The 57,671-nt window shown below is 33.4% G+C and carries 44 protein-coding genes (1 of these 44 running past the window's edge); 15 read left to right on the forward strand and 29 right to left on the reverse strand.

The features are described from left to right. Nucleotides 1–35: 35 nt before the first annotated feature. Both B0A65_RS17425 and B0A65_RS17430 read right to left on the reverse strand, forming a co-directional pair. The gene (locus B0A65_RS17425) at nucleotides 36–1,178 is read right to left on the reverse strand and encodes an acyl-CoA dehydrogenase family protein (RefSeq protein ID WP_074659942.1); all 1,143 of its coding nucleotides are present in this window, start codon (nucleotides 1,176–1,178) and stop codon (nucleotides 36–38) included. A 15-nt stretch (nucleotides 1,179–1,193) separates the two neighbouring features. Further along, nucleotides 1,194–2,084 carry a ComEA family DNA-binding protein gene (locus tag B0A65_RS17430; RefSeq protein WP_074659996.1) on the reverse strand — a complete coding sequence of 297 codons (891 nt, stop codon included), beginning with the start codon at nucleotides 2,082–2,084 and terminating at the stop codon, nucleotides 1,194–1,196. A 271-nt stretch (nucleotides 2,085–2,355) separates the two neighbouring features. Here B0A65_RS17430 and B0A65_RS17435 point away from each other — a divergent pair, with 271 nt between their 5' ends. Continuing rightward, a complete protein-coding gene (locus B0A65_RS17435; RefSeq protein ID WP_074659941.1) occupies nucleotides 2,356–3,816 on the forward strand; it encodes an amino acid permease in 1,461 nt (486 codons plus the stop codon). A gap of 54 nt (nucleotides 3,817–3,870) precedes the next feature. Here the strand turns inward: B0A65_RS17435 and B0A65_RS17440 are convergent, their stop codons facing one another. The 7 genes from B0A65_RS17440 to B0A65_RS17470 form a co-directional block, all read right to left on the reverse strand. After that, nucleotides 3,871–4,098: a PspC family transcriptional regulator gene (locus B0A65_RS17440; RefSeq protein WP_026985787.1), complete on the reverse strand. Its 228-nt coding sequence runs from the start codon at nucleotides 4,096–4,098 to the stop codon at nucleotides 3,871–3,873. Nucleotides 4,099–4,167: 69 nt separating this feature from the next. After that, nucleotides 4,168–5,439, reverse strand: a complete 1,272-nt coding sequence (locus B0A65_RS17445) for a DUF2851 family protein (protein ID WP_074659940.1) — start codon at nucleotides 5,437–5,439, stop codon at nucleotides 4,168–4,170. Between the two features lie 72 nt (nucleotides 5,440–5,511). After that, entirely contained in the window at nucleotides 5,512–5,994 is a 483-nt protein-coding gene (locus B0A65_RS17450; RefSeq protein WP_074659939.1) for a 3'-5' exonuclease, read from the reverse strand. An 86-nt stretch (nucleotides 5,995–6,080) separates the two neighbouring features. Beyond that, on the reverse strand, nucleotides 6,081–7,442 hold the full coding sequence (locus B0A65_RS17455; protein WP_072975085.1) for a pyridoxal-phosphate dependent enzyme: 1,362 nt from the start codon (nucleotides 7,440–7,442) through the stop codon (nucleotides 6,081–6,083). Between the two features lie 48 nt (nucleotides 7,443–7,490). Further along, on the reverse strand, nucleotides 7,491–9,473 hold the full coding sequence (locus tag B0A65_RS17460) for a putative porin (RefSeq protein WP_074659938.1): 1,983 nt from the start codon (nucleotides 9,471–9,473) through the stop codon (nucleotides 7,491–7,493). Nucleotides 9,474–9,652: 179 nt separating this feature from the next. Beyond that, nucleotides 9,653–11,221, reverse strand: coding sequence for a RagB/SusD family nutrient uptake outer membrane protein (locus B0A65_RS17465; RefSeq protein WP_074659937.1), 1,569 nt, complete (start codon nucleotides 11,219–11,221; stop codon nucleotides 9,653–9,655). A 9-nt stretch (nucleotides 11,222–11,230) separates the two neighbouring features. Next, on the reverse strand, nucleotides 11,231–14,353 hold the full coding sequence (locus B0A65_RS17470; RefSeq protein WP_074659936.1) for a SusC/RagA family TonB-linked outer membrane protein: 3,123 nt from the start codon (nucleotides 14,351–14,353) through the stop codon (nucleotides 11,231–11,233). 584 nt (nucleotides 14,354–14,937) lie between these two features. Here B0A65_RS17470 and B0A65_RS17475 point away from each other — a divergent pair. After that, nucleotides 14,938–15,606 carry a ribonuclease HII gene (locus B0A65_RS17475; RefSeq protein WP_074659935.1) on the forward strand — a complete coding sequence of 223 codons (669 nt, stop codon included), beginning with the start codon at nucleotides 14,938–14,940 and terminating at the stop codon, nucleotides 15,604–15,606. 79 nt (nucleotides 15,607–15,685) lie between these two features. On the opposite strand, the gene B0A65_RS17480 is transcribed toward B0A65_RS17475, so the two are convergent. The 6 genes from B0A65_RS17480 to B0A65_RS17505 form a co-directional block, all read right to left on the reverse strand. Beyond that, complete coding sequence (locus tag B0A65_RS17480; RefSeq protein WP_074659934.1) at nucleotides 15,686–16,537, reverse strand: nuclear transport factor 2 family protein; 852 nt, start codon at nucleotides 16,535–16,537, stop codon at nucleotides 15,686–15,688. A 168-nt stretch (nucleotides 16,538–16,705) separates the two neighbouring features. Next, nucleotides 16,706–17,302 carry an NAD(P)H-dependent oxidoreductase gene (locus B0A65_RS17485; protein ID WP_074659933.1) on the reverse strand — a complete coding sequence of 199 codons (597 nt, stop codon included), beginning with the start codon at nucleotides 17,300–17,302 and terminating at the stop codon, nucleotides 16,706–16,708. Nucleotides 17,303–17,380: 78 nt separating this feature from the next. Further along, nucleotides 17,381–18,196, reverse strand: a complete 816-nt coding sequence (locus tag B0A65_RS17490) for a DUF6597 domain-containing transcriptional factor (RefSeq protein ID WP_074659932.1) — start codon at nucleotides 18,194–18,196, stop codon at nucleotides 17,381–17,383. Nucleotides 18,197–18,222: 26 nt separating this feature from the next. Next, entirely contained in the window at nucleotides 18,223–18,921 is a 699-nt protein-coding gene (lipB, locus tag B0A65_RS17495; protein WP_074659931.1) for a lipoyl(octanoyl) transferase LipB, read from the reverse strand. A 5-nt stretch (nucleotides 18,922–18,926) separates the two neighbouring features. Next, nucleotides 18,927–19,682, reverse strand: coding sequence for a hypothetical protein (locus tag B0A65_RS17500; RefSeq protein WP_242670304.1), 756 nt, complete (start codon nucleotides 19,680–19,682; stop codon nucleotides 18,927–18,929). Nucleotides 19,683–19,833: 151 nt separating this feature from the next. Next, nucleotides 19,834–20,562: a hypothetical protein gene (locus tag B0A65_RS17505; protein ID WP_074659929.1), complete on the reverse strand. Its 729-nt coding sequence runs from the start codon at nucleotides 20,560–20,562 to the stop codon at nucleotides 19,834–19,836. A gap of 383 nt (nucleotides 20,563–20,945) precedes the next feature. Between B0A65_RS17505 and lysS the strand changes: the two genes are divergently transcribed. Further along, complete coding sequence (lysS, locus tag B0A65_RS17510) at nucleotides 20,946–22,649, forward strand: lysine--tRNA ligase (RefSeq protein ID WP_074659928.1); 1,704 nt, start codon at nucleotides 20,946–20,948, stop codon at nucleotides 22,647–22,649. A gap of 86 nt (nucleotides 22,650–22,735) precedes the next feature. Here the strand turns inward: lysS and B0A65_RS17515 are convergent, their stop codons facing one another. Both B0A65_RS17515 and B0A65_RS17520 read right to left on the reverse strand, forming a co-directional pair. Beyond that, complete coding sequence (locus B0A65_RS17515) at nucleotides 22,736–23,338, reverse strand: hypothetical protein (RefSeq protein WP_074659927.1); 603 nt, start codon at nucleotides 23,336–23,338, stop codon at nucleotides 22,736–22,738. An 84-nt stretch (nucleotides 23,339–23,422) separates the two neighbouring features. Then, nucleotides 23,423–24,448 carry a 2-hydroxyacid dehydrogenase gene (locus tag B0A65_RS17520; protein WP_074659995.1) on the reverse strand — a complete coding sequence of 342 codons (1,026 nt, stop codon included), beginning with the start codon at nucleotides 24,446–24,448 and terminating at the stop codon, nucleotides 23,423–23,425. A gap of 192 nt (nucleotides 24,449–24,640) precedes the next feature. Between B0A65_RS17520 and B0A65_RS17525 the strand changes: the two genes are divergently transcribed. Then, nucleotides 24,641–25,093 carry an SPFH domain-containing protein gene (locus B0A65_RS17525; protein ID WP_074659926.1) on the forward strand — a complete coding sequence of 151 codons (453 nt, stop codon included), beginning with the start codon at nucleotides 24,641–24,643 and terminating at the stop codon, nucleotides 25,091–25,093. A 160-nt stretch (nucleotides 25,094–25,253) separates the two neighbouring features. Continuing rightward, nucleotides 25,254–25,958, forward strand: coding sequence for a hypothetical protein (locus B0A65_RS23560; protein ID WP_074659925.1), 705 nt, complete (start codon nucleotides 25,254–25,256; stop codon nucleotides 25,956–25,958). Nucleotides 25,959–26,028: 70 nt separating this feature from the next. On the opposite strand, the gene B0A65_RS17535 is transcribed toward B0A65_RS23560, so the two are convergent. The 6 genes from B0A65_RS17535 to B0A65_RS17560 all read right to left on the reverse strand — a co-directional run bounded on the left by B0A65_RS17535 (nucleotide 26,029) and on the right by B0A65_RS17560 (nucleotide 32,402). Then, entirely contained in the window at nucleotides 26,029–28,503 is a 2,475-nt protein-coding gene (locus tag B0A65_RS17535; RefSeq protein WP_074659924.1) for a zinc-dependent metalloprotease, read from the reverse strand. Nucleotides 28,504–28,658: 155 nt separating this feature from the next. Beyond that, a complete protein-coding gene (hemL, locus tag B0A65_RS17540; protein ID WP_074659923.1) occupies nucleotides 28,659–29,945 on the reverse strand; it encodes a glutamate-1-semialdehyde 2,1-aminomutase in 1,287 nt (428 codons plus the stop codon). Nucleotides 29,946–29,980: 35 nt separating this feature from the next. Further along, entirely contained in the window at nucleotides 29,981–30,232 is a 252-nt protein-coding gene (locus B0A65_RS17545) for a hypothetical protein (protein WP_074659922.1), read from the reverse strand. 34 nt (nucleotides 30,233–30,266) lie between these two features. Then, a complete protein-coding gene (locus tag B0A65_RS17550) occupies nucleotides 30,267–31,169 on the reverse strand; it encodes a glucosaminidase domain-containing protein (protein ID WP_074659921.1) in 903 nt (300 codons plus the stop codon). Then, the gene (locus tag B0A65_RS17555) at nucleotides 31,162–32,058 is read right to left on the reverse strand and encodes a 1-aminocyclopropane-1-carboxylate deaminase/D-cysteine desulfhydrase (protein ID WP_242670305.1); all 897 of its coding nucleotides are present in this window, start codon (nucleotides 32,056–32,058) and stop codon (nucleotides 31,162–31,164) included. Before B0A65_RS17555 ends, B0A65_RS17550 begins: the two co-directional genes overlap by 8 nt. An 8-nt stretch (nucleotides 32,059–32,066) precedes the next feature. Then, nucleotides 32,067–32,402 carry a hypothetical protein gene (locus tag B0A65_RS17560; RefSeq protein WP_074659919.1) on the reverse strand — a complete coding sequence of 112 codons (336 nt, stop codon included), beginning with the start codon at nucleotides 32,400–32,402 and terminating at the stop codon, nucleotides 32,067–32,069. A gap of 117 nt (nucleotides 32,403–32,519) precedes the next feature. Between B0A65_RS17560 and B0A65_RS17565 the strand changes: the two genes are divergently transcribed. From B0A65_RS17565 to B0A65_RS17600, 8 genes are all read left to right on the forward strand, one after another. Beyond that, nucleotides 32,520–32,702, forward strand: a complete 183-nt coding sequence (locus tag B0A65_RS17565; RefSeq protein ID WP_074659918.1) for a DUF5522 domain-containing protein — start codon at nucleotides 32,520–32,522, stop codon at nucleotides 32,700–32,702. Between the two features lie 140 nt (nucleotides 32,703–32,842). Continuing rightward, on the forward strand, nucleotides 32,843–33,817 hold the full coding sequence (locus tag B0A65_RS17570) for a 2-hydroxyacid dehydrogenase (RefSeq protein WP_074659917.1): 975 nt from the start codon (nucleotides 32,843–32,845) through the stop codon (nucleotides 33,815–33,817). Between the two features lie 469 nt (nucleotides 33,818–34,286). After that, a complete protein-coding gene (locus B0A65_RS17575; protein WP_074659916.1) occupies nucleotides 34,287–36,263 on the forward strand; it encodes a urocanate hydratase in 1,977 nt (658 codons plus the stop codon). 50 nt (nucleotides 36,264–36,313) lie between these two features. Further along, nucleotides 36,314–36,856, forward strand: coding sequence for a DUF4136 domain-containing protein (locus B0A65_RS17580; protein WP_074659994.1), 543 nt, complete (start codon nucleotides 36,314–36,316; stop codon nucleotides 36,854–36,856). A gap of 356 nt (nucleotides 36,857–37,212) precedes the next feature. After that, nucleotides 37,213–38,457, forward strand: coding sequence for a threonine ammonia-lyase IlvA (gene ilvA, locus B0A65_RS17585; protein ID WP_074659915.1), 1,245 nt, complete (start codon nucleotides 37,213–37,215; stop codon nucleotides 38,455–38,457). Between the two features lie 79 nt (nucleotides 38,458–38,536). Continuing rightward, nucleotides 38,537–38,923 (forward strand): group III truncated hemoglobin, encoded by a 387-nt coding sequence (locus tag B0A65_RS17590; protein ID WP_074659914.1) that lies wholly within the window; start codon nucleotides 38,537–38,539, stop codon nucleotides 38,921–38,923. A 60-nt stretch (nucleotides 38,924–38,983) separates the two neighbouring features. After that, the gene (locus B0A65_RS17595) at nucleotides 38,984–39,424 is read left to right on the forward strand and encodes a hypothetical protein (RefSeq protein ID WP_074659913.1); all 441 of its coding nucleotides are present in this window, start codon (nucleotides 38,984–38,986) and stop codon (nucleotides 39,422–39,424) included. Between the two features lie 270 nt (nucleotides 39,425–39,694). Next, nucleotides 39,695–41,452 (forward strand): aromatic amino acid hydroxylase, encoded by a 1,758-nt coding sequence (locus B0A65_RS17600; protein ID WP_074659912.1) that lies wholly within the window; start codon nucleotides 39,695–39,697, stop codon nucleotides 41,450–41,452. A 208-nt stretch (nucleotides 41,453–41,660) separates the two neighbouring features. Here B0A65_RS17600 and B0A65_RS17605 read toward each other — a convergent pair whose 3' ends face one another. From B0A65_RS17605 to B0A65_RS17620, 4 genes are all read right to left on the reverse strand, one after another. After that, nucleotides 41,661–42,290: a DUF4230 domain-containing protein gene (locus tag B0A65_RS17605; RefSeq protein WP_074659911.1), complete on the reverse strand. Its 630-nt coding sequence runs from the start codon at nucleotides 42,288–42,290 to the stop codon at nucleotides 41,661–41,663. Nucleotides 42,291–42,487: 197 nt separating this feature from the next. After that, nucleotides 42,488–44,806 (reverse strand): translocation and assembly module lipoprotein TamL, encoded by a 2,319-nt coding sequence (gene tamL, locus B0A65_RS17610; RefSeq protein WP_074659910.1) that lies wholly within the window; start codon nucleotides 44,804–44,806, stop codon nucleotides 42,488–42,490. Beyond that, complete coding sequence (locus B0A65_RS17615; protein ID WP_074659909.1) at nucleotides 44,790–49,883, reverse strand: translocation/assembly module TamB domain-containing protein; 5,094 nt, start codon at nucleotides 49,881–49,883, stop codon at nucleotides 44,790–44,792. Before B0A65_RS17615 ends, tamL begins: the two co-directional genes overlap by 17 nt. Before the next feature lie 369 nt (nucleotides 49,884–50,252). Beyond that, nucleotides 50,253–51,212: a GSCFA domain-containing protein gene (locus B0A65_RS17620; protein WP_074659908.1), complete on the reverse strand. Its 960-nt coding sequence runs from the start codon at nucleotides 51,210–51,212 to the stop codon at nucleotides 50,253–50,255. Nucleotides 51,213–51,595: 383 nt separating this feature from the next. Here B0A65_RS17620 and B0A65_RS17625 point away from each other — a divergent pair, with 383 nt between their 5' ends. Continuing rightward, a complete protein-coding gene (locus B0A65_RS17625; protein ID WP_074659907.1) occupies nucleotides 51,596–53,341 on the forward strand; it encodes an ABC transporter ATP-binding protein in 1,746 nt (581 codons plus the stop codon). A gap of 162 nt (nucleotides 53,342–53,503) precedes the next feature. Here B0A65_RS17625 and B0A65_RS17630 read toward each other — a convergent pair whose 3' ends face one another. Both B0A65_RS17630 and alaS read right to left on the reverse strand, forming a co-directional pair. Continuing rightward, the gene (locus B0A65_RS17630) at nucleotides 53,504–53,881 is read right to left on the reverse strand and encodes a GxxExxY protein (protein WP_074659906.1); all 378 of its coding nucleotides are present in this window, start codon (nucleotides 53,879–53,881) and stop codon (nucleotides 53,504–53,506) included. A gap of 107 nt (nucleotides 53,882–53,988) precedes the next feature. After that, entirely contained in the window at nucleotides 53,989–56,619 is a 2,631-nt protein-coding gene (gene alaS, locus B0A65_RS17635; protein WP_074659905.1) for an alanine--tRNA ligase, read from the reverse strand. Between the two features lie 283 nt (nucleotides 56,620–56,902). Here alaS and B0A65_RS17640 point away from each other — a divergent pair, with 283 nt between their 5' ends. Beyond that, on the forward strand, nucleotides 56,903–57,671 hold the 5' portion of the coding sequence (locus B0A65_RS17640) for a peptidoglycan DD-metalloendopeptidase family protein (RefSeq protein WP_074659904.1). The gene runs 209 nt beyond the window's last position; 769 of the gene's 978 nt are visible here — the first part of the coding sequence; its start codon is at nucleotides 56,903–56,905; the stop codon falls past the right edge of the window.

The raw sequence follows: 57,671 nt of genomic DNA on the forward strand, positions 1-57,671 counted from the left end.
TTACTCTTTACTCTTTACTTCTTACTCTTTACTCTTTACTCTTTTAACAAATTTCTCGATATAACTAATTTTTGAATTTCAGTTGTACCTTCGCCAATTGTACACAGCTTAGAATCTCTGTAAAATTTCTCCACAGGAAAATCTTTAGTATAACCGTACCCGCCATGAATCTGAACAGCTTCGTTAGCTATTTTTACACAAGCTTCCGATGCATACATCTTAGCCATTGCACCAAGCGTTGTCACAGGTTTATGCTGCTGTTTTAAGAATGCTGCTTTATGAAGCAACAATTCCGAAGCTTCTATTTCTGTTGCCATATCAGCCAGCTTAAATGAAATTCCCTGAAAACTACTAATCGGCTGACCAAACTGATATCTCTCTTTAGAATATTTTAAAGCAGCTTCATAAGCACCTTTTGCAATTCCTAAAGACAAAGCTCCAATTGAAATTCGGCCGCCATCTAAGATTTTCATTGCCTGTATAAATCCCTGACCAACTTCTCCTAATCTGTTTGCGTCAGGCACACGACAATTATCAAAAACCAACTCAGCAGTTTCACTGGCGCGCATTCCTAATTTATTTTCTTTTTTTCCTGAGGTAAATCCTGCCATTCCCTTTTCAAAGACAAATGCAGTCATTCCTTTTGAATCTCCTTTTTCTCCGGTACGTACAATCACTACTGCAATATCACCCGAAATTGCATGCGTAATAAAATTTTTAGCACCGTTCACAATCCAAAAATCACCATCTTTAACTGCGGTAGTATTCATACCTCCCGCATCAGAACCGGTATTATGCTCTGTTAGCCCCCAAGCTCCAATGTATTCAGCTGTTGCTAATTTAGGTAACCATTTTTTCTTTTGCTCTTCGTTACCAAAAGTCAAAATATGGTTTGTACATAATGAGTTATGAGCCGCAACAGACAAACCAATTGAAGGATCAACTTTTGAAATTTCTTCTACAACAGTAATATATTCATGATAACCTAATCCGGATCCTCCATATTCTTCAGGCACTAAAACCCCCATAAAACCCATTTCGCCTAGTTTTTTAAAAAGCGGAACTGGAAAAATTTGTGCTTCATCCCATTCCATTATATTAGGTCTAATGTTTTTTTCGGCAAAATCTTTAATAGACTGCGCAATCATTGACTGTGTTTCGTTATAATCAAAATTCATTGTTGGCTATATTTTTTAGAACTCCAAATATAAACTAATTATTTTTGCTTTTTCAACAGGAAAACCTTTAATTTTTGATAAATCCTCAATATTTTGAAAATTTCCATTCATACTTCTATACGTTACGATTTGTTTGGCTAATGCATATCTGAAATAGAAAAACTGAGACAATTCCTTTAAAGACGCATCATTTATTGCTATTTTCTTAAAGCTTGCAGGCAATATTACCTTAAAATGAGAATTCAACTCCGCAATAACTTCCGGTGAAAGTCCCCAGATATCATTCATCTGCTCCATAGAAACAAAACATCCTACTACTTCTTTTTGTTTCAATATACGTAAAGATAAAGCTTCACCTATACCATATATTTTAATCAAATCCTCCTGAGTGGCGTCATTAATATTTAAAATTACAATCTTCTCCTTTTTAATATCGGCTTTTCTAATAAATTCTTTTTGCTCTGTTTTGAAATTATTTTCTTTCTGAATCCAACCCGGAAACTTAAACAAAGGAGAAATAACTTTTAACAAGGAATCAGAAATTTTAGTGACTTGTTGAAACTCTTCCGTAGAGTTAACAAATTTATTTTTTTTCCGAAATTCTAAAAGTCGATCAATTTCCTGTGTAGACATTCCAAGTTTATATCCTTTATAATCTGTTATGAAATTTGGATTAAAAAGATAGAATTTAGGTTTCTCCTCATCTTTAATAAACTTAAGAGAATCAATTTCTGATTGTAAAGACATCCATTGTTCTTTTTCCGGGAAAGTTTTTTCAGGCAAATTAAAATCAACATAAAAATAAACCATCTGCAATATTATAATAATTACAAAAAGTAAAAAAATTCCTGTACGTTGCTCTCTTGTAAATTTAAAATATATTGCGAGCGTTTTAAGATTAGCCATTAAAATAAAATTTTCAATCGTTTTAAAAGGATAAAATAAACAATAAAATATCAATTTATTAAGAAAAATAGTAAAAAATTTATTCTTCATCAAATTATTCAATCCGCATTAACACTCTAATTAAATTGATGAATTTCAATGCTTAACAGCTGTAAACTACCTATTTTGCATATTTTTTTGATATTTTATAACTTAAAACAATATAATTGTTTTTATTTTTTATAAAAAACGATACATTTGGAGCTTAATAACAATAAACCAATATAATAGTATGTCAATTTGGAAAACTAAACCTCTTTCGGTACTGCTCGGTGAAGCATCCGAATCTGAAAAAGGACTAAAAAGAACCTTATCTTCACGTTCGCTTGTTGCACTTGGAGTTGGAGCAATTATTGGAGCGGGACTATTTTCGCTAACAGGAATTGCAGCTGCTGACCACGCAGGTCCGGCGGTAACAATTTCTTTTATTTTAGCAGCTGTAGGTTGCGCATTTGCCGGACTTTGTTATGCTGAATTTGCATCAATGATTCCGGTTGCGGGTAGTGCATACACTTACTCTTATGCTACTATGGGTGAATTTATGGCCTGGATTATCGGTTGGGATTTAGTTTTAGAATACGCTTTGGGTGCCGCTACCGTTGGTGTAAGTTGGTCCCGGTATTTACTTGAACTTCTTGCAAAATACGGAATACATTTACCGCCCGACCTAATTTGTTCACCTTGGGAAACATTAACACTTAGTAATGGTACCGTAATAAATGGAGGAATCGTAAATTTACCTGCTATATTCATTGTTTCGCTTCTTTCTTTATTATTAATAAAAGGAACTAAAGAATCAGCTTCATTAAACAACGTTTTAGTTGTTATAAAGGTTGCTGTAGTAATCGTTTTTATTGTTTTAGGATGGAAATTTATCGACCCTACTAATTATACACCTTATATTCCTGAAAACACAGGTGTTTTCGGAAAATTTGGTTGGTCAGGAATTGCTGCCGGAGCTGGTACTGTATTTTTTGCCTTTATTGGTTTTGATGCTGTTTCTACTGCCGCTCAGGAAGCTAAAAATCCACAAAAAGGAATGCCAATTGGTATTTTAGGATCACTTGTTATTTGTACAATTCTATATGTATTGTTCTCTCATGTTATGACAGGACTTGTACCTTACTATAAATTTGCAGGAGATGCAAAACCTGCTGCGACCGCTTTTGCTGTAACAGGATACGACTTTTTGCAAACAGGACTAATTGTAGCTATTTTAGCTGGATATACTTCTGTAATGTTAGTAATGCTTATGGGACAAAGCCGTGTTTTCTATACAATGAGTAAAGATGGTTTATTACCTCCTTTCTTCAGTGAAATTCATGCAAAATTCCGTACTCCCTGGAAAACAAACCTTTTCTTTTTAGTATTCGTAAGTTTATTTGCTGGACTTGTTCCGGTAAGCGACTTAGGACATATGGTAAGTATTGGAACACTATTAGCGTTTGTATTAGTTTGTATTGGTGTTATGGTTATGCGTAAAAAGATGCCAGATGCACCTAGAGCTTTTAGAACTCCATGGGTTCCATTTGTACCGGTTGCAGGAATCGTTATTTGTCTAGCTTTAATGTATTCATTACCAAACGAAAGTTGGGCAAGGCTTGTAATTTGGATGGCATTAGGTATAGTTATCTACTTTGTTTATGGTAAGAAAAACAGTAAATTAAATAATCCGGAAAAATATTCCAAATAAAGCATCAAAAAAGGATCATATAGTATATGATCCTTTTTTTTTATTCAATAACTTTTATAAGTCAAATACTGAAGTTCGTTTTGCCCGAATAAGATCTTTTAAACGGATCCAAAATGCTAGTGTTAAGTAAATTCCAAAGCCTAAACCTGCGGTTACAAATGAAATATAAATAAAAAACAATCGTACACTTGTAACACGCATTCCAAGTTTATCTGCTAATCGAGATGAAACATGAAATCCGTATTTTTCAAAGAAAAATTTAAGTTTTAAAATTGCTGACATTTCTAATATTAGATTTTAGATTTTGGACAAAAATACAAAATTATACCATTGTCGCCTTTTTTTAACTATCTAATTACTTTTCATTAATTCTATTCCTAAAGCACATCTTAAACAGGCTTTCTTATTGCAATATTCATTCTTTAGCTCCAGCAAAGTTTGTGTTTCAAATGCATTTTCTGAAATAATTCCAAAGCTCTCAAATTTATCAATTATTGCATTTTTTTCAGGAGAAACCTCATGCATAAATGAAATAAGATCTTCAGCATTAGATTCTCCAATTTTATATGAATAAGCAAATTGCAACGGAATAATGGTGTTTATAATCAACAAATCAATAAATGATTTAGACAAAGGTTTTAACTTCTTAGGACTTTCTTTATCAAACTGATAATGATTTTGCCAATATAAACTTGTTGCAACGTTTAATAGATTATAAACATCTTTAGCCGACTTTAATATGATTACTTTAGAAAATAAATTCTGATGTTTATTATACAAGCTTCCTAATTGAGAAAGCCGTATGGTTGGAAAATTATCCGGACGATGTTTAAAAAACTGCAGTGGCTCTGTATAGACCTTATCTAATTGATATTTATGCAAAAGATAAAAATATCTGATTTTCAAATCATTAAAATATAAATCTTCCTTTTCAGAATCTAATAAACCGGAAGTCCCAAAAAACAATGCTTCAAGATTTTCTATTTCGAAACTTTCTTTTCGAACAATAGAAAACGGGATTGATTGAGCAATTTGTAAAAAAGCATTTCCATTTGTGTTTAACCCAAAATTCTTTGCTAACAAAGAGAACAAAACCGATTCCCAATCGTAATTTGCTTCTTCTAACAATTCATAAATAAATTTCGCTTTTCTTTCCAGTCGATCAAAAAATAATCTTTCCTGCCAATTTTTAAAAACAAATTCATCTATTTGGACCATCTGTTTTTCGCAAGAAATCCAGGATTTTGGAGTCATTAAAGAATGATAGTTGTTTATTATTTCTGAAGAAACATAATCTTTCAAAATTAAAACAGGAATTTCAGTATTATTTTTACTAAATATCTCTGTATCATGCTCCCAAACTACATGCAAAATGACATTTTCATAGGCGGGATCTTTTTCATGGTGATGCACATACCAATCAGATGATTTTAAATGAATTTCAACATTTCCTGCCCACTTTTGAGTTCCAATTTTAATCTGAGCGTTAAAAAAATCAGGTCCTGAAAGTTCTAAATAATCTCCGGTCTTAATAATTACAATTGGATCATTTTGAGTTGTTCTTAAATTCAGAGTTTCAAACTTCGTGAATTTCCATAGATAATGAAGAAATTCTTCTCTCATTTTTTAGGCTAATATTTAAGTTACAAAAACCTAAAAATAGCAAAAAAAATAATACTTATCCTACAAAAAACATCACTTTAACATATATAACTTAGCGCAAGCACGGGCATCGGATAAGGCTTCATGGTGATTTAACTGAATTTTCATTTCACGACAACAATCACTTAATTTAGTTGGCTTTAATCCCTTTGCTTTGTAAATTTTGACTGTACATTCCCAACGTTCTGCAATATTTAAATTTTCATATTGCAAACCATAAAGTGCCATTGATTTCATCAATACATTTCGATCAAAACTTTCATTATGTGCTACAACAACTCTATTTTTCAATCTTCTTTCGATTTCAGGAAATACTTCAGAAAACGACTTTGCGTTAATCGTATCACGTGGATAAATACCATGAACCTGAATTGTATACGGATTATATATATTGTTTGGAGGTTTTATTAGCGATACAAACTCATCAATAATAATTCCGTTTTGGACTGTAACTATTCCGACAGAACAAGGATGATAGCCAGTTGCGGTTTCAAAATCTATGGCAGTAAAATTCATATTTTAAAATATTTAAAGCTAAAAAAATCCATAAATCAAAGCCGTAAAACTCCGATTTATGGATTTATAATCTTATTAAAATTCTCTTATTTTATAGATCCAATAATATCATATTTTGTAATAATATGATGTTTTCCATTTCCTAAATCTACCAAAACAGCGTCATTTTCTTTGGTAAATAATTTAGAAACTTCTTCAATTGTAGTTCCTAATTTTACAATTGGGAACGGTTTTCCCATTACCTCCTTAATTGGTTTTTCGGCAACATTTTTATCTGCAACATAACTTCTAAACAAGTCTGTTTCGTCTACAGAACCAACAAATCCGTTAATATCAACTACAGGAATTTGAGAGATTTTATACTTACGCATACGCTCAATTGCGTGCGATACTAACTCTTCTGTACGAACAACGATCAGTTCTTTATCGATATGATCTTTAATTACATCTTCGGCTTTCGTTACATTTTCTTCTAAAAATCCACGCTCTCGCATCCAGTCATCATTAAACATTTTACCAACATAGCGACTTCCTGAATCATGAAAAAGAACGACAACAACATCTTCTGGTTTAAAATGCTCTTTAAGCTGTAAAAGCCCTTTAATACAAGCTCCTGCAGAGTTTCCAACAAAAATCGCTTCTTCCATTGCTATTTTTCTTGTATAAACGGCTGCATCTTTATCTGTAACTTTTGTAAAACCGTCAATTAAAGAAAAATCTACATTTTTAGGTAAAATATCTTCTCCAATTCCTTCTGTTATATATGAGTAAATTTCATTTTCATCAAAAATTCCAGTTTCATGGTATTTTTTAAAAACAGAACCGTAGGTATCAATTCCCCAAATTTTAATATTCGGGTTTTTCTCCTTTAGATATTTTCCAACTCCGGAAATAGTTCCGCCTGTTCCTACTCCAACAACAAAATGAGTGATTTTACCATCAGTTTGTTTCCAGATTTCAGGACCAGTTTGCTCATAATGCGCTAATGAATTAGATAAATTATCATATTGGTTTACGTACCATGAATTTGGTGTTTCTTCTGCCAACCGTTTTGAAACGGAATAATAAGAACGTGGATCCGTCGGTTCAACATCTGTAGGACAAACTACAACTTTGGCACCAACAGCACGCAAAATATCCATCTTTTCTTTTGATTGCTTATCTGATATTACACAAATCAATTTATATCCTTTGATAATAGCTACCAAAGCCAAACCCATACCGGTGTTTCCGGACGTTCCTTCAATTATAGTTCCACCCGGTTTTAATCTGCCGTCAGCCTCTGCGTCTTCAATCATTTTAACGGCCATTCTGTCTTTTACAGAATTCCCAGGATTAAAAGTTTCGACTTTTGCCAATACTAACGCATCGATTTCAGCAACAATTTTGTTGAGTTTTACTAAAGGCGTATTACCTATTGTTTCTAAAATATTTTTTGAAAAGTCCATTTTATGTTTATTTAATATTTGGTTCTAAAAATCTAAATACCCCTAAGTTTATTGGAAGAAGTTCCAAACTAAACCAAATCGGATAATAAAATCACGATAAGGATTATTAGGCGCCGAATAATAATCGCTTTTTGAAAATAAAGCATTAATATGTTCTGCCTTAAAGTAAAATCGGGTTTGACGAATTCGGGCGTTTACAAAGAGATCGAATAATGGATAACCTCCGATTTTCTTTGTATCCTGAACAAAAAATTCGCCAATAACCGGATTATAATCATTTCCATAATATTTTGTAAAATAATTAAATACAACTCCTGTCTGCATGAATAATGCTTTTTTGAAAAAATAACTAGAATAATAAAACGTATTTCTAGTTACAAAATCAGGAACATTCAAAATCAAATCTGACTGATCTACTTTTTGATATAAAAGTGTGTTATCAAGACCAAATGGCCCAAATTTAAATTCCTTACTAGCTTTTATAGATAAATAGTTTATTGCATTTCCATATTGCGCCGGTTTTATAATTTGAGTATATACTAAAGCTTCTGCAGGGCTGGAATCATCTTTGAAATACAAGTGGTCTTTTAGAACAGAGTATTGAACTTCAGCATTTAACCACGGTGTAAAAACATTGGCGCTGAGTTGGTTTATTTTCTCATTTTTAAAATTGTTAGACCAATTATATTCAACGTAACTACTTTGATATAAATTATAGTTATTACTTGGCAACTTGTTTAAATTTCTATATCTAAAATCGAACTGAATTTTCTCATTCAGATTGTATCTCAATTTTGCATCTAAATCAGACAAGGACTGATTTGTAATTGATCTTGTATATAAAAAACGACCATTCCACTTATTTTTCTGATACTCATATTGCCCTCCAACATTATTAATCTGTAAAAATAAATTATCCGGAATAGCTGTACCATCATCATTTACAATAATTCTGTCGTACTTATAATTTGATCTATAATCATCAACAAAAAAATTGAATTTTCCCAGAAGTGAATTTTCATATGCAAGTCCAACTTTATTGTATAATTTCTCGAAGCGTGTTTCATCATTTATATTACTAGTAACATAAGACTCGCCAAAACGTTCTACTTGCTGACTCGGCCCAACAGTTGGCGTCACAGTCGAAAGAACAGTTGGCTGTTTGTATTGAAAATATTTATATTCGTAATTAAATTGATGCGTCACATATAAATTATTACTTCCATCTTTCGGATTTACTCTGAATGCATGATCAAAAAAGAAACGTCTTCCTTTTAATAATGATTCTGCATCAGTCAAAAACACTTGCAGTCGCTGACGATTTTTATAATCCGGGTCATCACTTTCAAAACTTTCAGGATTTGTAATTCCACCATTCTCTTCATTGGTAATATCCTGAAATGTCACATGGGCATTTAGAACATATCTCCTATTCGTTGTAAAATAGCTTGTTGTAAATCTAAAATTCCCAGCACTTACCAATTGATTTATATAATCCCCTTCAGAACGCAATCCTCTGTAGGCTGCAGAAAAATTAAGATTTTTTGAAGTATTAAGTGTTATAAATGAATCTAAGTTTTGTCCTTTGTTGATTGTCGTGTTAAAAAAAAGTTCTGTTAATGGCGTTGCAACTGAATAATATTTTATGTCACTAACTTCCATATAATCAAAATGTTTGCCTTTGAAACCAATTTCCGGATAAGGAGAATAATCCGTTAAACTGTATTGCAACGTATTATATGTTTGTCCTATGTTAGAAAAAGGCAAAAGTCCAAAGTTATCTTTCCTTAAATAATTTTGCTTGTAGGCACTTTTTAATGTTAGCGATGTATCTGCATATACCGTATCATGCTCCAGTGTATAAATCTTATATTGATCAATCTTTGCTATTAAAGCCTTTTTCTTCTTTACTGTATCCGTTATACTAGAATATTTAGTATTCATATCTAAACTGTTTTTAGAACTAGTTTTTTCCTGAGAAAACAATAATGTAGGTACAATTAATAGATATAGAAAAAAGAGTATTCTCATTTGATAGCTTTATATGTAATTATTTCGGCAAAATTTGTCAAGCAAAGGTAAAAGATAAAAACGTATAAAAAAACAAATCATTATGAATGAGAAGTTTTTATATCGAACTAAACCTGAATAAAAAAACCCTCAATCAAAAAATGATTGAGGGTTTTAAAAAAATCAAAATATTTATTCTTTTACCAACCTGGGTTATTTTTTCCTTCTAAACCTGGGTTTGTATTAATTTCAGTCTGTGGCAATGGCCATAAGAATTTAAAATCAGAACTTGGAACTGCAGTTACAGGAGTAGTAATAACATAAGTATTTCCAAGAATATATGCTTCCTTAGCAGGAGTCGCATTAGCAACTTTTGCAGGAATTCCATTTATAGGAGCTAAATCATCACCTTGTAATCTGTGAATATCAGCCCATCTACGACCTTCTTGTAAAAATTCAATTCTTCTTTCTTTAAGAATAGCAGCCACCATAGTAGCATTTGTAGTAAAAGAAGCAGCAGTATAAGCCTGAGTTGTTATACTAGCTAAAGATCTATTTCTAATAGAATTTAACAAAGTTAGAGCAGCTGATAAATTTGACAAACGAGCCTGAGCCTCTGCCATATTTAATACTACTTCAGCATATCTGATAACCGGAGCAGCATCTGTCATATTTGTAACATCTGTATACTTATTAGTATATTTTATACCAGCTGATGTGTAAATCATTTTTCCATCTTCTCTACGTTTGTCATCAGCCAACCATTGTGGATCTCTCCAAATAATTGGGCTAATTGCAACTAAAGCTCTATTTTTTAATACACTTGCCAAAGCCGCATTAACCTGCGGATTCATTGTTGCAGAATGCGCAATAGAGAATATAGACTCTGAGTTAGTTAAGTTATTTGCTAGCACAAAAGGAGCAGCAGGATCAGCAGTTAATGTATAAACACCATTTAATTTAGTCCCTTCAGCAATTACATTTGCCCAGTCTCTTTTTTGAAGATAAACTCTTGTTTTGAATGCTATTGCAGCAGATTTTGTTGCTTTAGAAACAACTCTACCACCAGCAAAACCATTTGAAGAAATCAATTTTTCAGCATCATTTAAATCTGCCAAAACTTTTGCATAACAATCAGCAACAGTATTTCTTGGTTTAACTTGTTCAGATGCTACTTCAGCAGCTGTATTCACACCTACTTCTCTGTATATAACTCCAAGATCTGTTGCGCTAGTTGTAGCGTTATAAGGTCTTGCAAAATATGTTAAAAGTTCAAAATGTGTAATTGCTCTTAAAAATTTAGCTTGTCCGATATAGTTATCAGCAACTGCTTGTGTTATAACACCTTTAGAAACTGCATTAGCAACTCCCTCAATCATAAGATTACATCTTCCGATTAATCTATAACCGTCAATCCAGTAATACACATTATTAGCGGTTGTTGGATCGTAAGTTGCAGTATAAGTCAGTTGGTAAAAAGTAGCCATATTAACAATATCTTCACCTCTAGCTTCACCTTGTTCAACAAAAGCAGCTCCCCAGATATAACCTCGACCACCATTTGGGCTTGTTGATGCAGCATTATATTGTCCAATTGCAGCAGCATTATAAACACCATTCATGTAAGATTCTATTAATGAAGGAGTTGCAAAAGCATCTGTATCTGCAATATTGTTTATTGGAGTTAAATCCAATATTTTTTCTTCTGTACATGAGCTCATCCCGAGTACAACTACAGAAAGTAAAATTGTTTTAATTATATTTTTCATATGTTTTTTTTATAAACTTACATTTATTCCAACTGAAATTACCTTAGAACGTGGAGTACCATTGATATCTACTCCATTTGTTTCCATTTCAGGATTAATACCTTTGTAATCTGAAATTAACCAGATATTTTGTGCCTGAGCAAAAACTCTAAAGTTATCCACGCCAATTTTATCCATTAGCATTTTAGGTAATGTGTAACCTAAACTAATATTATCAAGTGAGATAAAATCACCATCTTCAACAAAACGTGTACTAGCACTTCCAGAAAGGTTTGTAAATGTATTTGAACTTGCGTATAATCTTGGTGTCCATCCGTCCCCAGGATTATCAACACTTTGCCATCTTCCTAAGATCTCTGTTCCGTTATTGTTAAAGTTTTGATTCATTAACTCTCTTCTTGTAGCATTAAAAATTTTATTTCCTCCGCTAAATCTAACCATAAATCCAAGATCAAGATTTTTATACTTCATAGTAGAAGTAAAAGATCCGTAATATGTTGGTAAAGTATTTCCTAAAATAGTTTTATCAGCAGTAGCTAATGTTGCAGCTGCTCCAGTTGTTCCAGGATTAGCAGGATCAAATACATTATAAGTAGACGTTGCCAAGTTTCCTTGTATTAAACTACCATCTGCCTTATAATAAACAGGGTTACCATTTGCTTTATTTACACCCCAATATCTAAATCCGTATAAAGAGTTAATAGATTCACCCTCTCTAATAATGATATTAGGTGCAATGTTAACTATATCCTGAGATGAACCAAAAGATGAAGAACCACCTGTTATATCTTGCCCGTTAACTAAACCAGTAACTACGTTTTTAGTAAGCGTTAAATTAGAAGAAACATCCCATGTAAAGTTAGCATTATTTATTGCTTTGAAACTTACAGCAAATTCATATCCTTGGTTATACATTTTACCAACATTCGAATTGATAATACTGTTAGGAACACCTAAAGAGTTTGCAACAGGCGCTGCTAATACTAAACCGTCAATATTATTTTTATAATAATCAAATGCTAAAGTCAAACGATTGTTAAACAATCCTAAGTCTACACCAAAATCAACTTTGTTACTTGTTTCCCATTGTAATTGATCATTACCAAATTGATAGTAACCAATACCATTTAAAGAACCATAAGGAGAACCAATCATAAGACCTTTTGAAGGATAAGCTGCTTGATTTAGAACATCAACGTTTCCTACTTCAGAGTAAGAACCTCTAAATTTCAAATCAGAAACAGTACCACTGATTCCTTCCATGAAACTTTCTTTAGAAACTGTCCAACCTGCAGAAACTCCAGGGAAGTTATGGAATCTAACATCTTTCTCAAATTGAGAAATTCCATCACGTCTAAGAGATCCCTGAATAAAATATTTCTCTTTGTAGTTATAGGTAACACGACCTAAGTATGATATAATTCCTTTTTCAGAAGCACTACCACCAGAATCTTTAGTAGCATATGTACCTGTTACTAAATTTTGATCGTAGAAATCACTTAAAATATCAGTTCCTGAACCAAAGAATATTTTAGTACGTGATTTTTGATACTCAGCAACACCTGTTACACCTAAATTATGGTCTTCAGCAAAAGTATGTTTGTAATTCAAAATATTTTGCCAGTTCCATCTCAATAGATTAGTGTTGTCCTGATACAATGATCCGTTAGTTCCACGTCCGTCTCCGTGTACTGGATTCCAATATTGGTAACCATCTGTTGAAGCGTTATCTCCACTTACTTGTAATTTATAACTTAAGTCAGAAGTAATTTTTGCATTTGCAAATGCACTTACTAAAATTCTCGTAGTTGTAGATTTATATTTATTATGATCAAGAACATAAAGAATATTTGTAATGTTATCTCCAGCAGGATCTGTATTATTCCATTGACCTACAGTTTGGCCATTTGGTGAAATATTGTAACCTGTAGGGTTAGCTGCATCATAAATTGGTGTATTAGGCAATTGTCTTGTAGCATTAAAAATGTTACCAGATAAACCATTTGCGTTAATATTCAATCCATTGTACTCTGTTCTACTTACAGCTAAATTAGTACCAATGCTTAACCATTTGTTGATATCCTGATCAATATTAGTTCTAACAGAATATTTCTTCATATCATTAGCTAAATTGATACCATCTAAATCTGTTATACCTAAAGACAAATAATACTTTGTTTTTTCTGAACCTCCACTGAAGTTAAGATTATGAGTAGTTTGAGGAGCACTTCTTAAAACTGCACCTTGCCAGTCTGTATTATATGTATTTCCAACAGCCCATGGAGTTTGCCCTCTGTTTGTTCTTTTTTCGTTAGAAATAGTTAAGAAATCAGGAGTCTGTAACAAATCATATGTTTTAGCAGCACTAGCTACACCAAATACGCTTGAATAACTTACTTTCAAAGTACCTTTCTTTCCGCTTTTTGTTGTAATTAAGATTACACCATTCGCTGCTCTAGAACCGTAAATAGCCGTTGCAGCACCATCTTTTAATACATCAAAAGATTCGATATCTTCCGGGTTAATATCAGCCAAACCATTTGTTGAAGAAACACCACCAATATCACCAGAATAAATAGGCACACCATCTACAACGATTAATGGCTCTGTACTTCCAGAAATAGATGAAATACCTCTAATTCTAATTTTTGGAGCGCCTCCAATAATACCAGTATTGGTTAATACTTGTACACCAGTTGCTCTACCAGCTAAAACACCTTCGAAAGATGGAGTAACTAAGTTGGCGATGTCTTTTCCTGCAATTTTAGAAATAGAACCAGTTACTTCTTTTCTCTTTTGCACACCGTAACCAACAACTACAACCTCATTCATTAGTTGCGCTTCTGATTCAAGCTCAACATTTACTGAACTAGAACTTCCTACGGTAACTTGTTTGTTATTCATACCTACATATGAAAAAACCAAAACATCACCAGTCTTTGCTTTGATAGAATAACTTCCATCAAAATCAGTCTGAGTATTTGTTTTTGATCCTTTCACAACAACATTTACTCCTGGAATAACACCTGTCTTATCAGATACTTTTCCAGAGACAGTTCTCTCTTGAGCAAAAGAAAACTGCATAGATAACGCTACAAGGAGCGTACAAATCCATTGTAATTTTAATTTCATTTTAATTTATTTTGAATTAGTATGCGGCAAACATCTTAATTATTTCTTAAAATAACAAACTAATTCAACTTAAATTTTTTCAATATTATTAACAATACCTCAATATATTCCCCAAAAATATCACGGAATTAATATTTTAACAATTCTATTCGTATAAATAAATGAACCAGGACCTAAATTCTTTCATAAAAATGTTAACACTTTTTAACATTTAAAAGATTCAATTGACTAAACCCATAAAAAAGAATATCAACTTTTATTAAAATCGTGATTTTACATTACAATTTTATTTTTTTGACAAAATCAAGCGTTTTATAGCGCTAAATTCAATTTATTTAAAGGTATTTATCTCATTTAGATTAAAAAAATTCAATAAAAAGTATTTCGTAAAAAAATTATTAAGATAAAATTTAAAAAATACGACCTCACTTCTCAATTAAAANNAATTAAAATCATCTTTTAAAACACATTGAATATTAAATTAACCAAATTAATTAGAACAAAATACTATCTAAAATTCTAATCAAATTTTTAGAAGCCTTTTTTTTTAGAAAAAAATTATATTTGCTGTTCAAAATAAAAGCATGCTTCAACTTAATTTTTCAGGACATATACTAGAAACCGGAACTGACGAGGCTGGTCGAGGATGCCTTGCCGGGCCTGTAACTGCCGCAGCCGTAATATTACCTGCTAATTTTGAAAACCAAATTTTAAATGATAGTAAACAATTGTCTGAAAAAGATAGATTTCTTTTGAAACCTATTATAGAGCAGCATGCAGTTTGCTTTTCGGTTACACATTTATTTCCGGACGAAATTGATGAAATAAATATTCTGAATGCTTCCATGAAAGGAATGCAGGAATGTATTTTAAAATTAAATCAAAAACCAGATTTTATTATCGTAGACGGAAACCGTGCTTTGAATGCAAAATTAGGCTTACGGAATACTTTTGGGAAACAATTTTCTTTTGAAGAAATAGAATTATTAAAATCAATTCCGAATCAGAGTATAATAAAAGGAGATGCAAAATTTTTAAGCATAGCCGCAGCATCAATTTTGGCAAAAACCTATCGCGACCTCTATATGGAGCAAATCCATGAAGAATTTCCTATGTACAATTGGAAACAAAACAAAGGCTATCCTACCAAAGAACATCGCGATGCCATTCGAAAACATGGCACCACAAAATATCACAGAATGAGTTTCAGGCTTTTGCCTGACCAATTGGAATTAGATTTTTTTGAACAATAAAAAAAAGGCTTATCACAATGGATAAGCCTTTTTTTTTACGACTAGTTTATCTATTAAAAATAATAAACTTATAGTAATTTTACTTTTTGCTTTTCAAGAATTCTGCAAACTGTTTAGTATCAAAATAAAAGGGTCTGATTGCAGTAATTTTTCCGTTTTTCAAATCAAAATGCTCTGAAATTGGCATTGAAAGTGTTTTTCCTGATTTTTTTGCTTTACATTTTATAGTGAAATAAATAATTACTTCATTTTTAGTAGCATCACTAAAATAAACAGGTTCTTTTTCTATTTCCAAATCAAAAAACTCTGCTGATTTCGTAAACATTTTAGTCCATTCATTAAAACCAACATAAGTTCCTCCATATGGCAAACCTTCAGCCTGATTGTAAATGGCTCCTTCTTCAATTGTGGTTGCCATTGTATTGAAATCTCTGGTTTTAAAAAGAGATTCATAATATTTAGCTACAACTTTATAATTATCAGATTCAAGATTTTTTAATATTTCCGTTTCAGACGGAGTAACTTCCTGATCCCAAAAACCAATAATTTTACTTACCTGGCCTTTCCCATTTAATCGGGCAAAATCACGACCGGCCATTATCAGTTTATTTTTTGAATCGAGAATTTTCCAATCCCAGCTTACATAATTGTCTTTTACTACTTTTGAACCTGAGGTCAATATAGCATCGGGATTTTTTTTATAAAATTCGTTGATAACATTATTTAATGCAACGGCTCCTTTTATAGATGCAGAAGGATCTTCAAACGTGCTATCTTCTAGCCAAATTGTTTTTATCAATTTTAATCGTGCATCGCTGCTGCGCTCTTGCCAAACTTTTTCGTAAACCGCAATTGGATTTAATTTATCTTTCTTTTGAGCAAAAACATTGTTGAGAATAAAAAGGAAACAAATAAAGTAGATTTTTCTCATAAGCTGTAAAATTAGATTTGAATAAGGATTATATAAAAGTATGAAACCAATTTACACATAAAAACGGTACAATATTGATAATTCTCATAATTTGCCAACAATTCACAATCTTGGCTTTTACCAAGGCATTTTTACATTTTTTTCAATATTATTTTTTAAAATAAATTTCTATTCAAAAACAACTTCATCTTCAAACCTAAATTCATTTCTAATTTGATTTTCCCATTCTGAAATACTTTCTGCTGCAGCTCTATCTGCCTTATCAAAATAAAAATGTTGTTTGATTTTCAAACCACAATAATTGAAAACTCCAACATCTGAAGTTAATGCCAAAGCTTTATCCATTCCTATTGCTTCATATTCTGCATTCGATTTTCCGTGAGAATTGATAATGATGGTACTTTTGTCAGTTAATAATCCTTTTTGAATACCCTGATCATATCTGTAAGCAAATCCGTAACTAAAAACGCGGTCTATATAACCTTTCATTATAGAAGGCATTCCTGTCCACCAAATTGGATAAATAAAGATAATTCGATCTGCCCAAGTGATAAATTCCTGTTCTGTTTTGACATCCTCTGCCACTTTTCCCATTCTTTGTCCTTGCATATCTTTCAGAGATAAAACTGGATTAAAATTAATTTCATTTAAATCACGAACTACAACTTCTTGTTTAGACTTTTCTAAACTTTGAAGAACAGTTTCTTTGAAGAAATAATTTAAACTTGCTGGATCTGGATGTGCGTAAATAATTAAATTTTTCATGTTTTCTATTTTTAAGATTGAACATGACAAATGTAAAGCGCAAGCTTCGGCGGGAATTGTAAGAAAACGAAATGGAATTTATTCTGCTTTTGAACTGCAGATATCGTTTTGAAATTTCAGGAATTTCGTTGGAGAAATATTCATATAAAATTTAAAGTCATGAATAAGCTGACTTTGATCATAATAACCACATTCCTCGACAATATTCAGCCAATCTGTTTTGGACTGATTAAGTATAGTTTTCTGAATTTCATTTATGGCTTTTAAAAACCTTTCGTAACGATTTATTTCCTTAATAGTATAGCCAAAAACCTTTTTTTGGTTGAGCTGAATGTTTCTTTCCGTCTGATTTATCTTTGAAGCAATTACTTTTATAGGATCTAGATTTCCTTCTTTAAAATCGGTCAAAAGTGTTGTGATTTCATTTTGTTCTCTAAGATAGGGCTTACAGAAGTCTAAAATATAAGCGACACGTTCTGTAACCTCAGAAATTTGTTGAAGTTCTTCCCATAAGAGACTGAAGCAATTTTCCTGAAGTAAAGCATCCGGATGAATTGGCAGTGAATCAAACAATACATTCCCGAAGAATCGATAAAAAGCGTCTTCTCTAAAATTGGCTACTAAAATTTCTGAATCAGGTTCTAAAGTATAGTCAAAAGCCTGTTTTATAGGACCTAAAACAATACATTTTTCTACTTCCAAAACAGTATTTTGCTGTGATTTTAAAGTCGATTTTGTCCCGAAATTAAAAACCAAAATGGTTTGAAAACTCGGCAATAAAGTTTTTGTAACCGGAAGATCGGTTTTGTTTTCTGCGAAGTAAAAATGAGAAAAAACAGTTTCAAATGCCGAAGGAACAGCAATTCTATAATTGTTATTTTCAGCATTTTTCATACTATTTTATATTTGAGAAGCTTATTTTAAACAAATTCAGCTTCAAACAAGTGAGTTAAATGTTTGATGATTTTGGCTTTTACTTCGTCTTCATCTACTTTTTCAACGCCAAGTTCTACTTGTAATGAAGTAACGCCTTTTCCGCGAATTCCACATGGAATGATATTATCAAAATAACCTAAATCGACATTTACATTTAAGGCAAATCCGTGCATGGTTACCCAGCGTGAGGCACGTACGCCAAGTGCACAAATTTTACGTGCAAACGGAGTTCCCACATCTAGCCACACTCCTGTTTCACCTTCACTTCTACCACATTTTAAACCGTATTCTTCTAAAGTCAGGATAATTGATTCTTCGAGAAAACGCAGGTATTTATGAATATCAGTAAAAAAATTTTCCAGATCCAGAATTGGATAACCTACAATTTGTCCGGGTCCGTGATAGGTAATATCACCGCCGCGATTGATTTTATAGAAAGTTGCTCCTTTGGCTTCTAGTTGCTTTTCGTTTAATAATAAATTTTCTAAATCACCGCTTTTTCCTAATGTATAAACGTGCGGATGTTCTACAAACAACAAATAATTTGGAGTTTCTAACTCGAGTTCTTCTCGTCTGTTTTTGATTTTTAAGTCGACTATGTCTTTAAAAAGTTCTTCCTGATATTCCCAGGTCGATTTATAATCTCTGTTTCCTAAATCTTGAAGTTGAATTTTTTTATTCATTTTAATTATTTTTCAAACTCAACATCAAAGTTAAGTTTGTCAGGATTCTCCATATAATCCGTGAAAGGGTATTGAATTGTAATTGTTTTTCTATCCTCGCTAAACAATGCTGTTGGGTTCGAAACCTTTTTTACACGTTTAGGAAAATGATATTTAATAACATAGTTAGACGAAGCAAACATCATTTTCGACATGTCTGCTGTCGAATCAGCTGGTTTCTCTGCAATTTTCTGCTTGTCTATGATTGCTTTACGTGTAAATTTCTTTCCATCATAAGTATAACTTAGTTTACTCTTATTGTCTCCTAAACCTGAAAATGGGGTCGCAGGAGCAGTACCGCCTTCCAGTTTTTGAAGTGTACTCATCGATTGCAATATATCCTGTAACTCACTAACACTTTTAAAATCGGTAGAAATGTTCATTAAGAATTGTTTTTGCTCTCCGTTCATTTTTACATTGAAAACAAAATTTTCCAATTTTTTAATTTCTTTCTGCGCTTCAGGAGATAATTTTGAGATACTATCTTGTTTATCCGCAATTAATTGTTTGAATGTAAAAGTAGAATCGATATTTTTTTTAGCATCGGCCCCCATTTGATTTCCTAGTTGATCACCAGCCATTTCCATCAAAGCAGAACCATCCATATCGACAGAATATTTTCCGGTTCCGTTGTCATTAATGTACATATTTTCAGTAAAAGTACAGCTTGTAAGTGTTGCCACTAAAAAAGAAAAACTAAGTAATTTATAAAATTTCATCATTGGTTAATTTTTTATCAAATATACGAAGAGTATTTTATTTTTAAAGGCTCTGAGGTTCTAAGATTCTAAGGTTCTGAGTTTTTATCGCATTGTCTTCAGATCTCTTTTTAATATTCATTTTTAATTGGAAATCGGTTATTTGTTTAATCGTTTAATTGCTGCTTGGCTCCAAAACCACTTCTAAATTCGTCATTTCAGGATTTTGTAAACAATCTGAAAGTTGAAATTCTAATGTGAATGATTTTTTATCAGGACTGATAATGGCTTTATCATTTGAAATTGATTTTATTTTTCCCGGGAAATGATATTTTAAAGTATACGATTGTACTAATTTGTATTTAGCATACGTTTTTTTTCTTTCTTCAAGCATTTTTTTATTCTTATCAAATGCTTCCTGATCAACAATAACCAGATTCCTTTTAAAAGTAAAACCGTCAAAAGTATATTTAATTTTGAAAAACTCTTTTGAAACCGGATAATTCTCTTTTAAGGAATTTGCTAAACTAAGACTTTCATAAACATTTGGCAGTTCTTCTATTTTCTTAAAGTCGGAAGAAATTACATTAAAATTTTCCATTTGAATTGGATCGACCTTTACATGCATTTTGACATTAGCATGTTCCTGAAACAGTGTCTGGTCCGATTTACTAAACTTCACAAATGTTGTTGCATATTTTGTAATATAATCCTGAAAAACAAATAGTGTATCTGTAAATTTTTCTGAACTCGAAAGAGGACGACCTACTTGCATATAGCTATTTTCGTCACGTAATTGAAAAATTTCAATACTTCCGCTTCCGTCCGGATTGATTTTTATGGTTTCGGTAATTTGACAGCTTGAGAGTAAAATTAAGAGTAAGAAGGTTTTTATGTAGTTCATTTTCTTGAAAGGTGCTAAGGTTCTGAGATGCTAAGATACTGAGGTTTTTTTGTTTGTCATTGCGAGGAACGAAGCAATCTCATTTTGATTGTCTAGTTCTTTTTTACCTCAATTTGATTTAGATCGTGTGATTGCTTCGTTCCTCGCAATGATAAACATCCCAACTCAAACGTCTTTTGAAAACTAAAATTTCTAATTTAGCCCCGATAGCAGCGGTATCCTTTTTTGTCTCGTTTGGAGAACGAGACAAAAAAGATACAAGCGGATAGCGGGACGAAAGGTGATTGTAATACGATAATTTTCTGCTTCAAAAAATCTAAAAACTGCATTCTGAAATCTACATTCTTTTCTTTATCTTTGCAGACTTAAAAAAAGAGCACAAAATGGCATTATCAGAACAAGAAATCATTAGAAGAGAAAAACTTCAAAACTTACGCAACTTAGGAATCAATCCTTATCCGGCTAATCTTTTTCCAGTAAATCATACTTCGAAGCAAGTGAAGGAATCGTTTGAAGAAGGTAAGAAGGTTATCGTTGCGGGACGTTTGATGAGTATTCGTGATCAGGGAAAAGCTTGTTTTGCTGAATTGCAGGATAGCGAAGGGCGTTTGCAATTGTACGTGAATCGCGATGTTTTGTGCGAAGGTGATGATAAAACATTATACAACACTGTATTTAAAAAACTAACTGATTTAGGTGACTTTGTTGGTATTGAAGGAGAATTGTTTACTACGAAAGTGGGCGCACAATGTATTCGTGTTGACGGATTTACTTTCTTGAGTAAAACATTACGTCCGCTTCCTTTGCCAAAAACGGATGAAGACGGAAATATTCATGATGCCTTTAATGATCCTGAATTGCGTTACAGAATGCGTTATGTTGATTTAACAGTAAATCAACATGTTAAGGAAACTTTCATTAAACGTACAAAGTTATTCACCGCAATGCGTGGTTATTTTAATGATGCCGGCTATCTTGAGGTTGACACTCCTGTTTTGCAGTCAATTCCGGGTGGTGCTTCGGCTAGACCTTTTATTACGCATCATAATTCGCTTGATATTCCGCTTTACATGCGTATTGCCAACGAATTGTATTTAAAAAGATTAATTGTTGGTGGATTTGAAGGTGTTTATGAGTTCTCAAGAAACTTTCGTAACGAAGGAATGGACAGAACGCATAATCCTGAATTTACTGCCATGGAAATATATGTAGCCTACAAAGACTACAACTGGATGATGGAATTTGCTGAAGGTTTGCTTGAGCATTGTGCTATTGCCGTAAATGGAACTAGCGAAGTTACATTTGGCGAGCACCAAATTAACTTTAAAGCGCCTTATGCCCGTGTTACAATGACAGATTCTATCAAACATTTTACTGGTTTTGATATCTCAGGAAAAAGCGAAGCCGAATTGTTTGAAGCTGCCAGAGGAATGGGAATTGACGTTGATAACACAATGGGGAAAGGAAAATTGATTGATGAGATTTTTGGAGCAAAATGTGAAGGAAATTATATTCAGCCAACTTTCATTACAGATTATCCTAAAGAAATGTCGCCTTTATGTAAAGAACACCGTGATAATCCAGATCTTACAGAGCGTTTTGAATTGATGGTTTGTGGTAAAGAAATCGCAAATGCTTATTCTGAACTGAATGACCCAATTGATCAGCGTGAGCGTTTTGAAGATCAAATGCGTTTGGCTGCAAAAGGTGATGATGAAGCAAACGGAATTATCGATGAAGATTTCTTAAGAGCTTTGGAATACGGTATGCCTCCAACATCTGGAATGGGAATTGGAATGGATCGTTTGATTATGTATTTAACAAACAATGCATCGATTCAGGAAGTTTTATTGTTCCCGCAAATGCGTCCGGAGAAAAAACAAGCCTCGATAGAACTTTCTGACGAAGAGAAATTTATCCTGGATTTATTGAAAGGAAATGAAAATAAAATGGATCTTCAGCAATTAAAAATTACTGCGAATTTAAGTGGTAAAAAATGGGATGCGTCTATGAAAAACTTATCTAAACACGGTTTGACTAAAGTTGCTGTTGAAGGTGAGTTTAAATTTGTGGAATTGGTAGGATAGATTTTAAATTCCAAATTTAGAAATTCCAAAATTCAATATACAAACCCGACAGGTTTTAAAAACCTGTCGGGTTTTTTATGCTACGACTAAAACGAATACTTCTCCAATTTCTTAGCATAAATATCCAAAACAACCGGAGATGCTGCAGGAATATTTCCTTTCCATTTTTCCTGAACGGATGGATTTGAAGGATATTTTCCATTTTTCATTTTTAGGGAATGCAATGTATTACCACTATTAAAAATTAAATCTTTAAAATTTTCTGAAGCTGTTGTTCCAATAAAAATTGGAAAATCAGTTACTGTAAACTTATTGATAACACTTCCATCATTATTTAGAATATAACCGGAACAGCCTCCACTTCCGCAGAAATACGGATTGGAGAAACCAACAAAATATTCGTCTTTTTTATCGTTATTTAAATCGTAAGCTTCATAGTAAAAGAAACGTTCGTCTTTTGTCATTACTGGTAAATCTTTCTTTAGTAAAATTGAAAGCTGTTTTCTAATTAACTCAACCTCTTTATCATTTTTAGCAGTGACTTCACTCAAATTTGCCGTTCCTCCCAATGTTTTTGATAAGGTATCCTGAACAATCGTTTTAATGATATTTTTTGATGCTGGTTTTTCTTTGTTTTGACAAGAGTATAACGCGAATACTGACAATGCAATCAAAATTTTATTTTTCATAATTTCTATTTTTAAGATTCTAAAGATACGTTTCGAAACCCGACAGGTTTTAAAAACCTAACGGGTTTATAAATCTGATTAAAATTAAACAAGCAAAGCCGCTTTATTCTCAATGTCATTTTTAGCCAAGAGTGATTTAATATTATTAAATGTCACCAAAGCAATCTGCGTTAAAGCTTCATTAGTAAAAAAGGCCTGATGCGCCGTTACCAAAACATTTGGAAAACTCATTAAACGCTGAATCGCATCGTCCTGAATGATATCTGCAGATAAATCCCTGAAAAACAGTTTTTCTTCCTGCTCATAAACATCGATTCCTAAATAACCTATTTTACCTTCTTTTAAGCCTTCAATAACACAGGCCGTTTCTATTAATCCTCCACGACTGGTATTGATGATCATGACGCTGTCTTTCATTTCATCAATAGACTTACTATTTATTATATGCTTCGTTTGCTCGTTTAAAGGACAATGCAGCGAAATAATATCGCTCGATTTAAAAATGGTTTCCAGAGTAACGAATTCAACTCCATCTTTTTCCATTTCAGAATTGGTTACAATATCATAAGCCAGAACTTTACAACCAAATCCTAAAGCTATTTTAGCAAAAGCTTTCCCGATATTTCCGGTTCCAATGATTCCGATGGTTTTGCCGAATAAATCAAAACCTAACAATCCGTTTAGGGAAAAATTTTGTTCCCTAACTCTGTTATAGGCTTTATGTGTTTTTCTGTTTAAGGTCAAAATCATCGCCATGGCATGTTCAGCGACAGCCTGAGGAGAATAAGCAGGAACGCGGCAAACTTTTAGATTGTATTTTTTGGCCGCTTCTAAATCGACATTATTAAAACCAGCACAACGCAATGCTATAATTTTGACGTTCTTTTCTGCCAATTGCTTAATTACGGCTTCATTGACAATATCATTCACAAAAACACAAACTATAGCTGCGTTTTCGATTAAAATTACCGTTTGAGGATTCAATTGCGTTTCAAAGAAATCCAGCTCAAAACCAAACTCTTTATTGTATTTATTAAAGAATGTTTTATCGTAAGGCTGGGTTGAAAAAAAAGCAATTTTAGTATTGTTTGATGCTGTTTCTGGAGTCATAATAATTTCTTCTAAGTTCTTAACTTGTTGATACCTTAAAAATACGCAATTAATTCTATAATTTTTATCTGAATACAAACGTTTTAATGAATTAGTTTTCAATTTGTTAAATAAAATATAATTCTGAGACGCAGATTAAACCTAATGAATTTCATAAAGTCTAAAGTATATAACAATTAAAAAACTTACCTCATGAAAAAATTATTTATCGCAGCTTTGTTATTCGTTGGAGTAGCAAGTTTTGCACAAGACGCAGATCAGGATCCAACTCAGGATCATAAAGAGCACAGAGAAAGAATGACACCGGAACAGCGTAATGACAAGCAGTTAAAAAAACTAACTTCTGAATTAAGCTTAGATGCCAATCAACAAGCTCAGGTAAAACAATTATTAGCCGAAAGAAGTGCAAAAGCTGATAAATTCAGAGAAGCCCGTCAAGCCAAAAAGGACAGCGATGTAAAACCAACAGCTGCAGAAAGAGAAGCCTTTAAAAAAGAAATGATGGCTGAAAAAGACGCTAACGACGCTAAAATGAAATCTATACTGAATGCGGACCAATATACTAAATGGAAAACTATTCAGGAAGAAAACAAAGACAAGGCTAGAGAAAAAATGAAAGAATACAAAAAAGAAAACAATATGTAATATTGACAAAAAGAGGCTTTTAAGCCTCTTTTTTATTTTTGAATATAATTTGTATTTTAATTAATACTTTCTGTTAAATAAAAGATAAACCTGAAAATCACATTAAACTTAACAAGGTTGTGAATGTCTAAATACTATAAACCATTAAAAAAAACGAATTATGAAAAAATTATTTATCGCAGCTTTATTGTTCGTTGGAATAGTAAGTTTTGCACAAGACATCAATCAGAAACCGGCACATCATCAAAAAGAAAATTTAACTCCGGAACAACGTAATGAAAAACATTTACAGAAATTGACTTCTGAATTGAGTTTAGATAAAAAACAACAAGAACAAGTAAAACAGCTTTTAGCAGAAAGAAGTGCCAAAGCAGAAAAATTTAAAGCATCAGGAAAAGACAATAAAACAAAACCTACTGATGCAGAAAAAGCAGCTTTCAAAAAACAAATGGAAACTGAAAAAGCAGCTAATGATGCTAAAATGAAAGCCATTTTAAATGCTGATCAATACACTAAATGGACCGCACTGAAAAAAGATCACAGCCGAAAACATGATCATAAAAGTCCACAGGAACGTGATCAGGAACACTTGCAAAAATTAACAACAGATCTGAATTTAAATACTGATCAACAAAAACAAGTTGCTGCACTTTTATCTGAAAGAAGCACTAAAATGGAAACGTTTAAAAAGAATCGAAAAGATTCTAATGCAAAACCAACTGATGCTGAAAAAGCTGCCATGAAAAAACAAATGGAAGAAGATCACAAAGCAACTGATGCAAAAATGAAATCTATTTTGAATGCTGATCAATATCAAAAATGGACTGCAATTCAAAAAGAGCATAAAGACAAAATGAAAGATTAAAGAAAAAATAAAATGTAATTGAGATCAAAAAAAAGAGGCTTTTAAGCCTCTTTTTTATTTCTAATAACTCTTATTTAATTGGATTTAAAATCAAATCAATTCGTTTGATACAATCTTCATAATGGTATTTTGTTTCTGTATTTACACCCAATGCTTTTGCCGCTGCAAGCGATTTTTTCAAAACATTTAATTCGCCGCGTACCAACGCTCTTAAATCAGACTGAGACACATTATAATAAACAGTTGATCTATCCGCTGGCTTAATTTCTTCTGTCATTAAATACGCCATTCTATCGATATAAGCTCTTTGTAAATTTCTACGATAGATCGTCACATTTGCTGCTGTATTGGTTTCTTTCCAGATTCCTTTTCGGGTATCTTTAAATAAATCCAACGCTTTGTACGTATCAGCACCCAAAATTTCATTATCCATTAACCTTCCAATACGGCCAAGACTCAATAAATTATTTAAATGTCTAACCTGCAGATTTCTAAACGTTTCTGTATAACCTGCATAATTGGTGTTTTTTAATGTATTGACATTCACAATCCAGGTTGGAGAAGCAAATGCATTTGCCTGCAACCAATTCATGGCTTCAATTTGTTTTGCTTTTGGCACTACTTCATAAACATTTCCTGCCTGATTTGGGTTTTTAGTATTTTCATAAACACCCCCAACATTGGTTACAACATGTCCCACATACCTACTCCAAACATCTAACATTTCTTTATATAATTCGTCTAAATCTTCATAATTATTGGTCACATTGCTTGTCCATTCATTTAGATGATTAGCAACATATTCCAGATTTTTCATTCCGTAAGTACTGGCTTTCATTGAATTGTTTCCTATGTCTTCGGTTTGCGAAGTTGGATCAAAAGCACTACTCTGTTTTCCAAAATGATAAATTGGATTTCCTGCTTTATCTAAAATCCATTTGTCTAAAGTCGCTTTTTCATCCTGAGAAGATTTAGCATTCGGAATCACTCTGTATCCCCAATTTAAAGCATAATGATCGTATGCTCCCATTTTACGAATAAATCGGATATTTTGATCTCCTGGCTGCGCGATATAATTGTATCGTGCATAATCCATTATACTCGCTGAAATTCCGTTTTCCTGAGTAAAAGTTCCGTTTCTGTAGCTTTCACAATCATAAGAAGAACTGGCGCCCATATTGTGCGGAAAACCCAACGCATGACCCACTTCGTGTGCAATTACCATACGCATCATCTCTCCCATTTCTTCATCACTGGTCTGTAAAGTTCTTGCTTTCGGATTTGCAGCTCCCGTTTCTAATAAATATCTGTTTCTGTACGAACGCAAATGATTGTGATACCAAATAACATCACTTTCAATAATTTCTCCAGTACGTGGATCTGAAACGCTTGGCCCAACTGCATTTCGAGTTGTACTTGCTACATATCGAATTACCGAATAGCGCACATCTTCCGGACTAAAATCAGGGTCTTCTTCTTTTGTTGGAGCGTCTTTTGCTATAATTGCATTTTTAAATCCGGCAGTTTCAAAAGGTTTTTGCCATTCTTCAATCCCCTGTTTGATATATTTTCTCAATTTTTCAGGTGTTGCAGGATCTAAATAATAAACAATTGGTTTGATTGGTTCAACCAATTCTCCTCTGGCATACGCTTCCGGATCTTTTGGTTCTAATCTCCAACGACGGATGTATGTTTTCAGGTCTGATTTTAATTCATTGCTTCCATAATCATACTGGCTTACAGTAAACCAACCTACACGCGGATCTGCTAATCTAGGTTTCATAGGCACTTCCGGCAATAAAACCATCGATTGATTCATCTGAATACTGATCGATTCACTTTCTTCTAACATTGATGGTTTTGAAGCATTATAAGTCATATCCTGAATAACTTCGATATTCATTGGAAAACTTTTAATTGTATTGATAAAACTTCTCGTTTCATCCAAACCTTTTACTTTATACGTTTCACGCATCTCTGCAGATATTCCGCTAATTGCCTTTACATCTGTACTATAAAATTTAGTTACATCAATAACCGTATTGGCCGAATCTTTACTGAAGGCTACAATATCAAAAGCAAATAACGTTGGCTCATAATTGTTTGATTTTACCGAAATACTAATCGGTAAGGTATCGTTTGCAACTGCATTATATGATTTTGATTTGATGAGAATTTTATCCTGAAAACGCTGCCAGACAATCAATTGCTCATTTGTTTCTGAACCAGCATTTACATAACCTCCTCCTAAATTAGAAGGCAGTTTCGACAATCTGCTTACTAAAAGCATGTCCTTATTTAGATATTTATTTGGAATTTCGAAGTAGTACTTTTTATCCACTTTATGAACCGTAAAAAGTCCTGTATCAGAAATAGCATCTTTTGTAATTACTTTGCTATACTCTTTAATTCCCGACTCCGGTTTTTTTTCTGGCGGAGGAGTTGCCGTTTCTTCTTTTTTGGATTTCTTTTTATTCTGAGCAAATTGGTTAACAGGAAATAGCATCAAAGCTGCTATAGTAGATAAAATGAAAAATTTCTTCATTTATTTTGGTTTAATGGTTATTTGATAAACAAAAATAATTTTTGAATACAATAATCAAAGAAAACAAAGGTTCATTAACTTTTTATTAACTAATAAAAAAGGCTCAACTTTATACCAAAGTTGAGCCTTAAATTTAATTATGTTCGGATTTAAAACTAAAATGTTTTTGAAACCTTATCAATTGCATTTATAGTAAAATCTAAATCTTCGTATGTCAATGCATCCGTAATAAACCAGGTTTCGTAAGCAGATGGCGCAATATAAACACCTTCGTTCAACAATCCGTGGAAGAATTTTTTAAACGTTTCATTATCTCCTTTTGCAGCTGTTTGAAAATCAACAACCGGATTTTCATCAAAGTGAACAGAAATCATAGAACCTACTCTATTGATCGTAAAAGCAACATTATTTGCTTTTAAAACTTTATCAATACCTGCTTCTAAATAAGCTGTTTTTTCTTCTAAACGAGTAAAAATAGCACGGTTATTATCCAAAGATTGCAACATCGCTAATCCGGCAGCCATTGCTAATGGATTTCCGGATAATGTTCCTGCCTGATAAACTGGCCCAAGCGGTGCTAAATAATTCATGATTTCAGCACGTGCAGCAAATGCTCCAACCGGTAAACCTCCACCAATTACTTTTCCGAAAGTGACAATATCAGCATTGATGTTATATAATTCCTGAACTCCTCCGCGAGCTAAACGGAAACCTGTCATCACCTCATCAAAAATCAATAAGATTCCGTTTTCGGTACACAAATCTCTTAAAGCTTGTAAAAATCCTTTTGCAGGGGGAATACAGCCCATATTTCCGGCAACAGGTTCAATAATAATAGCTGCAATTTCATTTTTATTCGCTTCGATTAAAGTTTTTACATTCTCTAAATCATTGTATTTTGCCAATAAAGTATCTTTTGCTGTTCCTTCTGTAACGCCCGGACTATTTGGAGAACCAAAAGTTACAGCTCCACTTCCTGCCTGAATCAAAAAGGAATCAGAATGTCCATGATAACAACCTGCGAATTTGATGATTTTATCTCTTTTTGTAAATCCACGAGCCAGACGAATCGCGCTCATACAAGCTTCTGTACCTGAATTTACAAATCTGATTTTATCGATATTTGGCACCATAGAAACGGCCAAAGCAGCGATCTCCGTTTCCAATTCTGTTGGCATTCCAAATGAAGTTCCCAATTTAGCTTTTTCAATCACAGCATCAACAACTGGCTGATAGGCGTGACCCAAAACCATTGGCCCCCAAGAATTGATATAATCAATTAACTTATTTCCGTCTTCGTCATATAAATAAGCACCTTTGGCACTTTTTACAAAAATTGGAGTTCCTCCTACTGCTTTAAATGCGCGAACTGGTGAATTTACTCCTCCCGGAATTACTTTTTCTGCTTCAGCAAAAAGCTGACTACTTCTTTTATAGATCATTATTTATTTTAGATTTTTGAGTTCAGATTTTAGATTTATCGACTTAAACCTTGATCTCTTACAAACTCATTAAAGTATTTTTGTTCTGTTTGTTCTTCTTTTGAAAGTTCTTTAAATTTTGTATCTGACATTCTAGTAGGAGAATAAAATGTCCATTTCAAAGTTGGACGATGTTTTATAAAAAAATGTTTTTCTGTAAATTCATCATGTACATAAACTCCGCAAAAAAGTCTAATTACCAAAACAATGGCAAAAATAAAAATTACAGTAGAGATTACCTTCTTCATAAATCACTCATAACTTATAATTCAAAACTCATAATTATTTCACTTTAAGCTTCTGTCCAACCGAAAGTGCATTATCTGAAAGATTATTTTTCTGTTTTATGTCGTCAACTAATATGTTGAATTTCTTCGAAATAGAATATAGCGTATCTCCTTTTTGAACTTCATATAAATTAGGATCGTTTGAGCTCATATTTATCTTTGGATCCGAAGCCACATCATAAGATGGTTTTCTTGCTGGAGCCGATTTATTAATTGCAACATACGTTTTTCCTGTAATCTGACAATCGTATTGATGCAGGTTATAACGTTCTATATAACTGATTAATTTGTCCGGATAATTAGGATCTGTAGCATAACCGCAGGCTCTTAATCCTTTTGCCCAGGCTCTATAATCGTCTTTTTCATAAGTAAATAAAGAAGCATATCTATTTTTTCCCACCAAAAACAAGGCATGATCGCGATACGATTCTGAAGCTTCTCTATATTTCCTGAAACATTCCTGTTCTGCATCATCGTCATGACGAACGCTTTCGCCCAGCCAGTCTTTATGACATTTTATTCCGAAATGATTATTGGCAGAAACTGCTAAATCTCCTTTTCCTGCACCAGATTCTAAAATTCCCTGAGCCAAGATAATACTGGCAGGAATACCATATTTCTGCATATTTCCCATTGCAATATCTTTGTACTGCAAAACATAATCGTTAATTGAACTGCTGTTAACAACTGTTTTTGAAGTAGATTGAATAACCTCAGTTGTATTATTTGTAGAAGGGTAATTTTTGCCAATTGGCTTAACAGGACTTTCTTTTTTAGCCGCCACCGTCCGGGGCTTCTGAACTGCTGCTTGTTTTTTAGTCGTCGCGATAGCCGGTTTGCTGGATGAACAGCTTGCCAGAACTGCAACTATAAGAAACAGTAGGATTTTTTTAATCATTGTTTTTGAGTATTGGTAATTTTTTCTGCTTCAACTTCATATTCATTCCTTCAATTCCCTGTAATCCTCCAGTGTGAATGAGTAAAATTTTTGAATGTGCAGGAAAATAATTTTTGCCGATTAAATCTATAACGCCAAAAACCATCTTTCCCGTATAAATTGGATCTAAGGGCACTTTGTTTTCTTCAAAAAACGCATTAATAAATTCGATTAATTCTAAATTTATCTTGCCATAACCTCCAAAATGATAGTCAGAAATTAAATTCCAGTTATCTTTTTTTGCAAAAATACGAATTTCATCGGTTAAAAAGTCACCTTTTAACGCCGGAAACCCTAAAATTTTCTGATTTGGCAATGCACTATTAATCAAACCAGAAATCGTGCCACCCGTTCCTACGGCACAGCAGACATAATTATAAACAGCATCTTCGGCTGTCAAAATCTCTTCACAACCTTTTACCGCAAGTTCGTTTGTTCCGCCTTCGGGCACTAAATAAAAGTCTCCAAATTGCTCTTTTAACTGATCTAAAAAAGAACTTTCACTTTTATTTCGATACTCTTCTCTGGAAATAAATTCAAATTCCATTCCGTTTTCCTGAGCAAACTTCAAAGTTGGATTTTCGTCAATTTTATCAAAAAGTTCATCACCCCGAATAATTCCGATGGTTTTAAAACCTTTTTCTTTTCCTGCGTAGGCGACCGCAGCAATATGATTGGAAAATGCACCTCCAAAAGTCAATATCGTTTCTTTATTTTCGGCTTTCGCCTGAAGCAAATTATATTTTAGTTTTCTGAATTTATTCCCTGAAACAAAAGGATGAATCAAGTCTTCACGTTTTATAGTTAACGAAATATCATTGGGAAAATTGATATGAATTTGTTGGTTCAAAATCGGTTTTATTTTAAAGTGATGTATTTTAGAAACTGAAAAAAAGATCGGTTTTTCAGATAATTTGTATCTGATTCGTTAGTATAGGCTTCTCTTTCAAAACTAATATTTCGATATGCCAAATCCTTGTTTTTATATTGAATCAACCGGATCAGATATTCAAAAAAATACCAGATAAAAAAAGGAAGAATCAGCATTTCTAATTGCTGTCTTAAATGTATTTTTTCATGATTGACAAAAATACCGTTTGTTTTATCAAAACCATATTTAACCACAACAAACGGAAAGACAGCCATTCCGCGATATCCTTTCGGAATTAAATATTTGGCAACAATCAGAAACATTGGCTGTAAAATTTATAAATTTGTAGCTATATAATTGTTTGATTTCATTAAAATCACAATCAATTATTTATTTTTGATTTTTTTTAGAGAAATAAAACAAGTACCCAAAGCAGATTTATGAAAGAGCAAAGTAATGAAAATAAATTAATTGAAGGCGAAGATTTTTATTATACTCCGGAGGGTTATAAATGCTTTACTGAAAAACACCATTTAAAACGTGGTTATTGCTGTAAAAGTGGCTGCCGCCATTGTCCGTATGGGTTTGACAAAAATACCGGACGAATCAGGAAGTCTAATTAGATAATGTGTCAATTAGGAAATTAGATAATTATTTTAAATCGAATTTTAAATTTACCTAACCTCATTACAGGCAGCTATGATTTTCAACTTCAAAAAATGCTAAGAAGTCTAACAATCTAACTTCTAAAAATCCAAACAAAATGAACGTTTTTATAACTAAAAATATACCAGAGTCCGGCATTTTATTACTTAAGGAAAAAGGTATCAATCTTACCATAAATCCAACAGAGAATATATTATCAAGAAATGAGTATATAAAAATCTGCCAAAAAAATGACGCTCTCCTTAACGTTGGCTCGACTACTTTAGATGAAGATTTTTTTCAACAATGTCCCCATTTAAAAGGTATTGCTTTATTTTCAGTTGGATATGATTCGGTCCATATTCCATCAGCTAATAATAGAAAAATCCCTGTTGGAAATACGCCTGATGTTTTAAACAGAGCAACTTCAGATATCGCTTTTTTATTGATGCAGAGTGTTGCCAGAAAATCCTTTTACAATCACAACAGAATTACAAAAGGAGAATGGGGAAGTTTTAATGCATTAGAAAATCTGGGACAAGAACTTTATGGCAAAACACTGGGGATATTTGGTTTAGGAAGAATTGGTTTTGAAATGGCACAGAAATGCAAAGCTGCATTTGGAATGAACATCATTTACCACAATCGCTCTCACAACGAAAATGCCGAAAAAGAGTTTGATGCTCAATATGTAGATTTTGAAACTTTACTTTCGCAAAGTGATGTTTTGAGCGTTCATTCTAATTATACGGAAGAAAATAATGAACTTTTCAATAAAAACACTTTTTCCAAAATGAAACGTAATGCTATTTTCGTAAATACAGCAAGAGGAAAATTTCATAACGAAGACGATTTATTCTATGCCCTAACTAATGACATAATTTGGGGCGCCGGACTTGATGTTACTAACCCGGAACCAATGCAAAAAGACAATCCGTTACTATCATTGCCAAATTGTTGTATTTTACCACATATTGGTTCGGCAACATACGAAGCCCGGAATGCAATGGCTGTTTGCGCCGCACAAAATATTGTAGCACTTTTTGAAAATAAAAAAATGCCTTTTTGTGTAAATGAAGAAGTTTATTCTTGAATTAAATTCCAAATTTTAAATTCCAAATTCCAATCTAAAATCTGAACTTTAAAATCTAAAATAATTATATGGATATTCGCTCAAGAAAATTTAGGATTAAAATCCACAAATCCTATCACAGGTCGGATATTCGGTATCCTTAGCTTTTTAATTAGAAAATGTGTCAATTAGATAATTATTTCGGATCAAATTTACATTGATCGACATTTCGCTCCGATGGAGCTTTTGAGACGGGATATACTATATTTTCTATAAACATAACGCCTTTCCAAGGCTGACAAAAACTCCAGAGGAGTGCTATGTTTATAGCAAATGTTTATAGCAAAATATTTATAGAAATAAATTTACCGATCTGAATTTCAGCTCCAGCGGAGCGACATAATCTAAAAACAAAAAATTAATCTGTTGTTAATCTAACAAAAGTACCTTAGCGTCTTAGAACCTTAGCAACTCAGCATCTTTCAAAAAAATGACTTTCAAAGAACAAATACAACAAGGAATCCCCTCAATATTACCTCCAAAGGCAACATACGATTTAGCTATTAATCATGCGCCAAAACGAAAAGAAATTCTTTCGGCTGAAGAGAAAAAACTGGCTTTAAAAAATGCATTGCGTTATTTTGAGTCTAAACATCATGCCGAATTAATTACCGAATTTTCAGAAGAATTAGAAAAATACGGTCGTATTTATATGTATCGTCTGCGTCCGGATTACAGAATGTATGCGCGACCAATTGATGAATATCCAGGAAAATCATTGCAGGCAAAAGCGATTATGCACATGATTCAGAACAATTTGGATTATGCTGTGGCGCAACATCCGCATGAATTGATTACGTATGGAGGAAACGGCGCTGTTTTTCAAAACTGGGCACAATATTTATTGACAATGCAGTATTTGTCTGAAATGACAGACGAGCAGACTTTAACCATGTATTCAGGACATCCGATGGGATTGTTCCCATCACATTCTGAAGCACCAAGAGTGGTGGTTACTAACGGAATGGTAATCCCGAATTACTCCAAACCGGACGATTGGGAAAAAATGAATGCCTTAGGCGTTTCACAATACGGACAAATGACAGCAGGAAGTTATATGTACATTGGACCGCAAGGAATTGTACACGGAACGACAATTACAGTTTTGAATGGTTTTAGAAAAATAAAATTAAATCCGGAAGGCAATTTATTTGTAACATCAGGACTTGGCGGAATGTCCGGTGCTCAACCAAAAGCAGGAAATATTGCCGGTTGTATTACGGTCTGCGCCGAAGTAAATCCGAAAATCACTAAAATCCGTCACGAACAAGGCTGGATTAATGAAATTGTGACTTCAACTGAAAAACTGGTTAAAAGAGTCAATTCGGCGAAAGCCAATAAAGAAGTAGTTTCGATTGCCTATTTAGGAAATGTGGTTGATGTTTGGGAATGTTTCGACAAAGAAAACATCAAAATTGATTTAGGTTCTGATCAAACATCGCTTCATAATCCATGGGCCGGAGGTTATTATCCGGTTGGAATTTCATTTGAAGAAGCGAATGAAATGATGGCTAATAATCCGGAATTATTCAAAGAAAAAGTACAGGAATCATTGCGCAGACAAGCGAAAGCAATTAACAAACATACCGCAAAAGGAACTTACTTTTTTGATTACGGAAATGCCTTTTTACTAGAAGCTTCTCGTGCTGGTGCTGATGTTATGGCCGAAAATAACATCGATTTTAAATATCCGAGTTACGTTCAGGACATTATGGGACCAATGTGTTTTGATTACGGATTTGGGCCTTTTAGATGGGTTTGTACTTCAGGAAAACCAGAAGATTTACAAAAGACAGATACGATCGCGAGTCAGGTTTTAGAAGAATTGGCCAAAACTAGTCCAGATGAAATTCAGCAACAAATGCAGGATAACATCAAATGGATCAAAGGCGCGCAGGAAAATAAATTGGTTGTAGGTTCTCAGGCCAGAATTCTTTATGCAGATGCTGAAGGAAGAATTAAAATTGCCGAAGCATTTAACCAGGCAATTGCAAGAGGCGAAATTGGAACAGTGGTTTTAGGGCGCGATCATCATGACGTTTCCGGAACCGATTCTCCTTACAGAGAAACTTCAAATATCTACGACGGATCTCGTTTTACAGCCGATATGGCGATTCAAAATGTAATTGGCGACAGCTTTAGAGGCGCAACCTGGGTATCGATTCATAATGGCGGTGGCGTTGGCTGGGGAGAGGTTATAAACGGTGGCTTTGGTATGGTTCTTGATGGATCTAAAGAAGCTTCAAAACGTTTAGCATCAATGCTTTTTTGGGATGTTAACAACGGAATTTCAAGAAGAAGCTGGGCACGAAATGACGAAGCTATTTTTGCCATAAAAAGAGCAATGGAAGTTCAGCCTTTATTAAAAGTAACTTTACCTAATATTGTTGACGAAACTTTATTTTAGCCTAAAGTTCTCTTATTTATTTAAAAATGAGAACATTAAATTTTAAACATATGAAAGTATTTAAATTAATTCCGATTCTTCTACTTTTACTGTTCGTTTCGTGCGACACAGTAAGTGCTTATTCTGATTATGACAAAACAGTAGATTTTACGCCTTACAAAACATACGCCTTTTTTAAGCCCGGAATTGATAAGGTTGAAATATCTGACTTGGACAAAAAAAGAATTCTTCATGCAATTGACGATCAAATGCAGGCCAAAGGTTTTACAAAAAGCGAAAATCCCGATATATTAGTAAACATTTTCACCAAAGCCAAAGAACAAGTTGATGTAAATCAATTTTACGCAGGATACGGTTATGGATGGGGTTACGGCTGGGGATGGGGCTGGAATCCGTATATGTATGGAGGAACAACAGTTTCAAGATACACGGAAGGGACTTTGTTCATTGATTTAATTGATGCTAAAAAGAAAGAAATGATCTGGCAAGGTCAGGGTATTGGTACTTTATACAAAAACATAGATAAAAAAGATGCTCGAATTACTGAATTTGTTACCAAAATTTTAGCGCAGTATCCACCGGTTAAGAAATAATTTTAGTCGCAGTTTTCAGTGACAGTTTTCAGTTTAAAAAAAACTAAACAAAGTTGATGAATACTTCGCAAAATAATTAATACATTTGTTTTTCAAAGAACAAAAAATGACAAACTTAAATAACATTATTATCATCGCGATTAACATTATTGTAATTGAGCAATAATGCGAGGTGTTATATAAATTAAGTAAACAAAATACAATTTATTAAACCTCCCAAACCGGGAGGTTTTTTATTTAGAAATTTTTTGCCACAGATTTGCTTCGCCTGTTCGCTATCGTTCGGGTCACAGATTCTCACAGATAAAAAATCTTATTAAATCATTTAATCTGTCGCAAAAATAAAAACAAACAACATGGATCTATTTAACGAAGTACTCAATGCAAAAAAGCAACTCGAAAATGTAGTTGCTGCTACTCCACTGACACAAAATTTAAACCTTTCTGACGAATTTAAATCGACTATTTTATTAAAAAGAGAAGATTTGCAAATTGTCCGGTCGTACAAAATTAGAGGAGCTTACAACAAAATTTCTTCGTTGAATGAAACTGAAAAAGCAATTGGCATTGTATGCGCCAGTGCCGGAAACCATGCACAAGGTGTCGCATATTCCTGTCATCTTCTGCAAATAAAAGGCAAAATCTACATGCCAAAAACGACTCCAAAACAAAAAGTAAAACAAGTGCAATTGTTCGGGAAATCATTTGTAGAAATTGTTTTGACAGGAGATACTTTTGATGATGCTTATGCTTCGGCTACTGCAGATGCCATTCAAAATCATAAAATATTTATTCATCCTTTCGATGATGAAAAAGTTATCGCTGGTCAGGGAACCGTTGGTTTAGAAATTCTCGATAGTTATAAAGAACCTATCGATTATGTTTTTGTTCCGATTGGCGGAGGCGGATTGGCTTCTGGCTTATCTGCTGTTTTTAAACATTTAAGTCCAAATACGAAAATCATTGGTGTTGAGCCAAAAGGGGCTCCTTCGATGAAAACTTCAATAGCAGAAAATAAAAACACGGCACTAAAAACCATCGATAAATTTGTTGACGGTGCGGCTGTCAAACAAGTTGGCGATATGACTTTTGAAATCTGTAAGGATAATTTAGAAGATATTATTCTGGTTCCCGAAGGAAAAGTCTGCACCACAATTTTACGTTTGTACAATGAAGAAGCAATGGTTGTGGAACCAGCCGGAGCATTAACTATTGCCGCTTTGGATTTTTATAAAGATAAAATTAAAGGCAAAACCGTTGTTTGTGTTGTTAGCGGAAGTAATAATGATATAGAAAGAACAGCCGAAATAAAGGAACGTTCTTTACTTTACGAAGGTCTAATGCATTATTTCATGATTCAGTTTCCTCAGCGTCCGGGAGCTTTAAAAGAATTCGTAAATAATATTTTAGGCCCTGATGATGACATCACTTATTTTCAGTTTCATAAAAAAAACAATCGCGAAGTGGGCTCTGTTGTGGTTGGCTTAGAATTGAAAAACAAAAAAGACATTATGAATATCAAACTAAATATGACTAAAAATGGTTTTGAGTTTCATTATTTAAACGATAATCAGGATTTGTTTACACAATTAATTGGTTAAAATCCAGTTCCGATGACAAATATCAGAGAATAGAAAAACTTATAGTGTAATTTTGTATTTTATTTTAGATCTCACAAACATGACAACTCTTAAAGATATTTCGACCATAGAAGACATACAATTAATGGTTGATACCTTTTATGATAAGGTTAGACAAGATGATCTTCTTGGTCCGATTTTTAATGACAAACTACAGGACCGCTGGCCAATGCATTTACAAAAAATGTACGGCTTTTGGCAAACAATTTTGTTTGATGTGCGTGCTTACTCCGGAACTCCGTTTCCACCGCACAAACAATTACCGGTAGACAAAACGCATTTTGACCGTTGGGTTTTTCTTTTTAATTCTTCAATCGACGCACTTTTTGCAGGAACAATAACGGAAGAAGCAAAAATGAGAGCTGCAAATATGGCTTATATGTTTAATCATAAAATTGATTATTTCAGGAATTTAGAAAATCAATAAAAATTAATTCTATTGGTATTTCTAAATAACTAAATTTGGGGCAACAATTTTTAATAAAACATGAAAAAAGCATTACTATCTCTTCTATTTTTTCTCTCTATCATTATTGCTGCAAATGCTCAAACTTCTAAAAGCAATTTATACAAAGGCACAATTGATGGAAAAATAGCCGTTACTTTTTTTATTAAAACAGAAGAAAACCCCTGCACAGCCGATTTAATGTATACTGCCATGTATCGCTATGACAAATCCGGTAGTTGGATCCAATTGGACATTACCCAAAATACCAAAAACGAAAATCAATTTGCGTTAGTGGAACATAGTTTTACTGGCCTTATGATTTTGAAAAAAGAAGAAACTACTTTTAGTGGTTTGTGGATAAGTTCTGACAGCAAAAAGCAATTGAAAGTAGAACTGAAAGAAGCCAAAATGACTAAAAAAGAAACTGAATCTTATGAAGCCAAGATGGAAAAAGTTAATTATGAAAATAACGATTGCTAGAAAATTGTTCTTTTTATACTTCGAAAACATTCTTTTGAAAACGGATTCCCTAGCCCTGATAGCAGCGGTATCCTTTTTCTTGCTTCTTTAGCAAGGAAAAGATACAAGCGGATAGCAGGACTAGCTCCTAAAAACAAGAATACTTCTCAAAACAAAATTTCTATTAAAACCTCAACAAAAAACACTTTCGAACAAAAAAATTGTGATGAATAGCAAAAATTAGCACCTTAAATTCGTAATTTTACATTCTAAATCTACAACGTTTTCGAAATGAATCCAAATATTGAGACAAACCCGTTATTAGAGCGATTGCCGAAACATTTAAAGCAATTTATTAAACCACAGGATTATAGCGATTATACGCCAATTAATCAGGCGGTTTGGCGTTATGTGATGCGCAAAAATGTAGATTATTTATCAAAAGTTGCCCATCATTCATATTTGGATGGTTTGAAGAAAACGGGAATCGAAGTTGATTCTATTCCGAGTATGTATGGAATGAACCGAATCCTGACTGAAATTGGCTGGGCTGCGGTTGCCGTTGACGGTTTTATTCCGCCAAATGCTTTTATGGAATTTCAGGCTTATAACGTTTTGGTTATTGCTTCAGACATCCGACAATTAGAACATATTGAATATACACCAGCACCAGATATTATTCATGAAGGTGCCGGCCACGCTCCTATTATTGCGAATCCTGAATATGCTGAATATTTGAGACGTTTTGGTGAAATTGGCTGTAAAGCGATTTCATCTCACAAAGATTATCAGATGTACGAAGCGATTCGTTTGCTTTCGATTTTGAAAGAAGCGGAAGATACACCTCAGGAAAAAATTGACGAAGCGGAGAAAGCGGTTGCCGATTTACAAAATAATATGGGCGAATTATCAGAAATGGCCCAGATTCGTAATTTGCATTGGTGGACAGTAGAATACGGTTTAATTGGAACCGTTGAAGATCCTAAAATTTACGGTGCCGGATTACTTTCTTCAATTGGAGAAAGTGCCTGGTGTATGACGGATAATGTAAAGAAAATCCCTTACGATATTTCGGCTGCAAATCAGAATTTTGATATTACGCAGTTACAACCTCAACTTTATGTAACACCGAATTTCTCTTATTTGAGTTTGATTCTGGAAGAATTTGCGAATAAAATGGCATTAAGAACGGGAGGCCTTTCCGGAATTCAGAAATTAATTCATTCGAATGCTTTAGGTACAATTGAATTAAGTACAGGTTTACAAATTTCAGGCGTTTTCACTAATGTTCTGGAAGAAGAAGGAAAACCAGTTTACATTCAGACTACTGGAAAAACAGCTTTATCGTATCGTGAAAAAGAATTAGTCGGCCACGGAACTTTGACACATCCACACGGATTTGGAAGCCCGATTGGGAAACTAAAAGGCTTCAATTTAGCAATTGAAGATATGAGTCCGAAGGATTTACAAGCTTATAGTATTGTTGAAAATGAAACCGTTAAATTAGAATTTGAAGGCAATATTATTGTAGAAGGAGAAATCATTACAGGTTCCAGAAACTTACACGGAGAAATTATTTTAATTAGTTTCAGAAATTGTACGGTTACGCATGGCGAAACGATTTTATTCCAACCTGACTGGGGAAATTACGATATGGCGATTGGTAAAAAAGTAGTTTCTGCTTTTTCCGGTCCAGCCGATGTGAATAGTTTTGATCTGATTAATATTGTTCCGAGTTCTCAAACGATAAAAGCAAAACATACAGACGAACGTGATGATTTAGAAGTTCTTTATCAAACTGTTCGTTCTATAAGAGAAAATAAAGATTCAAAATCTGAACTACAATCTGTTTTTGAAAAACTAAAAAATAGTCATTCAAACGATTGGTTGCTTTCTGTTGAAATTGCAGAGCTTTTGAAAGATTCTGGTGAAAAGCAATTATTACAAGAAGTACTGGTTTATCTGGATCAATTGAAAGCAAAACGTCCTGAAGTAGCGCATTTAATTACTGGCGGACTGGATTTGATTTTCGATAAAGAAGCGGTTTAGTCTTTAAGGCCCAAAGGTGCGGAGGTTCAAAGGAACAAAGGTTTCTCCTCCTTTTTATCTAATTTCGAACAAGAAATCCTCGCAAGTAGCTCCGCAACAAGTATCTAATCTTTGTAGAGTTACTTGCGAGGATTTCTCGTTCCTCGAAATGAGAAGATTGTGCAAAAACCTTTGTTCCTTTGAACCTCTGCACCTTTGCACCTCTTTTCTACAATTTCAAATCCTGATTAAAATCTTTATCAGATTCAATCGTTTTACCATCGTATTGCAGTTTCCAACCCATGGAATTCGTCAAAATCAAAATCTTTGATAATTCGCTTATCAATCTGTTTTGAGCGTTTGTTTTAAGGGAAGAGTTTTCTATTTTCTTTGCCAGATTTGCCTTTACCGATTTATTGATTTTATTGTAATCCTCTCCCGTAAACGGATTCAGCTGGCTTTGCTCTACATCATAAAACTTAATATCCGGATTGATTGTTATTTCTTCTTTTGGAATATTTAAAATCGTGATGGTTTTGTTTTTTTCGTCGATGTCGTACTTCATTTTATGCAAGTCATAAGCAACGGTCACATTTGCATTTACGACAACTAATGCTTTCTTCTCAAAAGAAACCATATCCAAAAAATATTTCTGCTGATTTTTATACGTAATCACTTCTGAGAAATGCCCTTCGGTAACAACCAGTTTACCTACATTTAGAATTTGCTGTTGAATTAAATTGGTATTGTATTCAATATCCTTGTCATCATCCTTTTTGAATTGGCAAAATTTAAAAGTCAAAATGATTAAGAAAACGACAGAAGCTAAAACTAAAATTCTTTTGAGTGTATTTTGCATTACTTTATTTTATTAGACCAATTTACTTCTTTTTCTGAATGCTTAAAAGTTTTCTATCACGAATTACTCATAAGAAAATACTTTTTCACGCAGATTCAACAGATTAGAGCAGATTTAATTTTAATTTTCCTAAATCAGCTTAAATCTTTATAAATCTGCGTGAAAAGCTTAGCCATCATAATCTGTGGAAAAAATTTCTAGAATGGATATCCAATTGCAATATTCAAAATCAGATTTTCTTTGCGCCATGGTCCACTTCCGAAATCAATATCTTTGATTACCCATCTTTCGCCATCAGGTAAGTAAGGCTTTCTTAACGGAAATGCTAAATCTGTTCTTAAGATAAAAAATGACACATCAAATCTTAGTCCAACTCCTGCTCCAACAGCGATTTCCTTCATAAAATCCTTAGAAATTTCGCCTCCTGGCTTATTAGGGTCTTTATTCATCAACCAAATATTTCCGGCATCAATAAAGGCGGCACCTTTTACAATACTAAAAAGTTTTGCCCTGTATTCGGTACTGAATTCCAATTTCAAGTCTCCTGACTGATCTGGGAGATAATCGTTATCAGTTGTCGTATTAAGGTAACTTCCTGGTCCAATTGATCGCGCTCTAAAGGCTCGAATACTATTGGTACCTCCTACTACAAATTGTTTAGATGTTGGCAACACATTTGAATTCCCATAAGGAATACCAGCTCCAACGATAATCCTACTGGCTAATTGACTTTCCTTTCCGAGTTTTAAATAATGCCTGAAGTCTCCTCTAAATTTTGCATATTGGCTAAACGGAACATCAAAAATACTTTTCTGATTGCCTTCTTTAACATTTGCTCCGGTTACTAGACCTGTAATATTTCCAGCTAAATCCGCTTCTCCACTAAAATAAAACGTATTTTTTCTACGTTTTTGCATCGTATTAGTGTAGGTATAGGTGTAAGTCGGACCAAAAATCAATTGTTTTTCAATTACTTTTTTCAATGATTCGTCTTGTTCTGCATCATCCAAATATTCTTGTGTAACATGATTTGGACTAACATAGGTAATATCCATTAAATTCAATTGATGTTCCTTTCGAACATTCTCTTTCCATAGATAACCGTATGACGCTTTGAATGAATTTAAAGCATACAATTGCGTTCTGTTTTGATATTCGTATCTGACAGTTGCTTTAGTTCTCGGCACATATTCGCTTGAGCCTTCCACATGAAAAAACGGAACAATAAATCTCGGCCAGGTTAGACTGGTTTCTGTTCCGATTTTGTAAATATTCTTGCCGTTATTGGTTCCGGAAAGCTGAAAATCGGCTCCGCCAAAAACAGAAACGGTCAGCAATTCAGCTCCGCGAAATAAATTTCTATTATTCCAATTCACGTTCAGTTCTGTACCGGTATAACTAGCCGAATTGGTTTTTCCTAAAACCTCAACACGAATAAATTTCTTTGGCAATAACGTTAAATAGTAATACGAATCTAAAGTCTTCGGTAAACTGTCCGAAGGTTTGAATTCATTTTTTACAAAACTAAAAGTTCCGAGATTGACAAATCGGTTCAAGGTTAAATTGTGATCTTTTCTGTTGTATAAATCTCCTTTTTTAAAGTAAATAGCGCGATCGAAAACTCTGGGTTTAAAAGTATCTGCGGTATCAATAATTGTAAAATCTTTATATTGAACTACATCTTCCGGCTTGTATTTCAAACTATCTTTTGAAATAGAAAAGTTTGGGTACACAATAATTTTATTAATCTTATAGGCCGTAAGCGCTTTCGGTGGTGCATCTGCTTTGATTACCAGTCTGACTTTTACTTCATGATCACCTTTTGTGCTGTCCACCTGTGCTAAAATATAATCCGGATTAAAGTAATAATATCCCTTTTCTTTAAGTCTGGCGTCTATTCTCTCTCTTTCTGCTTTAATGACATCTAAATCATAGGGTTTGCCAACTTTCAATAAACTTCTTCGGCTTGATCTTCCAATTATTCTTGACATTGCCAAGGAATCATCCGGAAAAGTCACGCTTTTGATGATATACTGCTGTTTAGGCGTTACGGTATATTCTGCCGTAGCTCTTTTATTTTTAGCTGTAGAATCGGCACTGACACGCGTTTTAAAGTACCCTCTGTTTTCGGTAAAATTTCGTAAAACGGATGCATTATAATCTAAATCAACTTTACTAAAAAGCACAGGTGGTTCGCCTACTTTGGTACGCAACCAATATCTGATTCCTTTCTGTTTTTTAGGTTCTCCTGCAATATTATAAAACCATAATTTTGGACGCAATCCTAAAAATTCCTTGTTTGGTTTTGGGCGTAATAAACCTTCTAACTCTTTCTCCAGTTCTTTTCTTTCTTTCTTTTTAATGACAGAATCCTTTACTGTAACAGAACCGCCTGTATACAGTAATTCGCCTTCTGGCAGATATTTTGTATTACTGCATCCAAAAACAAAAAATAAGGACAGGGCAATAAAATATCTGATATATTCCGTTTTTCTATTGCTATGTTTTTTGCTCATTTCCTTCTAATTGATTTTCGTCTTTTTCTTTATCCTCTTTCTCTTTTTGCTTTTTCTTTTCTTTACGCAATTTCTCTTCTCGAATCATTTCTTTTTCTGCTAAAGTGCGATGAAACAGTTCTCTGAATTTATTGTAACTCATCGTAATTATAAAAGCAACTCCCGTTTCAATAACCTGACCTTCAACTGCAACCTGATATTCATTTTTTCGATAAGCGCGAAGCATATAACGGCCGTCTTTTGTTAACTGATAATCCAACGCAACGTCGCCTGCAATATTGGTACTTTCTTCATTGGCGCGTTCCTGACCTTCAACTGCAAAACTGCTTCCAACAGTAACTTTTAGTCTGTCATCTAGAAGTTTTTTAGAAATTCCGACATTTAAATCCGTCCTGTCTTCTCTGGTTCCTGAAGTATAATCATCTGTAGATTCCAGATCAAATTCCAGCTGAACCCCAGTTATCAACTCCCCAGCCAAATCATTCAATTGTTGAGACAGAATTTTACTAACACTTTGTCTGGCCAATGATTCGGCGCTTGTTCCACCGCTTTCACTCGCAAACGGATTTTCGCCAATAAATCTATTCAATAATAAAAGGGCAAAAACCTGTTTGTTTAATTCGGCTGGTTCTTGTCGTAGTTGCTCTAATTTTTGTTGTGTGGTTTCTACAATCGTAGATGATACATCATAATTTCCGTCTGGCAGGACAATATCAAAAGTGATTTCAGGCTTCATTAATTCGCCATTCATTTTCAATAAAGTCTGAAACGGAATTTTCTGTTTGTACGTGTTTTTAGTAGTTTGAGATTCACTTCCTAACTGATTGCCAAGCAAATCAATTGGCGCCGCGTCGACTTTATAAATGGCAGTAATACTAACATTAGCCATCGTTGGCTCGCCATTCCAGATAATATAACTTCCTTTTTGAATATTGAATTTTCTTCGGATCATGTTGAAATTCATTTCATACGCACCATCAGAGAATTCATATTTCCCCGTTAAAGTTGTTTTTCCTGATGGATCGATTCCGCCTGTCAATTCCGCTTCGCCTTTCAGATTTAAATAATCGCCATTTCCTTTGTCGATTACTAAGGTAAGTTCAGCTTCTTTATCAATTGAAATAGCAACACTCACATCCATACCAAGTAATTCCGACTGATTGAGTTTCGCTTTCATTTCAGCCGTTTGTTTCAGATACATATTATCTTCGTCTACAAACTCGACGATTCCTTCTCTATCTGCAATGGAGGGATCAGATTGAGGTAAAACAACAGAAAATTTAGTATCATCTTTGATTTTAATATTCCCATTAACAACCGGATTTTCGAGCGTTCCTTTAATGTTCAGTTTGGTGTCCAAAATTAAATCTCCATAAAACAAATCATTGTCTTTTTCTTTTGAATGAATGGCTCTAAAATCATCTGCTACTACCGTTAAGCCGAAATCAAAATGGGTATAATCGGCTGATTTGATGGTTCCGTTTATCGTCAGTTCATTGTCATTTTCATCATGAAACGTAAAAGTATCAAAAGTAATTACATCGTTTTGAAGCGTAATTTTTTCCTGTTTGGTTTTAAAATACGAATCGAATTTTGTTACTCTGAAACCAGTTTCATTAAAATTCAGTTCCCCATTTACTTTTGGCGCACTGGCGTTTCCTGTGATTTTGAAATTTCCTGACAAATATCCCGTTCCTTCCTTAATATTATCCATACTAAAACCCTGAATACTTTTGATATTCAGTTTGTTTAAGTCCAGATTAAAGTCCAGATTTCCATCGGCAATACTGTACGTTCCTGTCAGATTTACGTCGTTTTCTTCTCCAGTCAATGTAACGTTGGCGTTTAATAAATTATTGGTTTTATTATCAACCTTAACCGCAATATCGCCAACCGGTTCTCCTTTAAAAGCAAAATCATCAATTTTTATGTCTGATGTAAAAGTTGGTTTTGTCATCACATTTTCTGCGACAGCATTTCCATTGATCAAACCTTGCATCAACAACTTATCTTTTTTGACCATATTCATAATGGTTTCGATTTTGAAGTTTACAAAATCAACTTGCAATGGCGCATTGTCTTGCGTTCCTTGTGACTGAATTTTAAGTTCGTTCCCGGAATTCGCTAAAAAGAACTTATTAATATAAAGTCTTTTTCCTCCAAATTCAACAACATTTTCTGGATCGATACTCCATTTATCGTAATTCAGTACAAAGTTTTCTGCATCAATTTTAAAAATATTTTTAGAATCTTCGGCTTTGAAATTTCCAGCAATAAAATACTGTTGTTTGTCTTTTGCATCTTTTACTTCCAATGCATAATCCAGAATATTATTTTCAACTTTTCCTGATAAACTTGTGAACGGAATTTTTAAAGAGCCGCTTTCAATTGTTGCTACAGAGATTTGATATTCCAAAGCATTTTCTTTGGCTTCGATATTTATTTTTCCGTCAGCGATGGTATTATCAGCATAAACAATTCTCGGAATCGTTCCTTTAATTTCTAAAGAATCGGTTACGTTATTGTATTTTCCTTCGATTTTAAGAGGTTCTAAACCCGTTAATTTTGGAACCAATTTAAAAAGAATCGGATCGTTGTCAACTGTCAAAGTAAAAGCCAGACGTTGTTCATCTGATTCTCCATTTACTTTCGGATTTTTTAAATCGATATATTTTGATAATGATTTTTTTACTGCCGAAACCAAAGTCGTTAATTTGTATTTCCCGTCAATTTCTGCTTTTAAAAACTGAGAGGATATTTTTATATTATTTCGATTTTCATCTGAAAAAGCAATTACACGAATTGAATCTAAAACGATTGGTTCTTTGTCCTGTAAAACCTGAATATTCGAAAGGAACACTTTTCCATTTAAAAAATCAGGATTACTATTGGCAATATCAGCATCAATATTCCCTCGCAATTTCATCGGTCCGGCGTGAAGATGCAGTTTTTCTAAGTCGGCTATATCCAGGTTTAATTTTAATTGAATGGCCGGATATTTATCTTTTGTATTTCCGCTCGCCGTTAAATCAAAATTCAAATTCGGGTCTTTCATTCCAGATTTTACTGCGAACGATCCGTTTTCGATATTTCCTTTTAAAGCTAAATCTCTGTAAGTATATTTATTGAAAACTGCTTTTTGAACCAAACCATCAAAATCAGCCTGAGCCGTTTTTGGATCTAGACCTTTGCCTTTTACTTTCGCTTTAAGCGTAATTTTTCCGATCGAATCGTTTCTTATTAATCTGCCCAAATCAAAATCTAATAAATAAACAGTTGCATCGTATTTCTCTCTTCGTTTAACACGTTGATCAAACAAGGCATCTACTTTTGCATTTCCGAAACTGCTGTTTAAAGCAAGATTCGTTTTGAAATTCTGCACAGAACCTTTGAATTTTCCCTGCAAACTCAATTGAGAAGGCAATTGAATATTCTTCGGAATGGTTCCTGCTGGTACAAATCCATATATATCTTTTGAAGTGCTCGAAAGCTTTTTAATATCTAAATCGTAATACGCTTTTTGAGCATCAGGCAAACCTTTGATCTTCCCCGAAAGGGAAACTTTTGTCGTTCCGATTCCGCTCATTTCAAACTGCGGAATAGTCAAATCTTTAACTTTTCCGCTCAAGCGTGTATTCAAATACAAAATCGCGTTTGGATTGCTTTTAAACGGATTCGTTTTTTGTAAATCGGGAGCAAATAATAAAATGTCTTTAAACCCAATTTTCGACTGATTTAAATTCGCATCCAAACTCAGATTGGCAATATCCTTTTTTAAAGCGTCAAGCGAAGGATAGGCCACCTTTATTTTATTTTGAAGAAGCGTTTGCGGTGTTCTTACATACAAATTTTCTAAAGAAGCATTTTTAGGACCATAGAAAAAAGCAGTTTTTAAAGCCTGAATCTGCAATCCGCTTTTATCGTTTACGGCAAGTGCTTTTATATTTCCTGAAATCGTATCATTTCCGTAATACAATTTTTCAGCTTTAAAATTGAATTTATCCAAATCCATATGACTGTAATCAATTCCTTTTGCTACTGGTTTCGATTGCATATCATCAAATTTGAAAGCGATATTTTCCAGATTGACATCAGCCAGTTTTACTTTCCAACCCGATTGTTTGATTGAAGTGGTATCCAAACTTGGAGCTTTAATTTGCTTGTCTTTTGCACCCAAACGTAAATTCCCTTTTAGATTTTTTACTTCGAATGTATCAAAATCCAAAAACTGATTGTTCATATCAATCTTGTTGACTGATAAATCAAGATTACCCAGTTTTATTCCCGAATCTAATTTGGAATCTTTATTATCGTATGCAATATCAATTTGGGACAAACTTATTTTACCAAGTTTTAAACTGAAATCTTTTCTTTTCGAAATTGTATCGACTGTTTTAACCGAAACTTCAGCAATCTTCTCTACAACATCCTGATTCAAAACTACTTTTATTCCATTTAAAGCAATATTCGGAATATCGAAATTCATTTTATCCAAATCGAATTCTTTAAATTTCGTATCAAAATGCGTCAATTTTACGCGAACATCATTTTTAGAATAATCATCCTTAAAATTGAATTTAATGTTATCAAGATTTACTTTTACAACAGAAATTGTAAATGCCTTACTATCCGGATCTTTTGGCTTTTCAGGTTCTTTTGATTCGAAAGCTTTTATGATATAATCGAAATTGAAAACGCCCTCTTTATTTCTGGAAATATTGGCAGTAGTATTTTCTAACGAAACCGAGTTGATCTCCAATTCACTGCTGACCAATTTAAACAAATCGACATCAAGTACTAAACGTTTACCAGCCAATAAAGTATCTTTCTTCTGGTCTTCAAAATAGAAACCTTCCAGCACTACATCTTTTGGAAATTTGATCGAAATATGATCTAAGGCAACTTTGGTTTTAATCTTATCCTGCAGATAAGTGATCGCTTTATCCTTAACGAAATTCTGCACCGACGGCACCTGAATCAAAATAATTAGAAGTAATAAAAGTGCAATTATAGATCCCACGCACCAAAGCAGTATACGTAGTGTTTTTTTAAAAAAATGAATTGTTTTGGTATTCATGCGTCAATAAAACACGTTAGATTAAAATTGCGTTATTATAAAGCTGTACTTCTACAGTCTACAAAATTGAAAAAATTAAACTTTAACAATTTACACAATTTCGCTCAAATATTCTAGAATTTTACGCACAAATAATTATTTTCCTACTTTTTGTGGTTCTGCCACGAAGGCGATAAGGCGGTAAGATTTTGTACTTATTAGTAATTTTTTAAATAGCCGTTGGTTTTAACTAACAGAAATAGAAATTAACAATATACGGCTTTAGCCAAAATTCGCATTAGTTTCGGCTAAAGCCAAGCAGAAATACTATTATAAATCCGTTGGTTAAAACAACGGCTATTCAATATTCCCTCAATATAAATACCTCTTTTAAAACTTAATTTGAGGAAGTTTTTCTCTCAAAACATTTATTTTTTGCTGAAGGTTGGCCAAGAATTTCTGGTGTTGTTCTGATTCTGGATTAAAGCTTCTGTGGCGCAGACTTTTTTGGATTTCGTCTACTTCCCGCATTAAAGAAATGCTTTCTTCAGAAATATAATTTTCACTGAATTTATGCCAGATAAAATCAATTGCGACCTGATTGGGATGCAACATATCCTCGGCATAAAAACGATAATCACGAAGTTCGTCCATCATGATTTCGTAGGAAGGAAAATAATTGTGAATTGTAAATTGTAAATTGTAAATTTTTAAAACTTGGTGCAATGATGTGAATAAATGTGATTTACTTAGTTGGTTTTCTGCAAAACCATCTTTGATGTGACGTACCGGCGAAATTGTAAAAATGAAGTTTATATCGGGATTTAAAGTCTGAATTAAATCTATTGTATTTTGGATGCTTTTCTGGATCACATCAACCGGCAATAATTCTTTTGAGAATTGTTTTTGAGGGACTTTATGGCAATTGGCAACAATTTCATCACTTTCGAGATTTCTGTAAATCCAGGCTGTTCCGTAAGTTATAATAATGTGTGACGCTTCTTTTAATTGTTTATGAGTTTCTGAAATTGCTTTATTTAACGTTTCAAGTAATTCTTGTCTGTCAGAATTACTTAAATCTGAATGTACTTCAAAAGAATGCCAGCGTTCGTTATGAAAGAAAACGTCTTTTTCTGTAAATTCTCTTTCCTGAACCGTTCTCTCCATTAGTTTCGCAATGGAGACCGGATTAAAAATAATTCCAAACGGATTGGCTTCATTCTGAAACTTAAAGTAATCAAATTTCTCTGCCATATTTTCTGCAAAACAAGAACCAAACGAAAGCACTTTCGAATTATAATCGATTGGATTATTAGATTTTGATAGCGGGATTTGGGTTCTGAATTGCATGGCTATGAGTTTTAAACAAAGTTAAAGATTACTGACGACTCTCTATTTAAAATTGTGAATAAAAATCAGGCAAAGTCGCAGAGTCGCAAAGTTTTTACAATACAGCTGTACTTACGTTTTGTAATTAAACGCCGTGTATTAACCAAATTCTTTTTTCAGATTTTTAGATTAAACAAAATACACTTTGCGGGTCTGCGGCTTTGCGTGTAATTGATTGAAGTTAAAGTAGCACAATATACTCTGACCCATTTGACTAAAATTTATTAAGCTTAAAATCAACGATAAAAGATAATCAATTATATTAGGTTTTTAATAACATAAATCAACTTCACTAACTAAAACTATTCACTACTTTTGCATCTTGCATAAATTAAAATTCACTTATGAAATTATTATATTCTTATATAATCAAACACAAAATGCTTTTGCTTTTTGCTTTGATTATGGCCTCTATAAACATTTGTTTCAGTTTATCTGACTCTATTATTACCGGTAAATTAATGCAGGATTGTGGTGTAGGATTACACAAATATGCTGGGAATCCAACTGGTTTTATAAAATCTTTATCTTTCTGGCTTGGTCTTTCGCTTGGTGCTGCGATGGTTTCCAGAATTACCAAAAACTTTCAGGATTATTTTACCAATGTCGTTATTCAGCGAACTGGTGCTCAAATGTATACGGACGGAATCAAAAAATCACTTGATTTGCCTTTTGCCGAATTTGAAGATCAACGAAGCGGAGAAACTTTAAGTAAACTAACCAAAGTACGTTCTGATTCTGAAAAACTAATTACACTCTCTATTTCTTTGATTTTTCAAACCGTAATCGGATTTGTATTCGTAATCGTTTACGTTGCCCGAATCGATTATCGTATTTCGATTATCTTTTTAATTACTGCTCCAATTATTGCTTTGGTAAGTTCTTATTTAGGAAAAAAAATCAAAGTTGTTTCTAAGAAAATCGTGAATCAAACCAATGCTTTAGCAGGTTCAACAACTGAAAGTTTACGAAATATTGAGCTTGTAAAAAGTCTTGGATTAACCTATCAGGAAGAAAAACGTCTGAACTTAAACACCTTTAAAATTCTGCATTTAGAACTGGAAAAAATCCGTTTTATCAGAAGTTTGAGTTTTATTCAGGGAACTACCGTTCACTTTTTAAGAACTTGTGTCGTTTTTACATTGTACTATTTCTTATTCGGAAATAAAATTATTGTGGGAGATTTATTGACCATGGTATTTTTTACTTTCTTCATTTTTGGACCTTTACAGGAATTAGGAAACTTCATTATCGCTTTGAATGAAACCAAAGTTTCTATGGAGAATTTCAAAATATTGTTAAGCGCACCAAAAGAGTTTCGTCCAAAAAATCCAAAACACGTCGGTGCGATTCAATCATTGTTATTTTCTAATGTAAGTTTCCAACATAAAACGGCTAAATTCAAAGCGGTTGAGAACATTAATTTCGACATTAAGCAAGGTGAAACCGTTGCCTTTGTTGGACCATCTGGTTCAGGAAAAACAACTTTAGTGAAATTGTTAGTTGGATTATACACGCCGGCTGAAGGTCAGGTTTTGTATAACGAAATTGACTCTACTGAAATTGATTTATTAGATCTCAGAAAACAACTAGGTTTTGTAACGCAGGATGCACAATTATTCTCTGGAACAATTCGTGAAAATTTATTGTTTGTAAAACCAAATGCAACCGATGAAGAGGTTTACGATGCCTTAAAAAGAGCGAGTTGTGAAAAATTACTAAAACGTGCCGAAGATGGTTTAAATACTACTATCGGTGAAGGTGGAATTAAAGTTTCAGGTGGAGAAAAACAACGTTTATCAATCGCCAGAGCTATTTTAAGAAATCCTAATTTATTGATTTTTGATGAAGCAACTTCAGCATTAGATTCCATTACGGAAGAAGAAATTAACGCAACAATCAGAAACATTTCAGATAAAAACAGAATCACGGTTTTAATCGCGCACCGTTTATCAACTGTAATGCATGCAGATAAGATATTTGTCTTGGAACAAGGAAAAATCATCGAGCAGGGTAAACACGAAGAATTAATCGTGGAGAGAGGTTTGTATTACGCTATGTGGCGTCAACAGATCGGAGAACGCAAGTAATTTTTAAAGCTTGGTGAAGAAAAAATAATCTCGCAAAGACGCAGAGTCGCAAAGTTTTTTTTAAAGCTTTGCGACTTTGTTATTTAAACCAACTTTTTAAAAGTATTTTTTTTAATCGCGCAAAGTCGCAAAGTCGCAAAGTTTTTGGCTGTGTACCTTTTACTAAAGATTATTAACTAATCTTGTAATACCAAATTTAATTAACGGCACATTAAAATTTATCAGCAAACCTAATTTCATTTTTGTAATTTTCAGATACGTCATAGTTTGTTTTGCATGAACTTCTGTTATTTTTTCAATTGATTTAATTTCTAAAATTAATTTATTCTCAATTATTAAATCGGCTCGAAAACCAATATCAAGTTTAATCTCATCCCAAACAACGGGAAGCATTTTTTGTCTTTCTACAAATAAGCCCTTTTTAGTTAATTCGTAAAATAAAATTGCTTCATAAACTGATTCTAACAAACCTGGCCCAAGCTTCACATGCATTTTGTAGCATATATCAACCACAATAGCTGATATTTCATTTTCAGTCATTCATTTAATTTAAAGTAAAAACTTATAAATATAAATTTATAAAGCAAAAAAAAGTCGCAAAGCTTAAAAAACTTTGCGACTCTGCGTCTTTGCGAATATAAAAAATCTTATTTCACAAACTCAACCGCATGAGACAAAGCCTCCGCAATTCCAGCAGCATTTTTACCTTTTCCAGAAGCGAAGAAAGGCTGCCCTCCCCCGTTTCCTTCAATATATTTTCCTAATTCTTTGATTACTGCATTTGCGTTTAAGCTTTTTGAAGCAACCAATTCTTTAGCAATATAACAGTGAATATTTGGCAATCCATCTTCTATAGAAGCTAAAAACACAAATGAATCTGCTTTTGAACTTCCTAATGCAGAAGCCAAATCTTTAGTCGACGCCATACTTAAATCTACTTGTTTAGCAAGGAAATTTACGCCGTTTATTTCTTGGAAATCTTTCTCCAATTCTGATTTTAAAGCGCCTACTTTTTCTTTCAATAATTGCTCTACCTGTTTTTTCAATTTAGCGTTATCATCCTGTAATGAAATAACTGCTTTTATAGGATCTTGTGCATTTTTCAACACACCATTGATTTCTTTTAATTTGTCAGCCTGAGTTGCAAAATAATCTTTTACAGCATCAGCTGTAATCGCTTCGATACGACGAATTCCAGATGCTACAGCACCTTCGCTTACAATTTTGAAATACCAGATATCAGCGGTGTTGTTTACGTGAATTCCTCCACATAATTCCATACTGTCTCCAAATTTAATGGCACGAACATTATCTCCGTATTTCTCTCCAAATAATGCCATTGCACCTTCTTCAACTGCTTGTTTAAAAGGAACATTTCTTCTTTCAATCAATGGCAATTGCTCCTGAATTCTCGCATTTACGAAATCTTCAACTTGTTGCAATTCTTCATCAGTAACTTTTGAGAAATGAGAAAAGTCAAAACGTAAGTTCTTTTGGTTTACCAAAGATCCTTTTTGCTCGACATGCGTTCCTAAAATGTGACGCAATGCCTGGTGCATTAAGTGCGTAGCAGAGTGATTTGAAGCAGAACTTTTACGAATCGTTTTATCTACAACAGCTCTGAAAGTTTCAGATAAATTATTTGGTAAATCTTTCGCGAAATGAATAATTACGTTGTTCTCTTTTTTAGTATCAAAAATATAGATTACATCTCCGTTTGAAGCTTCAAAATATCCTTTATCTCCCACTTGTCCTCCACCTTCCGGATAAAAAGGCGTCATGTTAAATACAATTTGAAATACTTCTCCATCTTTAGCACTTTCAACTTTACGGTAACGTGTAATTTTTACAGTTGCTTCCGTATGATCGTAACCAATGAATTCTTCATCTTCATCATCAATCAAAATTTGCCAGTCTCCTGCTTTTACTTTAGAAGCCGCACGAGAACGCTCTTTTTGTTTTTGTAATTCCGATTCGAAACCAGCTTCGTCTAACTGCAATCCTTTTTCTGAAAGAATCAAAGCCGTTAAGTCGATTGGAAAACCGTAAGTATCAAATAATTCAAATGCTTTTTTACCAGAAATTGTTGTTTCTGTAGAATTTGAAATGATGTTTTCCAACAAAATCAAACCTTGATCTAATGTTCTTAAAAATGAATTTTCTTCTTCTTTAATTACGTTGGCACAAAGTGATTTTTGTATTCTGATTTCCGGGAAAGAACCTCCCATTTGAGTGCTTAAAACCTCAACCAATTTATAAATAAATGGCTCTTTTGTATCCAGGAAAGTAAAACCGTAACGAATTGCACGACGCAAAATTCTACGAATAACATAACCCGCTCCGGTGTTAGATGGCAACTGACCATCAGCAATAGCAAAAGCTACAGCACGAACGTGATCTGCAATAACACGAATGGCAATGTTTACTTTTTCTTCCGCTTCGTTAGAAGCTTTAATTGTATATTTTGATCCTGTAATAGATTCAATTTCTTTAATAAGAGGTGTAAAAACGTCAGTGTCATAGTTAGATTGCACGTTTTGTAAAACCATACACAAACGCTCAAATCCCATTCCGGTATCAACGTGCTGTGCAGGCAATTTTTCTAAAGATCCATCCGCTTTACGGTTGAATTCCATGAATACATTATTCCAGATTTCAACTACGTGCGGGTGATCATTATTTACTAAATCTTTTCCTGGCGTAACAGCCTTTTCTTCAGCAGAACGAATATCAACGTGAATTTCAGAACAAGGTCCACAAGGTCCCTGATCTCCCATTTCCCAGAAATTGTCTTTTTTATTTCCAAGTAAAATTCTGTCTTCAGCAATTAATGTTTTCCAGATATCATAAGCTTCCTGGTCGAAAGGAACGTTTTCTTCTTCGCTTCCTTCAAAAACAGTTACGTAAAGAATATCTTTATCAATTTTGTAAACTTCTGTCAATAATTCCCAAGCCCAATTGATCGCTTCCTTCTTGAAATAATCTCCAAAAGACCAGTTTCCTAACATCTCAAACATAGTGTGGTGGTACGTATCAATACCAACCTCTTCAAGATCATTATGTTTTCCTGAAACACGAAGACATTTTTGCGTATCGGCAATTCTTGGACTTTTTGGAGTTCCGTTTCCTAAAAAATATTCTTTAAACTGGGCCATACCCGAGTTGTTGAACATTAAGGTTGGGTCGTCTTTAAGTACAATAGGAGCCGAAGGAACGATTGTGTGTCCTTTGCTCTCGAAAAAATCTAAAAATTGCTTACGTACGTCTTGTGATTTCATATTTTATTAATGTGACAATTTGATAATGTGCCAATTAGACAATCTGATAATGTGACGATTTTTAATGTGTCAATTAGATAATGTGTCAATTAGATAATTATTCCTTAAAAACTTATCTCAACCAACAATAAATTATCCAATTACTGCATTATCTAATTGACTCAATTATCTAATTATCTAATTGTTTTTTAAACTTGAAAAAAAGAGGCGAACAACTGAAACATTTAGTAAATTTGTTCGACTAACTTATTTTACAAGCTGCAAAAATAGGGTATTTTAAAATATGGCGAAAGTAAAATATTATTACGACTCAGAAAATCTGGCTTATACGAAAATAAAAACCAGAAAAAGGGCGAAAATTGGCTATGCCTTATTGTTTTTATTAGCCTCAGCACTGTTTGGTTTCCTGGTTTTTGTTCTTTTAATTAACACTCCTTTTTTTGAAACTCCAAAAGATCGTTTGCAGGCACGTGAAATTGAAAATTTGAAATTACAATACGCCATTTTGAATAAGAAAATGGATGAAATTGATGATGTAACCGAAGCATTAGAAAACAGAGATAATACTATTTACAGAGTTTATTTTAATAAAACAGAAATTCCGGATTCGATTAGAAAAGCGGGATTCAGGGATCCTAAAAGATATAAAGATTTAGAAGGTTACAACAATTCGCAATTGGTTTTGAATACCACAAAACGCATTGATAAACTTTCGAAAGAACTGGCGATTCAGTCCAAATCATTAGATGAAATTTTGAAATTAGCCAGTGTAAAAGGCAGTTTGCTATTAGCAATTCCGGCAATTCAGCCTGTTCAGAATGAAAATTTAAAACGTGTTGCTTCGGGATTTGGATATCGAATTGATCCTTTCACGAAAGTGCGAAAAATGCACAACGGAATGGATTTTACCGCCAATACGGGCTCTCCGGTTTATGCAACAGGCGATGGCGTTGTGGCAAGAGCGGACAATTCGGCTTCCGGATTTGGAAATCATGTTGTGATCAGGCATGGTTTTGGTTATGAGAGTTTGTATGCGCATTTAAGCAAATACA

The sequence above is a fragment of the Flavobacterium frigidimaris genome (assembly GCF_002217275.1).
In the GTDB taxonomy this organism is placed as follows: domain Bacteria; phylum Bacteroidota; class Bacteroidia; order Flavobacteriales; family Flavobacteriaceae; genus Flavobacterium; species Flavobacterium aquidurense.

Excerpts from the sequence above, each read along its gene's own strand:
- B0A65_RS17470 (WP_074659936.1), bottom strand. The coding sequence starts at position 14,353 with ATGAAATTAAAATTACAATGGATTTGTACGCTCCTTGTAGCGTTATCT.
- B0A65_RS17430 (WP_074659996.1), bottom strand. The coding sequence starts at position 2,084 with ATGGCTAATCTTAAAACGCTCGCAATATATTTTAAATTTACAAGAGAG.
- B0A65_RS17590 (WP_074659914.1), top strand. The coding sequence starts at position 38,537 with ATGACAACTCTTAAAGATATTTCGACCATAGAAGACATACAATTAATG.
- B0A65_RS17615 (WP_074659909.1), bottom strand. The coding sequence starts at position 49,883 with ATGAATACCAAAACAATTCATTTTTTTAAAAAAACACTACGTATACTG.
- lipB (WP_074659931.1), bottom strand. The coding sequence starts at position 18,921 with ATGAATAAAAAAATTCAACTTCAAGATTTAGGAAACAGAGATTATAAA.
- B0A65_RS17490 (WP_074659932.1), bottom strand. The coding sequence starts at position 18,196 with ATGAAAAATGCTGAAAATAACAATTATAGAATTGCTGTTCCTTCGGCA.
- alaS (WP_074659905.1), bottom strand. The coding sequence starts at position 56,619 with ATGAAATCACAAGACGTACGTAAGCAATTTTTAGATTTTTTCGAGAGC.
- B0A65_RS17535 (WP_074659924.1), bottom strand. The coding sequence starts at position 28,503 with ATGAAGAAATTTTTCATTTTATCTACTATAGCAGCTTTGATGCTATTT.
- B0A65_RS17580 (WP_074659994.1), top strand. The coding sequence starts at position 36,314 with ATGAAAGTATTTAAATTAATTCCGATTCTTCTACTTTTACTGTTCGTT.
- B0A65_RS17520 (WP_074659995.1), bottom strand. The coding sequence starts at position 24,448 with ATGACTCCAGAAACAGCATCAAACAATACTAAAATTGCTTTTTTTTCA.
- B0A65_RS17565 (WP_074659918.1), top strand. The coding sequence starts at position 32,520 with ATGAAAGAGCAAAGTAATGAAAATAAATTAATTGAAGGCGAAGATTTT.
- B0A65_RS17550 (WP_074659921.1), bottom strand. The coding sequence starts at position 31,169 with ATGATTAAAAAAATCCTACTGTTTCTTATAGTTGCAGTTCTGGCAAGC.
- B0A65_RS17500 (WP_242670304.1), bottom strand. The coding sequence starts at position 19,682 with ATGATGAAATTTTATAAATTACTTAGTTTTTCTTTTTTAGTGGCAACA.
- B0A65_RS17545 (WP_074659922.1), bottom strand. The coding sequence starts at position 30,232 with ATGAAGAAGGTAATCTCTACTGTAATTTTTATTTTTGCCATTGTTTTG.
- B0A65_RS23560 (WP_074659925.1), top strand. The coding sequence starts at position 25,254 with ATGAAAAAATTATTTATCGCAGCTTTATTGTTCGTTGGAATAGTAAGT.
- B0A65_RS17620 (WP_074659908.1), bottom strand. The coding sequence starts at position 51,212 with ATGCAATTCAGAACCCAAATCCCGCTATCAAAATCTAATAATCCAATC.
- B0A65_RS17525 (WP_074659926.1), top strand. The coding sequence starts at position 24,641 with ATGAAAAAATTATTTATCGCAGCTTTGTTATTCGTTGGAGTAGCAAGT.
- B0A65_RS17425 (WP_074659942.1), bottom strand. The coding sequence starts at position 1,178 with ATGAATTTTGATTATAACGAAACACAGTCAATGATTGCGCAGTCTATT.
- B0A65_RS17480 (WP_074659934.1), bottom strand. The coding sequence starts at position 16,537 with ATGAGAAAAATCTACTTTATTTGTTTCCTTTTTATTCTCAACAATGTT.
- B0A65_RS17485 (WP_074659933.1), bottom strand. The coding sequence starts at position 17,302 with ATGAAAAATTTAATTATTTACGCACATCCAGATCCAGCAAGTTTAAAT.
- ilvA (WP_074659915.1), top strand. The coding sequence starts at position 37,213 with ATGGATCTATTTAACGAAGTACTCAATGCAAAAAAGCAACTCGAAAAT.
- B0A65_RS17450 (WP_074659939.1), bottom strand. The coding sequence starts at position 5,994 with ATGAATTTTACTGCCATAGATTTTGAAACCGCAACTGGCTATCATCCT.
- B0A65_RS17445 (WP_074659940.1), bottom strand. The coding sequence starts at position 5,439 with ATGAGAGAAGAATTTCTTCATTATCTATGGAAATTCACGAAGTTTGAA.
- B0A65_RS17465 (WP_074659937.1), bottom strand. The coding sequence starts at position 11,221 with ATGAAAAATATAATTAAAACAATTTTACTTTCTGTAGTTGTACTCGGG.
- B0A65_RS17560 (WP_074659919.1), bottom strand. The coding sequence starts at position 32,402 with ATGTTTCTGATTGTTGCCAAATATTTAATTCCGAAAGGATATCGCGGA.
- B0A65_RS17630 (WP_074659906.1), bottom strand. The coding sequence starts at position 53,881 with ATGACTGAAAATGAAATATCAGCTATTGTGGTTGATATATGCTACAAA.
- B0A65_RS17460 (WP_074659938.1), bottom strand. The coding sequence starts at position 9,473 with ATGAGAATACTCTTTTTTCTATATCTATTAATTGTACCTACATTATTG.
- B0A65_RS17625 (WP_074659907.1), top strand. The coding sequence starts at position 51,596 with ATGAAATTATTATATTCTTATATAATCAAACACAAAATGCTTTTGCTT.
- B0A65_RS17440 (WP_026985787.1), bottom strand. The coding sequence starts at position 4,098 with ATGTCAGCAATTTTAAAACTTAAATTTTTCTTTGAAAAATACGGATTT.
- B0A65_RS17505 (WP_074659929.1), bottom strand. The coding sequence starts at position 20,562 with ATGAACTACATAAAAACCTTCTTACTCTTAATTTTACTCTCAAGCTGT.
- B0A65_RS17575 (WP_074659916.1), top strand. The coding sequence starts at position 34,287 with ATGACTTTCAAAGAACAAATACAACAAGGAATCCCCTCAATATTACCT.
- tamL (WP_074659910.1), bottom strand. The coding sequence starts at position 44,806 with ATGAGCAAAAAACATAGCAATAGAAAAACGGAATATATCAGATATTTT.
- B0A65_RS17605 (WP_074659911.1), bottom strand. The coding sequence starts at position 42,290 with ATGCAAAATACACTCAAAAGAATTTTAGTTTTAGCTTCTGTCGTTTTC.
- B0A65_RS17595 (WP_074659913.1), top strand. The coding sequence starts at position 38,984 with ATGAAAAAAGCATTACTATCTCTTCTATTTTTTCTCTCTATCATTATT.
- B0A65_RS17435 (WP_074659941.1), top strand. The coding sequence starts at position 2,356 with ATGTCAATTTGGAAAACTAAACCTCTTTCGGTACTGCTCGGTGAAGCA.
- lysS (WP_074659928.1), top strand. The coding sequence starts at position 20,946 with ATGGCATTATCAGAACAAGAAATCATTAGAAGAGAAAAACTTCAAAAC.
- B0A65_RS17475 (WP_074659935.1), top strand. The coding sequence starts at position 14,938 with ATGCTTCAACTTAATTTTTCAGGACATATACTAGAAACCGGAACTGAC.
- B0A65_RS17570 (WP_074659917.1), top strand. The coding sequence starts at position 32,843 with ATGAACGTTTTTATAACTAAAAATATACCAGAGTCCGGCATTTTATTA.
- B0A65_RS17455 (WP_072975085.1), bottom strand. The coding sequence starts at position 7,442 with ATGGACTTTTCAAAAAATATTTTAGAAACAATAGGTAATACGCCTTTA.
- B0A65_RS17515 (WP_074659927.1), bottom strand. The coding sequence starts at position 23,338 with ATGAAAAATAAAATTTTGATTGCATTGTCAGTATTCGCGTTATACTCT.
- hemL (WP_074659923.1), bottom strand. The coding sequence starts at position 29,945 with ATGATCTATAAAAGAAGTAGTCAGCTTTTTGCTGAAGCAGAAAAAGTA.
- B0A65_RS17600 (WP_074659912.1), top strand. The coding sequence starts at position 39,695 with ATGAATCCAAATATTGAGACAAACCCGTTATTAGAGCGATTGCCGAAA.